The sequence below is a fragment of the Bacteroides sp. HMSC067B03 genome, from assembly GCF_001811315.1.
Lineage (GTDB): Bacteria > Bacteroidota > Bacteroidia > Bacteroidales > Bacteroidaceae > Bacteroides > Bacteroides faecis.
Window position 1 is genome coordinate 1 of sequence record NZ_KV804406.1, and the last position, 57168, is coordinate 57168.

The following is a 57168-nucleotide window of genomic DNA, read 5'->3' on the forward strand; positions in this document are numbered from 1 at the left end:
GAATGCAGGATCACGGTGACGATGTTTGGTTCCGCAATATCCGCGTGAAAGTTTTGGACTGATCGCGTAAATAATTCAAAGAGAGGCTGTGTTGAAAGTAAAATCAACTGGCGTTTAGTTCTGAATGACAGAATGATATGCCCGACGAACTTCTGACACAGCCTTTTCATTTTAATACTTGAACCCCTTTATCTACAAACATGAAACTCCAAATAAATTTATGTGCGTTGGCTCTTCTTTTAATGATTCCGTTTACAGCCATGGCACAGTCTAAAACAAAAGCGAAAGCAAAAGCTAAAAAAGAAGTAGCGATTCAACTCTATTCTGTCAGAGATATATTGAATAAGGTAGACAATAAGGATGGTAAATGTGACGCCGCTTATATTACTCTTCTGAAGAACTTGGCGAAAATGGGATATACCAGTGTGGAAGCCGCCAATTATAATAATGGAAAGTTTTACGACAGAACTCCCGGTCAATTTAAAAAAGATGTTGAATCTGCCGGACTGAAGGTTTTATCCTCACATTGCACAAGAGGATTGTCGAAAGAAGAATTAGCTTCCGGTGATTTTTCAAGTTCACTTCAATGGTGGGACCAGTGTATTGCTGATCATAAAGCTGCCGGTATGAGTTACATTGTAGCTCCTTGGATGGATGTGCCTAAAACACTTAAGGAGTTGGATACATATTGTGCTTATTACAATGAAATAGGCAAACGTTGCAAACAGCAGGGGATGTCGTTCGGATACCATAATCATGCTCATGAATTTCAGAAGGTAGAAGATAAAGTGATGTATGATTACATGATTGAGCATACCAATCCTGAATATGTTTTCTTCCAGATGGATGTTTATTGGGTAGTTCGCGGGCAAAACAGTCCGGTCGATTATTTTAATAAATACCCCGGTCGTTTTAAAATGTTCCATATCAAAGATCACAGAGAAATCGGACAGAGCGGAATGGTTGGTTTCGACGCTATTTTCAAGAATGCAAAGACGGCTGGTGTGAAGCATCTTGTTGCAGAGATAGAAAGCTACAGCATGCCTGTGGAGAAAAGTGTCGAGGTAAGTCTGGATTATTTGCTGGATGCTCCCTTTGTGAAAAGCTCATACGCTAAATAAGGATTGATCTTCGGAATCTCCAGCAATAGCTTTGTTGCTTGAGATAAGGCATAAAAAAAAGTCTGTGCATGCTTTAGCATGTCAGACTTTCAATTCTCTCTAGGCTGTTCTGAATTATTCAGCTACAGCTTCAGTTGCAGTGCTATCTGCATTCAAAGAGTCAGCTGCCTGAGCTGCTGCTTGTTCTGCTTCAGCTGCTGCTGCTTCTACAGCTGCAATTGAGTCAGCGATGCGGATAGAATCTTGTTGAGCTTTTGCTGCGTCAGCTGCTTTGTTACCACAAGATGCGAATGATACTGCTACGATAGCTACGGCCATCAAAACTAATTTTTTCATTTTCTTTGCTTTTTAAAAACGTAATACAATCAATTGCTTTATTAAAACGCTGCAAAGTTATGTACTTTTTCAATACGTTGTTCTCGAAAAGCCAACTATTTTTATATTTTTTTTTAGAAGCTTGTTATATTACGCCTTTATTCCATGTTTTAAAACATACTAATCGACAGCTATACTGTTATATAGATACCTTTTGATGCTTCTTTTCGGGGTCTTCTCAAATTCCGTGGGATAAAGCTGAATCTTGCTTACTTTCTCATAAGCAGCTACATTATTATTTAAGTTTTTCAGATTCTCATCCATAATGGTTTTCAGGTTATCCGGGTTGTTCAGTCCGAGGGAGTCCAATGCTTCGTAATCTGCATAAACCAGTGCTACCAGCTTCTTGTTACGTTCGATAACGAGGCTTTCAAGGATAAATGGCAGGTTGTTGAGTTTGGCTTCCAGTTCTTCGGGGAAGATATTCTGTCCGCTCGAACTCAGGATCATGCTCTTAAGTCGTCCGCGGATGAAGATATTTCCGCTGGCATCCATCGTGCCGAGGTCACCGGTGCGCAGCCATCCGTCTTCGGTGAATACTTCCTGTGTGGCTTCCGGATTCTTGTAATACCCTACCATCACGTTTTCACCGCGTACTTGAATTTCTCCGGTTTCCGCTTCCGGGTTTTCCTTGTAAATGCGTGCCTCCATAATATCCAGTACTTTGCCTGAAGATCCCAATACAAATTCATTCCAGGGGGCATAGCTGATCAGCGGTCCGCATTCAGTCATACCATAACCGATGGTGAAAGGGAATTTTATTTTGTAGAAAAACTCTTCCACTTCCTGATTCATGGCAGCGCCTCCGATAATGATTTCCTTGAAACGACCGCCCAGGGCATCTATCAGTTTTTTGCGTATCTGATTGTAAATCTGGGTGTCGAGCAAAGGAATATTTAGTGCCCACTTCATACCTTTTTTATTTATGAGTGGCTGGATGACATTCTTATATATTTTCTCGATCACCAGCGGAACTGTGATGATCAGGTTCGGCTTGACTTCTTCAAAAGCCTTCATGATAATTTTGGGAGAAGGCGTTTTACCGAGCAGGGTGACATGAGTTCCGACGGCGGTTGCGGTCAGGAAGTCGAAGGCACAACCGTAGGCATGTGCCAACGGCAGAAAAGAAAGTACTTTATCTCCCTTTTTAAGTAACTCGGTGCGGATGCCGAAAGTGACATTGCCGGCAAGATTGTTGCCTGTCAGCATTACACCTTTACTAAAACCGGTGGTTCCCGATGTGTAGTTCAGCAGCATAACCTTGTCATTGGACAACGTCGTGTATTGGACGTCTTCGCGCGTGAATCCTTTCGGATATGCAGCGTGCATTTCATCGTTGAGGTGTACCAGAAACTTCTGGATGGTTTCTCCATCCCGCTGATAAAGACAGCGGAAGTCGGTGAGCGAAAAGACTCCGCGCAGTCCGGTCAGCTTTTCTTCTTCCAGGTTTTCCCAGATATTGTCGCTGGTAAACAGGAAGACGGATTCGGAATGATTGACGATGTGGTGCACATCGTTGGGCGTAAAGTCCTGTAGAATAGGGACGATGATGGCTCCGTAGGTGATGGTTGCCATATAGGCGATACACCAATGGGCATTGTTTTTGCCGATAACGGCTATTTTATCTCCTCTTCGCAGGCTGCAATATTTGAAAAGCAGGTGTATGCGGGCGATTTCTTCGGCTACCTGGCCATAAGTATAATGAACGGATTCACCATAATCGGTATAGCAAGGTAAATCCCAATTTTCCCGAAAACTATTTTCGTATAGTTTAATGAAATTCTCTTTAATCATTGCACGTTTTTTAGTGAATTGTGCAAAAATAGGAATAAACTTTCGTATCCTAAAGTGTTTTACTAATAATAATGTGTAACTTTGCAGGAAATATGCGTTATAACAGATTATGATAGATACCACTGTATTTCAAAATAAGACAGCCGTTTATTATACGTTAGGCTGCAAATTGAACTTTTCAGAGACTTCAACTATCGGAAAAATCCTGCGGGAGGCAGGAGTCCGGACTGCACGTAAAGGGGAAAAAGCAGATATCTGTGTGGTAAATACCTGTTCGGTGACGGAGATGGCAGATAAGAAATGCCGTCAGGCTATTCACCGTTTGGTAAAGCAGCATCCCGGAGCTTTTGTGGTAGTGACCGGCTGCTATGCACAGTTGAAACCCGGTGACGTGGCAAAGATAAAAGGAGTAGATGTAGTGCTGGGTGCCGAGCAAAAAGGAGACTTGCTTCAGTATTTGGGTGACCTTCATAAGCATGAAGAGGGAGAGGCATTTACTACTACCACCAAAGATATCCGTTCGTTTTCACCTTCGTGTTCACGTGGCGACCGTACCCGTTTCTTCCTGAAAGTACAAGACGGATGCGATTATTTCTGTTCCTATTGCACCATTCCTTTTGCCCGTGGACGCAGTCGTAACGGTACCATTGCCTCTATGGTGGAGCAGGCGGAACAGGCTGCTGCCGAAGGTGGAAAAGAAATAGTGCTGACTGGAGTGAATATCGGAGACTTCGGTAAGACTTCCGGCGAAACTTTTTTTGATCTGGTGAAAGCACTGGATCAGGTGGAAGGCATTGAACGCTACCGTATTTCCTCCATCGAACCTAATTTGCTGACCGATGAAATCATCGAGTTTGTTTCCCGTTCCCGTAGATTTATGCCCCATTTCCATATTCCCTTGCAGTCAGGTTGCGATGAAGTGCTGAAGTTGATGCGCCGTCGTTATGATACAGCCCTCTTCGCTTCTAAAATAAAGAAAATCAAGGAAGTGATGCCCGATGCTTTTATCGGGGTCGATGTAATAGTAGGTACGCGCGGAGAGACGGAAGCGTATTTTGAACAGGCTTATCAGTTCATTTCCGGATTGGATGTGACACAGTTGCATGTGTTCAGTTACTCCGAACGTCCGGGAACACAGGCTTTGAAGATAGATTATGTAGTTTCGCCGGAAGAAAAACATCAGCGTAGCCAGCGGCTACTGGCGCTTTCGGATGAAAAGACGCAGGCTTTTTATGCCCGTCATATCGGGCAGACCATGGAGGTATTGATGGAAAAATCGAAAGCGGGTACCCCCATGCACGGGTTTACCGCCAACTATATCCGGGTGGAAGTAGAGAATGATGAATCATTGGATAATCAGATGATTAACGTTCGGCTGGGAGAATTTAATGAAGAGATGACAGCTCTTAAAGGCACAATTCTGATGAATGATGAAGTCTAGATTTATTTATTGGCTGGTATATAGCGGGATGTGGCTGTTTTCGGCGCTTCCCTTCCGTATGTTGTACATACTTTCGGATTTTAACTACCTGTTGATGTATCGTGTAGGAAGGTATCGGCGGAAAGTAGTGCGGGAGAATCTGAAGAAGTCTTTTCCCGAGAAAAGCAAGGAGAAAAGATTGCAGATAGAACGTCGTTTCTACCGTTACCTTTCGGACTATATGCTCGAAGACTTGAAAATGCTCCACATGTCACCCGAGGACCTTTATCAGCGGATGACCTATAAGAATACGGAACAATATCTGGAACTGACCGAGAAATACGGCGGAATCATTGTGATGATTCCTCATTATGCCAACTATGAATGGCTGATCGGGATGGGAGCGATCATGAAGCCGGGAGATGTACCGGTACAGGTCTATAAACCTTTGAAAGATAAGTATCTGAACGAGTTATTCCAACGTATCCGTTCCCGTTTCGGAGGATATAACATTCCGAAACATTCGACGGCACGAGAAATTATCAAGTTGAAGCGCGAAGGCAAAAAGATGGTAGTCGGCTTGATTACGGATCAGTGGCCCAGCGGGAATGAAAAATACTGGACGACCTTTCTGGGTCAGGAAACCGCTTTTCTGAATGGGGCGGAGCGTATCGCGAAGATGATGAACTTCCCTGTGTTCTATTGTGACCTGACAAAACCCGGCAGGGGATATTGCATAGCTGAATTTAAGTTGATGACAGAAAAGCCGAAGGAAACAAGCGAAGGAGAAATCACGGAAATGTTTGCCAATTACCTGGAACAGACGATTCGCAGGGAGCCGGCTTATTGGCTGTGGTCACATAAACGTTGGAAAGCTTCTAAAGCTGAATGTGAAAGGGGGTGATGATGAAAGTATCGGTAGTTATTCTGAATTGGAACGGGTGCGATATGCTTCGTACTTTTCTTCCGTCTGTGGTCCGCTGTTCGAAGAGCGGACAAGTAGAAGTCTGTGTAGCCGACAATGGCTCTACGGATGCTTCTGTGGAGATGCTCCGGGAAGAATTTCCTTGTGTCAGAATCATTGTGCTCGATCAGAATCATGGCTTTGCGGATGGATATAATCTGGCTTTGCAGCAGGTCGAAGCGGAATATGTGGTACTTCTGAACTCCGATGTTGAAGTGACGGAACATTGGCTCGAACCGATGATCTCCTATTTGGATGCTCATCCGGAGGTAGCCGCCTGTCAGCCGAAGATCCGAAGCCAGCGGCAAAAAGAGTATTTTGAATATGCCGGAGCAGCCGGAGGATTTATTGATAAGTACGGCTATCCCTTCTGTCGCGGGCGCGTGATGGAAGTTGTTGAGAAAGACGAGGGGCAGTATGACACAATCCTTCCGGTTTTCTGGGCGACGGGGGCCGCCCTGTTTATCCGCCTTGCAGATTATCGTGAAGCAGGAGGACTGGACGGACGTTTCTTTGCTCACATGGAAGAGATTGATTTATGCTGGCGGTTGCGTTCCCGTGGTCGGAAAATAGTTTGCATTCCTCAGAGTACGGTCTATCATGTCGGCGGGGCAACTCTTAAAAAGGAGAATCCCCGTAAGACTTTTCTGAATTTTCGTAATAATCTTGTCATGCTCTATAAGAATCTTCCGGATGAAGAGTTAAATAAAGTGATGCGTATCCGGGCTTGTCTCGATTATGTGGCAGCATTCACATTTCTGCTGAAGGGACAGTTGGACAACGCCCGTGCGGTGATGCGCGCCCGGAAAGAGTATAGGCAGATTTGTCCTTCATTTTCTTCTTCCCGTAAAGATAACTTGCGAAAAACTTCTTTGAATCCAATCCCTGAACGGATAAAAAGTAGTATCTTGTGGCAGTTTTATGTGGGAGGGTGCAAAAGATTCTCTCAATTGTCGGATTTAAAAGGATAACAAAATGGAATCAAAAGTAAGAAGAGGCATCGGGCTGGTAGCGCATGATGCTATGAAAAAAGACCTTATCGAATGGGTACTGTGGAACTCGGAACTGTTGATGGGAAATAAATTCTACTGTACAGGTACGACGGGTACTCTGATTCTGGAAGCACTGAAGGAGAAGCATCCTGAAGTGGAATGGGATTTTACTATTCTGAAATCGGGTCCTTTGGGCGGTGACCAGCAGATGGGATCGCGTATTGTGGACGGTCAGATTGATTATCTTTTCTTTTTCACTGACCCTATGACACTGCAGCCGCATGATACGGATGTAAAAGCGTTAACCCGTCTGGCAGGTGTTGAAAATATAGTTTTCTGCTGTAATCGTTCTACTGCGGATCATATCATTTCCAGCCCTCTGTTTATGGACCCCGATTATGAACGTATTCATCCGGACTATTCCGGCTATACGAAGAGGTTCGAAAATAAATCCGTGGTAACGGAGGCGGTAGAATCGGTGAATAAAAGAAAAAGAAAAAAGAGATAGGTCGCTTGTAGACTGAAATCATACTTATAGTGCAAGGCTGCTTCATTGTTTTGAGGCAGCCTTCTTGTATATGGACCTGATCTTCTGGAAAGTAAGCGCAGCTCGGGACTTGCTGTCCTTTAATAAAGTGTGTCCTTCCGATCGCTATTATCGTAGATGAGAATCCCCCTATATAGGAGGGCAGAGAAGGTCGCTGATGCCTTGCTCGTGCCACGCCTTTGGCACAATTGTGCCATCGCGGTGTCACAACTGTGCCAAGCGCTTGGCACAACCGTTCCCTATGGGTTGGCACAACCATTCCCATAGGTTGTCACAGTTGTTCTATCAAGTTGGCACAATCGTTCCGCCAGATTGACACAGGCGGTTCAATTATAGGTAATCGTGATTATCTGCTGCAATGCAGTTCTACACCGGCTGAGTCTATATCTGCCCCCATCGGTGGATTCCGTTTGGAAAGGCGAAGTTCTATTTCTTCGATAGCAGGAAATTCTGTGAGCAGTCTTTGGGCTATTCGTCCGCATACATGTTCCAGCAATTTGGAGGAGACGGACATTTCCGCTTTCACAGCTTCGTGTATGTCGGCATAGCTGACTGTATCCGATACATTGTCTGTTTGGATAGCCTGGCTGATATCTACCTTCAATCTCAGATTGATAAGATATTCATTTCCAATGATATTCTCTTGTGGCGCTACTCCATGATAGGCGAAGCAGCAGATGTCTTTCAGCAAAATATAGCTGTTGTTTATCTTCATGTCTTTTTATTTTATAAAAAAGTAAAGGTATGGCTTTATCTGTGAGAATCTAGTCATCAACCATGTTAGGTGAATGCGGGTTTTAGTCCCATGGCAGACGTCGTGCGATGTCTATGACATGGGGAACCTCTTTATTCAAAGGTTCGCCGTTCAGTACCGTTTCATATTTCTTTAAATAGGCTTCTGCCATTACGCTTGAATTGAATAAATCTCTGGCATATTCGTGGCAGACTTTCGGAGAATACTGTGCTGACTGTATATGTTCCGCCATTTCCTGTCTGTGAGTAGTGAGAAAACCTACTTCCGGTGGAACAAGTTCGGGCAGTGCCCCGTAGGGAGTGCCGAAGACGGGAGCTCCGAAATAGAGAGATTCTGTTATAGCCAGGCCGAAAGGTTCGTGCCATGTGACGGGGAAGATCAGTCCTTTCGATTGTTCAATAAATCCTTTTTTCTTCGAATCGTCTACCATTCCATGAAAGTGAATTCGTGGATTCCACGTAAAGCGGAAGCCCATTTTGAGGTTAAGGCGATAACCGCCTAAAACGTCCAGCTGTGCATTTTTTATACTTTCGACGACGGCGATGGCTCCTTTCATGTTTTTGACCTTCCAGGCTGCTTTGCCCAGAAAGTGATAGTTCTTTCTGGAGAGGGTGAGATTGGCGGGGCCATAATCGTCCCAGTCCAGTCCGTTGTATACGAATGATTCACTTCCAAGTCTTTGCGCATGGTTGCGTGAGACAAAAACAATGTTCCGGTCTGCATTGGCAGGGATTCCATTGCCGTGGATGGTCAGTAGGTGTGGCTTGGTAATTCCATCGGGAACGGGAATGTTGAAATGCACGAGGTCCGTATCTGCGGGGATTTGGGCATTTAAGTTTCCGGCAGGATCGAGTTCTATTACTTTTGCAAAAGGACAATAAGAGCCTTTTCCTGCGATGAAGGTAACTTTGTGTCCGCGTTTATCCAGTTCCTTGCCCAGATACCACATTACTCTTTGAGTTCCGCCGTATTTTATTGATGGAATCTTATCTCCTAAGACAATTGTAATATTCATTTGTTTTTGATCTATAGTTCTTTGGAGCAAAAGTAGTAATTTATTTGATAATTGAACTTAGAGTTAATAAAACTTTGGCTTGTACTATGTTTTATTATTTGACTTTTAATAAATCCTTCTGTGCTACCAGCTGTGGAATAATCTTAAGCAGGATAGGGGTAAAGAGAACACAAATGGCGAGTGTCAGCAGGAGCAGTACGCTTGCTTCTGCCCAGCCATTATGGATATAGTGCGAAACCACCGGGCTTACAAAATGTATAATCGGACCATGAATGCTGAGCGTGATTATGGAGTATCGTCCCAGATAAGAAACGATGCTCATTCTTTTTATTTTCTTACAGATCAGCATAATCATAAAGATTCCGGCAAAGGCAGCGGTGTATACCTGAAATATGTTTCCGGGGTAATTGTTGGTTCGCATTCCCGGTGTGGTAGCGGTGAAGTACATCACGACCAATGCCAGCAGAACAAACACAGGGATCGTCTTGTCGAACCGATGGCTGGGAAACAGGAAGAAATTATACCGGCGAATCCAGAAACCTGCCGCATAGAAGGGGAGGGCAGTCATCGCAACATCTATATATAGAGGAAGTTCTATGTGCAGTTTGCCTAAAAAGAATCCCGTACATCCGGTCAGTATAGTCGCTGCAAACATAAGGGGTAAATGCCTTTCACGCAGATAGTGAATCAGATAGAACAGGATATTGCAATTGAACAGAGCCAGCAAAAACCAGATGGGGGGATTGAACTTGATAAGGTCGTGTCCGTGAAAGACAAACAGTAATTCTTTCCACGATACGGGTAGGTGGAAAGTCCCCGGTGCGATTTTCCAGACAATATATTTTAGCAGGAAGGCGCTGACATAAAAGAAGATAAAGGGAATGATTAACTTATTTATCTTTCTGACAGTGAAACCGGATAATCCCTCGTAAGGCTTGAAGAAAATTCCTGAGATAAAGAAGTAGAGAGGCATACGGAAGCAGGATAACATAGAATGCTTGTCAAGCTGGTCGAAAGCGCCTCCGATATGCGCCATCACTACCAGAATAATGCAGACTCCCTTGGTTAAGTCTACAAAATCCATACGCTGATTCTGATTATCTGTCATTTATCTTGCTTTGCGTTTCTGCGCTGCAAAGATACTTGAATAATTGGAAAAAGAGGAATGAAGGGAAATAAACAATCGTCTTATGGAAGAGAAAGGGATGTGGCAAAATGCTCATCTGATTTTTTTCAGGCACGGACGACACGGATAGACACGGTTTTAAGAGATAGACTATCAAAACCGTGTTCATCCGCGTCATCCGCGCCTGAAAATATCATCATCATGAATCGTTGATTCTGTTTTTTGATTCTTTCTACAGACAGTGGAACTTCTCTCTTTATTTCTTAGGAGCCCTTCCGGTGTATTTTATCAACTCTCGTATCTTATCATTGAGTCCTTTTGCTTTCATCAACTGCTCCAAAGTAAGATGCATCCGGTAACGCCAATAATTGCGCGGATTGGATGGTACATTAATCCGTTCTTCCTGGACATTCGGATTTCTCCATTTACCGTCAATACTCAACCAGTCTTGCAGTGACAAAATACAAAGAATGGAATTGCTTTTCAGATGATTGCGTACTATCTCTTCGCACAATTCGGGAGTGGCAACTGTCGGTGCAGTTCCGTAATGTCCAAGCATCGTGTTATAATAACGCTGTGTCTGCAAATAATCTTCTTCCCACCAGCCGCGCAAAGTTGACATGTCATGAGTGGAGATAGTGCAGACAGACCGATATGGATATTCATTTAAATATCCGAACTCGTGCATCGGATTCTTAGGCATCCGCTGAATCTCCAGACTGAGGATACGAAGGTCATTCATGACGGATGGAACGCAGTCCGGAATCATTCCTAAATCTTCTCCGCAAACCAGCATGCGTGTCGATTGTGTCAGTTGTGGCAACTTCTTCATAGCCTGCTGGCGCCAGAATTCATTGTGGCGATGGTAATAATACTGATCGTATAACTTGTTAAATGCATTCTGTTCCTGCTCACTAAGTGAACGGAAAATAAAGTCGCGTTGTATTCCGATGCGGGGATGATATTTATCTTTTTCCTTTGTATCCGGCACGAACAGGACATCACTGATCAATGTATACAGCCCATCCCGAATCCAGATACTGTTTTCATCATTCTTTCCTGCAAAGAAGCTTTCCACCTTCCGTTGAGTTTCGAATTCCGGTTTCATGTGATAGACACCGGATGTCTCGGAAGGACTGAGAAATGTTTGTTTCACATAATCGGTATGCGGGCCGAATATCTGTCCGAGAAAGGATTCATGAATATAGGGCATCAGATATTCCTCCCGGAAGGGAAGGCCGTAACTTTCGATTTCTTCCTTACTCATAGGGATGGAGGGAACGAACTGTCCCAGCAATCCATGCACGGCATGCATCGGGATTTCCCAAATACGGAAGAAACCAAGAATATGGTCAATCCGGTATGCATCGAAGTATTCCGCCATTTTCTGAAAACGCTTCATCCACCAACGATAACCATCCTTTTCCATAACGTCCCAGTTGTAGGTAGGAAATCCCCAATTTTGTCCGTTTACAGAGAAGTCGTCGGGAGGGGCGCCCGCTTGTCCGTTGAGGTTGAAGTAATGCGGTTCTGTCCATGCTTCCACACTATTGCGGCTGATACCGATCGGAATATCTCCTTTGAGTGCGACACCGTGTTCGCGGGCATATTTCGTAGCGGCTACCAGTTGCAGGTGCAGATGAAACTGAATATAAAAATAGAGTGCGATATGCGGATAATCTACAGATTCCGGCTGACACATCTTCTCTATATCTTGAGCATTATAAACAGCATGTCTGGGCCATTCGCGGAAATTAGGCGTCTGGAAGGCGTCGCGCAAATAACTGAAAACCGCATAAGGCTGTAGCCATTCCTTGTTGGCTTCAAAGAATTCTCCAAACTCTTTGGAAGCCAATACTTTTTTTCCTTCCTGCTTGAAGATCAGGCGGAAGTACTCCCATTTGGTTTGATTGACAGCTTCATAATCAATCGCCGGCAGACTGTTAAGTTCTTTCTGTCTTTGATTGAACTTGGCTGAGGCTGCCTTATCTTTTAATGTCCCCATCTGCTTTATATCCGCATACATCGGATGGAAAGCATAAATGGAAATACTGTTGTAAGGATAAGAATCGGTCCATGCATGAGTCATGGTAGTATCATTGATCGGTAATATCTGTATTACCTTTTGTTGGGTACTTACGGCCCAGTCAATCATACGTTTCAAGTCTCCGAAGTCTCCTACTCCGAAACTTTTCTCTGACTTCAGTGAAAAAACAGGAATCGCTATACCGGCTCCCTTCCAGACTGGAACATCGAAATAAGCATATCGGTCGGAGATGACCAATGTCTCATTTGTTTTTAACTCCGGGTCGGCAAGATAACGGTTGGGATTGTTTTCCCAGCAGTCCGCTTTCTTTTCTTCTTTATGATAGAGTATGAACTTGTATTCCAGCGGGAATTTCAGCTTACTTGCATCCAGTTCGATCTGCCATTCCGGAAAGTTTGCGTCGCTCATAGGGATAGCTTTGTCCGGGTCCCAGTTTCCTAATGCTTTCTGGTTTCCGCAGATAGCCAGGCAGTAGTCTTTGTTGATGCGTGGGGCGTATGCCTTGATCACCAGCCCTTTTTTATGGCAGGGAGGAACCTCCGCTCTGTCGGGATGAGCCAGTAAGGCTTCCGTAAAGGCGGAACTGTAGAAGTAGACTTGCTCGGGGATATTTTTCCAGCAGTCTTTGATCTGATACTTCTTTTTAGAGACACCGGATAAAAAGAGGCGTCTTGGAAAACTGTCCCATTCTTTACGGATGATGAGTTGGTTTTGTTCTATCTGGTAGCTGTAATTGATGGTCATTCCTTCTTTGGGAACTTCCAGTTCCACGTCTGCCGTCCAGTATATGCCGTCTGTGGTATGCATGGGGACGGATTCCGGCAGTAGCCCGGCAATCCTGACTTCTTCTCCCCAACTGGTACGATATTCGATATTAAATGATACAGTCATATATATTAGATTTTGATTGGATACTAATGACTATGCAAGTATAAGACATTTTTTTGGATAAAAAATAAAAGGAGCCGTTTTCGGACTCCTTTTAATCTTTTGTTTATATATTAATTAACATACGACCGATGTTAACCGCATCTGGAAGCACCACAAGTGGTACAGATCAGACAGCCTTCCTGATAGACCAAAGTTTCATTGCCGCAATTCGGACATTTCTTCCCTTTGGCTTCCGTTCCGTCCTGGATATATTTCTTCAATGCACGTTCTACACCGTTTTTCCAAGTATTGATACTTTCACTGTTCAGTTGCAGAGAACCTACCAGTTTGATCACCTGTTCAATCGGCATCCGGTAACGGAGTACGCCGGAGATCAGCTTCGCATAGTTCCAGTATTCTTTGTTGAACTTCTCTGACAAGCCTTCGATAGTTGTCTTATATCCGCGTTTGTTTTCGAACTGGAAGTCATAACGCTTGGTTCCGTCTTCGTCTACATTCTTGATGATACGTCCGGTAGTCACGCTCTTCGGCAGCAAGATACCTTCATCGTCATCCTGCAAACCGGTGAATATCTCGTAAGGATGTCCGTCCAGCAGTCCTACGAAGGCCACCCACTTTTCTTTGTTGTTCTGGAAACGGACCACGTCAGCTTCCAGTACTCTTGGGCGTGTCTCCACTACCGTAGGCGGTTTGCAAGGAGGAAGTTCGGCTTTCTTTTCCGATTTGGTTGAAATCAAGACTCCCGAACGTGAACCGTCGCGGTATACCGTACATCCTTTGCAGCCGGATTTCCATGCTTCCACATATAAGCGGTTGACAAGGTCTTCGTCTACATCGTTCGGAAGATTGATGGTTACGCTGATAGAGTGGTCCACCCATTTCTGGATTCTTCCCTGCATCTTCACTTTCATCAACCAGTCTACATCATTGGAAGTAGCTTTATAATAAGGTGACTTGGCTACCAATTCATCAATTTCTTCCTGAGTATAACGTTTGGCGGGATCGTATCCGTTAGCTTCCATCCAAGTCACGAACTTGTGGTGGAATACGATATATTCTTCGAATGCGTCGCCTGTCTCGTCAACAAAGTCAACATGTACATTCGTATCATTCGGATTTACTTTTCTTCTACGCTTGTAAACAGGCAGGAAAACCGGTTCAATACCGGAAGTCGTCTGTGTCATCAGACTGGTTGTTCCTGTAGGAGCAATCGTCAGACAGGCAATATTACGACGACCGTATTTCTTCATTTCTGCATACAGTTCCGGATCAGCTTCGGCCAGACGCTGAATGAACGGGTTGTTCTGTTCGCGTTCGTTGCTGTATATTTCGAAAGCACCACGTTCTTTAGCCATTTCAACAGAAGAACGATAGGCACCGAGAGCAACTGTTTTGTGTACTTTCTCTGAGAATTCGGTCGCTTCTTCCGTTCCGTAACGCAATCCCAAAGCAGCAAGCATATCGCCCTCCGCAGTGATACCTACACCCGTACGACGGCCTTGACCGCTCTTCTTGTAGATTTTCTCCCACAATACACGTTCGGCACGTTTCACTTCTTCGTTTTCAGGATCGGCGTTGATCTTATTCATGATCCGTTCGATCTTCTCCAGTTCAAGGTCGATGATATCGTCCATGATGCGCTGAGCTAAAGCCACGTGTTTGTGGAATAGATCGAAATCGAAATAGGCATCCGGCTTGAACGGATTTACTACATAAGAATACAGGTTGATGGCCAACAGACGGCATGAGTCATAAGGACACAATGGAATCTCGCCGCATGGATTGGTCGATACCGTCTTGTAACCTAGGTCTGCGTAGCAATCGGGCACAGACTCACGGATGATGGTATCCCAGAACAGGACACCGGGCTCTGCTGATTTCCATGCGTTATGCACAATCTTCTTCCATAGCGTGGAAGCATCTATTTCTTTAGTGACAGTCGGATTTTCCGAATCGATCGGATATTGTTGTATATAAGGTTTCCCTTCAACGGCAGCCTGCATGAAAGCATCGTCCAGTTTGACGGAAACATTGGCTCCGGTTACTTTACCTTCCGTCATCTTGGCATCGATGAAAGCTTCCGAATCCGGATGTTTGATAGACACACTCAACATCAATGCACCGCGGCGACCGTCCTGGGCAACTTCGCGGGTAGAGTTGGAAAAACGCTCCATGAACGGAACGAGACCGGTAGAAGTCAGTGCTGAATTTTTAACGGGAGAACCTTTCGGACGGATATGAGATAAGTCGTGACCTACTCCTCCACGTCTTTTCATGAGCTGTACCTGCTCTTCGTCTATTTTGATGATAGCGCCATAAGAGTCTGCTGCGCCGTCTACTCCGATTACGAAGCAGTTGGATAGTGAAGCGACCTGATAGTCATTACCGATACCCGTCATCGGGCTTCCCTGTGGAACGATGTACTTAAAGTGATCCAGCAGATCGTACAGTTCCTTGGCTGTCAATGCATTCGGATACTTTGCTTCGATACGCGCTACTTCATTGGCAATTCTCCAATGCATGTCTTCCGGGGATTTTTCATAGATGTTTCCGAAAGAATCCTTTACTGCATACTTGTTTACCCAAACCCTTGCAGCAAGCTCGTCGCCTTGAAAATATCGTAAAGATTCTTCGAAGGCTTCGTCATAAGAATAAATTTGTTTTTCCACGATCCAATGTGTCTTAGATTTTATTATTTAATAAGTAATGTGTAGAAGTTTACTTATCACTAACAAATGTGGTTGCAAAGCTAAGAATGTTTTTTCATCTATCAAAATAAAAATGAAACATTTTATCAACAGGCTTTAAGTTTTCCGTTTGTTATTGTTAAGTGATTGATTAACAGTTGAATTTGTGTTTTGTTCACGGCTTTAAGTTTTCCAAAAAGAAAATTAGAATCTTTCATTGGATATAGCGAAATAATATTTCTTTTTATATCTTTGCAAAAAAAAGATATGTTTGAGACCGTAAAGAACAGAAGGACAGTCAGGAAATACTTGCAGAAAGATATTGCTCCTGATTTGTTAAATGATTTGCTCGAAACCTCTTTCCGTGCTTCTACGATGGGAGGGATGCAACTTTATAGTGTTATTGTGACCCGTGATGCGGAGATGAAAGAGAGACTTTCTCCCGCTCATTTTAATCAGCCGATGGTAAAAGGAGCGCCTGTCGTGCTCACTTTTTGTGCCGATTTTCGTCGCTTTAGTAGATGGTGTGAGCAGCGAAACGCTGTTCCGGGCTACGATAATTTAATGTCTTTTATGAATGCGTCAATGGATACTTTATTGGTGGCGCAGACTTTCTGTACCTTGGCAGAAGAAGCAGGATTGGGGATTTGCTATCTGGGCACGACTACTTACAATCCGCAAATGATTATCGATACGCTTCAATTGCCTGAACTGGTGTTTCCTATTACGACTATCACAGTAGGTTATCCGGATGGTACTCCGGTACAGGTAGATCGTTTACCTCTGGAAGCTGCCGTGCATCAGGAAGTCTATCATGATTATACTCCCGAGGACATAGACCGCCTGTATGAGTACAAGGAGTCGTTACCGGAAAATAAACAGTTTATAGAAGAAAACAAGAAAGAAACTTTGGCTCAGGTATTTACGGATGTACGTTATACAAAGAAAGATAATGAATTTATGTCTGAGAATTTACTGAAAGTGCTTCGTCAGCAAGGATTCTTATAATAAGTATTAGGTATTAAGTATTAGGTATTATCCATGCAGATTGCTCCGCTTTGCTTTATGCAGCTACGGTTAATACCTGATACTTAATACCTGATACTTGAATTATTTCTTCTTCAGTAGTGATTCTATTTCCTGTACTTCAGCCTGGAAACTCTTGTCTACTTCCAGTTGACCTTTCACGGTTTTGCAGGCATGCAGTACTGTTGCATGGTCTTTGTTGCCAATGAACTTACCGATCTTCGAAGTCGAGAAGTCCGTATAATTTTTAGCCAGATACATGGCGATCTGACGTGCCTGAACCACTTCTCTTTTTCTGGATTTGGTGTGAATAGCCGAAGCTTCCAGGTCAAAGTGTTTGCATACAACTTTCAGAATATCGTCAATGGTTACTGCTTTTGTTTCGTTGTGAACTACGCCGTGTACAATATGTTGGGCTAAATCCAGGTCTATTTCTTTATTGAAAATAGTAGAACGTGCCATAATGGCGATAACGATACCTTCCAGGTCACGTACACTCTCATTTACATTTTCAGCGATATAGTCGATCACTTCCGGTGGGAATTGTAGACCGTCGCGGTGTATTTTGTTCCGCAAAATGTTTTTGCGGAGTTCGACAGTCGGTTTTTCCAGTTCCGCCACCATTCCCCATTTAAAGCGCGTTAACAGACGTTCTTCCATTCCCTGCAATAATACCGGAGCACGGTCAGAAGTCAGTATAAGCTGCTTTCCGTTTTGATGTAAGTGATTGAAGATATGGAAGAATGTATTTTGAGTTTTTGTTACTCCGGCAAATTCCTGAATATCATCAATGATTAATACATCAATCGTTTGGTAGAAGTTGATAAAGTCGTTAGTCGTGTTGTTACGTACAGAGTCTGTATATTGCACTTGAAACAGATGCGCCGAAACATACAGTACTCTTTTATCGGTATATAATTCTTTAATTTTAGTACCGATCGCGTTTGCCAGGTGTGTTTTCCCCACTCCGGATGCTCCGTAGAGGAACAATGGATTGAAGGCAGTACCTGCTGGATTTTGCGCAACCGCTTCTGCTACGCTTCTTGAAAGTTTGTTGCTGTATCCTTCTATAAAGTTCTCGAAATTGTAATTCGGATTCAAGTGCGGGTCTAAATCCTGAACAGCCGGAGCTTTCAGAAAGCTGGGCGCCTTGTTGCCGTTGGTGATACTTTTAGGGGTAACAGCTGTAGAACGATTGCTTGCTTCGAGATTCACGGTTTGATTCGGAATCGAAGTCTTGTCGACCATGACGTTATACATCAACTTGGTGCCTTCGCCAATAGCTTTGTACAATGTCTTTCGTAGCAAATCCACGAATTTCTCTTCCAGTATTTCATAGAAAAACTGGCTCGGGATCTGTACGATCAATGTTTTGTCCTCATATTTTAATGGAACAATCGGAGCAAACCAAGTATTATATGTCGTCTCTGGAACATTGTCTTTAATCACTTCGAGACAGCGGTTCCAAAGTACAACATGATTTGATTCAATCATAGTGACTTTAATGCATTTATTAAATTAAGCGAAACTTCTACGTTTGCAAAATTGGGAATCTTATTTGGAAAAAACAAATTTGCTTTTTCTTGTTTTTTTCGGGCAAACAATAATGTGTTTACTTTCAATGACTTATATGATTGTGTTGGAACACTGTCTGTTTCCCCTCTCTTGCAAAATTATAAGTATCTGTATGTTAGTTGTTTATCGTTTTATTTCAGCTCTTTTATATTTCCCGTACCTGTTTGTACGGGAATATTATTTCGGTCTGTAGATAGACTTTTGCAGAGGTTATACTCCCTTTTATACAACGTCTGCTTATTTAGATAAAATCTATATAAGGAAGATTTTGCTACTTATCTTTCTTTCCGAATAAAGAGAAATGAACGTACCGTTTGGGGTGTGCTTTCAGGTCTTCCAATAAGCTTGCCGCATTCTCTGTAGTAGCGTTCAGATTGTTGTATAAAGCAGGGTCGTTGAAGAGCAGTCCGATCGTGTTATCTTTGCTGTTCAACTTCTCTGTAATCATTTTTACGTTAGCGAGTGTCGCGTCAACTTTTTGGAAAATTGCACTGTAGTCTATTTCCTTCAGGTTTCCGCTGATAGCTACAAAATTATCTCCGATGGTATTGAGCTTGCCGGTCAGCTGAGGAATGTCCTTGCTCATGAGTCCTTTCATCTGCGAGCTGACTACAGCGAGATTGGCCGTAGTCGTTTCGATAGAGTGCAGGGTAGAAGGAATACTCTTGTCGCCTACGATGTTGTTCAGTGAGGTGAGGATGGAGTCCAGTTTGGGCAGCATACTCTCAATTTGCGGCATGAGTTTCGCTACACTTTCCATCATTCCGTTGTTCAGTGTTCCGGGAATGGTGTCTCCTATAGCATATTTTTCACGCGGGTTGTTGGCCAGAAGGATATTCATGCGTACGCCTCCCATCAATTCGGATACAAGCTCTGCGCTACTTCCTTTCGGGATGCGCAGTTCAGTGTCCAGTTCAACTTCTACAATCACATTTCCGGGATTTACATAATCATATTCGATGTCGCGCACAATACCTACACGAACACCATCTGCAAATACAGGGCTCGATTTGGTTAGTCCGTTTACATTTTGAAATTTGGCATAGAAATAACTTGAAGGCTGAAACATATGTATACCTTTCAACCAATTAATTCCATAGACAAGTACGCATAATGCTACGATACCTGCAATTCCTATTCGAACTTCTTTTGTAATGTACTTCATTTTATTTTCTATTTATTTCTTCTTTTCTTAAATTCGGTTATTGCTTCGTTGACATTCATCTTTTCTCCGTTCCGGAAGGCTATGATGAATGCGTCTTTGAATTGTGCCGAGATAGTACGCTTGGTGCGTAATACTTTGTTATAATCGCTGGAAGCGCCATACGTATATTTGTACAGTCCTCCTTCTTTGTAATACTCTGCATCTTTGAGTCCTTTTAGTCGTTTGTCATTTTTCGTAAGAGGTTTCGAAGAGGTGAGTATCTGTATCTTAAACGTTATTTCGCTGTCATTGGTTGCGCTCTCTGAAACAATAGGGCGTTTGGGAGCTGTTTTTGCGGTAGTGGCGGGCGTTTTAGCTTCAGCTATCAGTTCTCTTTGCTTCGGAGTGCTGTCCACTTCTTCGGAATCTTTTTGTGTCTGGGCAATCTCCGGAGCGTTTGTTGATGGTTCTTCGGTTGGGATGATCGTTTTGCTGGCTCCGGTCAGGCGTATTTCCTGCTCCCTTTTGTAGTTTAAGAAAGCGTGATAGATACCTTTGGCCATCGTGTTGGCTCCGGCTTCCGAGTTGAGATAGCGTTCTTCTTCCGGGGTTGAGATAAATCCTAGTTCTACCAGGATACTTGGCATGGCGCTCGCTTTCAGAACCAGAAATCCTGCCTGATGTACTCCCCGGTCTACCCGTCTGCAGGTATGTCGGAACTGTTTTTGCACAAGTGATGCGAGATGTACGCTTTGTTCCATGTATTTATCCTGCATAAACTCGAAGATAATGTAGGATTCTGCCGAATTCGGATTGAAGCCGGCATATCTGGTTTGATAATCGTTTTCGTAAAGGATCACCGAGTTCTCCCGTTTGGCTACTTCCAGATTTGCATCCGATTTGGCCAGACCCAATGTCCATGTAGAAGCACCTTTGGCGGTGCGGTTGTTTGCCAAAGCGTTGGTATGGACAGAGATAAAAAGGTCGGCTTTTGCATTATTGGCTATTTCTGCCCGTCGGTCCAAAGGAATAAAGACATCCCTGCTGCGGGTATACACCACTTTGACGTCATCGCAGTTTCTTTTGATCAGGTTTCCCAGTTTCAGTGCAACGTTAAGATTGATGTTTTTCTCTTTGGAGATTTTTCCTATGGCGCCGGGGTCATGACCTCCATGTCCGGCATCGATAACTACTACGAAATCTTTCCCCCATAAATTGCCGATACATAGGGGAGAAACAAGTAGCCAGAGGCAGATTGATATATATAATATGTAGGTTCTATGCGGTTTCATATTTAAATACGGTGCAAATGTAGTAGAATTTTGCAGAAAACTCATGATTTACAATTAAGTTTTGTGTTTTTTTCGGTTTAATGGTAGCTTTTCTCCCGAAATCTCTGTTACTTTGCACCTCTAAGAAAAAATATACGACGATGCTTAAGTTTTTGAAGAATTGGACGTTGCCTATTGCGATGCTGGTAGGTGCTGTCGGTTATCCGATATTTATCTACTTTTCTTTTCTGACCCCATATCTTATCTTTACGATGTTACTGCTGACTTTTTGTAAGGTATCACCGCATGATTTGAAGCCTAAACCGCTGCACGCATGGTTGTTGCTGATTCAGATCGGGGGTGCTTTCCTTGCTTATCTGTTGCTTTATCGCTTCAATAAGATTGTAGCGGAGGGAGTAATGGTGTGTATTATTTGCCCTACGGCTACGGCTGCTGCAGTGATTACTTCAAAGTTGGGAGGAAGTGCGGCAAGTCTGACTACTTATACATTGTTGGGTAATATCGGTGCTGCTATTGCGGTGCCTGTTCTTTTTCCCCTGATAGAGGTAAATCCGGATGTAAGTTTTTGGGGAGCATTTCTGGTGATTTTGAGTAAGGTGTTTCCGTTGTTGATCTGTCCTTTCCTTGTGGCGTGGTTGTTAAATAAATTTTTTCCTGTAGTGCATCAGAAGTTGCTGGGATATCATGAACTGGCTTTTTATCTGTGGGCTGTTTCTTTGGCTATCGTGACAGCTCAGACATTATTTTCATTATTGAATGATCCGGCGGATGGTTTTACGGAAATAATGATTGCGGTCGGAGCTTTGATCGCTTGTTGCTTGCAGTTCTTTTTAGGGAAAACTATCGGATCGGTTTATAATGACCGTATTAGCGGTGGGCAGGCATTGGGACAGAAGAATACAATTCTTGCGATATGGATGGCGCATACTTATCTGAATCCGTTGTCTTCCGTTGCTCCCGGTTCGTATGTCCTGTGGCAGAACATCATCAATAGTTATCAGTTGTGGAAGAAAAGAAAAAATGAGATGAAATATTAACTATAAGATGTTGATATTTAGTATTTTGTCTTTGTTATGTGTAATTTCCTTTATTTCTCTTGTTTTCTTGTTTAATCTAATAAATGCGTTTATTTTGTTACTATTTTGTTACTCGTATTCGTTGGAGTAACAAAACAAATAGTTATATTTGCATCGGTAACAAAATAAGAACATAATTATGGCGAAGAAAAAACAAGAAGTTAAATTGAAAGAACCCGTAAGGATTAGATTCAAGCAGCTTGCTAATGGTAACCAGTCTATTTATTTGGATTACTATACAGGTGATATTATTAGAAAAGAAAATTATGTTGGCGGTAAACGACAGTATGAATTTTTGAAGTTATACCTTATACCCGAAAAGACAAGAGAGGATAAGGCGAAGAACGAAGCTACGTTGGCTCTTGCAAAAGCCATTCAAAGCAAACGGATAGTAGAGTTGCAAAATGATGCACACGGCTTTCAGAACACTAACAAGTCAAAGGCGAATGTGATTGATTATTTAATGAACATGAGAAGCCAATCTAAAGAACGTGGCAGTTTGAATTACGAAAAGACTATTGGTAATGCCATCCGTGAACTAAAGTTGTTCAGAGGGGATTATATCGCTTTTCGTGATATAGATAAGGACTTCTTAAATAGCTTTGTGGATTTCTTGAAACAAGCGAAGAAAGCAAGTAAGTTTGGTTTGTTAAAAGCTGGAGGCGTATTAAGTAATAATTCCGTTATTGCTTATTATGGAGTGCTGCGTACCGCTATAAATAGAGCCTATAAAGAGGGGATTATTACGGTTAATCCAACGAAAGAGTTTGATTTTGCCAGTAAGGTAAAATCGGAAGTCAGCCGCAGGGAGTATTTGACAATAGAGGAGTTGAAGCGGCTTATCGGGACAGAGTGCAAGTATGAGATAATGAAACAAGCTTTTCTTTTCAGTTGTTTGTGTGGGTTGCGTGTAAGCGATATAAGAAAATTGAAGTGGAGCGATTTGCAGAAAAGCGGTGAAAGAATTAGAATTGAAATAAAGATGCAGAAAACAAAAGAACCGCTTTATCTGCCTATATCCGATGAAGCGTTAAAGTGGTTGCCGCAGCAAAATGAAGCAAAAGGCGATGGTTTGATTTTTCCTTTGACGCATGAGGGAACTATAAATAAAATACTTCAAAAATGGGCGAAAGACGCAGGGGTTATTAAGCATATCTCGTTTCACGTTGCCCGGCATACACATGCTACTATGATGCTTACATTAGGGGCTGATTTGTACACGGTAAGTAAATTGTTGGGACATAAAAATATTGCCACAACTCAAATTTATGCGAAGATTGTCGATAAGAAAAAAGAAGAAGCTATAAGCTTGATACCGAATTTGACAGATTGATTTAAAAAGAAAGTATGGGGATTGTGATATAACCGTACTTTCTTTCTTTTTTTGCCTTTGTTTAGTCGGAAAAATATATCTTTGTTCCTACTAACTGAAATATAGGATATTATGACAGAAAGAGAACTGAAAATAAAATTCGACCATATACAAGGCATATTTAACCGTTGCATCAATCATGCCAGCCAAGTTATGATAGATGGCATTGCTTCTAAGTCTTTATATTTTGACGAAGAGCAGGCAGATAAGCTGGAACAGCAGGAATACGTTCGCACCGCTGATGAACTGGTGCAGTTATATATTCGTTATTCTGTGTTGAATGACATTCAATACTTTTATTCTGTGTCTGATTTCTTTTGGGAAAGTGGTTTTTATGAATCCTTGAAATCTGATGAGAAAAGAAAATATATGTCGTTTAATCCACTTTCATTTGATTATTCCCGGTATGAACAAGATAATACGGTTTATGATGAGGAACTGCCTTATTTTTCAGTGGTAGTCAAAGCTGTTGTGTTGGAACGATATTCAGAATACTTGCGAAAGAAGAAAGAAAGTAAGGTACAAGCGGAAATGCAACTCCAACAAGAACAGGAAGAACTGCAACCAATTCAAGATAAATGCCAAGAGCCTAAAATTATTCCTCATGTTGCTGAAACAGAAAATCCGTTCAAGTCTATTTTAAACGACAGACAAATAGCATTGTTGGTGGATTGTATCAATGAAGTGGAAATTTTCAATGCTCTTATGACTTTTGAAGATTTGAAAGCAATACTTTCTTGTAAGCCTAAAGTTATATTTAGGTCTAATAACAACAGGCTAGTCGCTTTTCTTTTTTCGGAGTTAAGCAATCGTGGTTTGATAACACCTAATTGGCAATCTGTCATAGCAAGGAATAAGTTGTTTGTTACGAAGAATATAAAGAAAGATAAATATCTGAATCAAGGTGATTTAGCCACAGCCGCCAATTATGTAAAAGGGGTGGAGCATGAAAAAGATTATGTAACCATCAGCAATTATATCAAACAACTGAAAAAACTTTAAGAATAGGTTAATACCTCAAACATAGCTTAATCCGCTATCAAGCTATTCCTCAATACTTTTGCCCCCGTAATCGATTACAAGAAACCGGAGGGCATGCACTCCATATTGTCTAACGCAAATACTTTTGTTATATGGAAACAAGTATTGAGAAGCGAGTTGCAGAACTCGAAAATTTAGTGTTCCTTTCGAAGAATGTGCTTAGCTTCGATGAAGCGAGCAGGTTCTTGAACCTTTCTAAAAGTTACCTGTACAAGCTGACTTCGGGTAACTTGATACCCCATTACAAGCCGCAGGGCAAAATGCTTTATTTTGAAAAAGCTGAACTGGAAGCATGGTTGCGTCAGAACCCGGTGAAGACGCAGGCGCAGATAGAGCAGGAAGCGCAGAAGTATATCCTTAACCGTCCTCTAAAGAAATAATGGCTATGGAAAACAAGAAGAAAGAGGAAATCGGACAAGGCACAGCCATGACGAAAGAGGATTTTGCAGCCCTTTGGAAAACCATTCGTCTAAGAGTGACGGATACTTATGAAGTACCACCCGAAATTCTTTGGGTGAACGGTTCTACTATCGGTACATTGGGCAATTTCAGCGCATCCACAGGCAAAGCCAAGAGCAAAAAGACATTCAACATTTCCGCCATTGTTGCGGCTGCGTTGAAGAATGACGAGGTTCTGAAGTATTCGGCATATCTGCCACCGAACAAACGCAAAATTCTCTATGTTGATACCGAGCAGAGCAAGTACCATTGCCATAAGGTCATGGAACGTATTTTGCGCCTTGCCGGACTGCCGACCGATAAGGATGTGGACGATTTTGTTTTCATTGTGTTAAGAGAACATACCCCCGACAAGCGTAAGCAGATAATTGGCTATATGTTGGAGAATATGCCCGATGTGGGGTTGCTCATTATTGACGGAATCCGTGATTTGATGTATGACATCAACAGTCCGAGCGAATCGACCGACCTAATCAACCTTTTGATGCGCTGGTCAAGTGGGTATAACCTGCATATCCATACCGTACTGCATTTGAACAAGGGGGATGATAACACAAGAGGACATATTGGTACAGAGCTGAACAACAAAGCTGAAACCGTCCTGCAAATCACGAAAAGCACGCAGGACGGCAATATAAGCGAAGTAAAGGCGATGCATATACGTGACCGGGAGTTTGACCCGTTCGCATTCCGCATCAATGACAATGCCCTGCCCGAAGTTGCGGACGGTTATGTGTTCAAGCAGCCCAGCCAAGACAGGGGCTTTCCACTGGCAGAACTGACGGAACAACAGCACAGGACGGCTTTGGAAAACGGTTTTGGCAAACAGGTTATATATGGTTACGAGAATGTCCTAAAGACCTTGAAACAGGGTTATGCGAGTATCGGCTACAAGCGTGGACGCAATATCCATGTGGAACTGAACAAGTTCCTTGTGAACAAGCGCATGATTGTGAAAGAGGGCAGGGGTTACCGTTATAATCCCGATTTCCATTATTAAAAGTCAGTTTGGTTTAGTCCGGGTGTATATATAAGAGGAACGGACTTACTATTTCCCTGTATCGGAACAAGCAGGTTTAGTATGGTACTGGTATATATATGACGGACTAAACAGGACTGGCGCACTTTTCAACGATTTTTTAATCCCCAAAAAGAAAATATTATGAACATCGAAGATGTGAAACAAATATCCATCGCAGATTATCTGCATAGTTTAGGTTATTCGCCCGTCAAGCGGCAGGGTAACGGTTTATGGTACAAATCACCGTTAAGAGAGGAACACGAAGCGTCCTTTAAGGTGAATACAGACCGCAATCTTTGGTATGATTTTGGCGCAGGAAAAGGCGGCAACATCATCGCTCTGGCAAAGGAACTTTATTTTTCCGACAGTCTTCCCTACCTTTTAAAGAGGATAGAAGAGCAGACACCAAACGTTCATCCGGTCAGTTTTTCTTTTCCCCAGCATAGGACAGAGCCGAGTTTCCAACATTTGGAAGTCCGTGACTTGACCCATCCGGCATTGCTCCGTTACTTGCAGGGGCGGGGTATCAATATCGAACTGGCAAAAAGAGAATGTAAGGAACTCCATTTTACCAATAACGGCAGACCGTTCTTTGCTATCGGTTTCCCGAATATGGCAGGAGGTTACGAGGTTCGCAATTCCTTTTTCAAAGGGTGTATCGCCCCGAAAGACATTACCCATATACGGCAGCAGGGAGAGCCGAGAGAGAAATGTTTGGTATTTGAGGGCTTTATGGATTATCTTTCTTTCCTCACGCTCCGGATGAAGAACTGTCCGACCATGCCCGACCTTGACAGGCAGGACTATGTTATTCTTAACTCGACTGTCAATGTGCCGAAAGCCATTGACGTGCTATACCCGTATGAACGCATTCACTGTATGCTTGACAATGATGAGACAGGGTATAAGGCAACACGGGCTATCGAATTGGAATACTCCTACCATGTGCGTGACTTCTCGTACAATTACAGAGGGTATTCGGACTTGAACGATTACCTGTGCGGCAGGAAGCAGGAACAGAAAAACGCAGCCAGCCAAGTACAGGAAATAAAGCAGAAAACCGGACAACGTGCCGCCCCAAGACAAAAGAAGGGCAGGGGCATTTAATCCGGCAGGATTGCCAGCGGCTGGCGGTTTCATAGGGAGAGCAAGGTTATGTTTCGGTAGACCGAAACCACCTTGCTTTGCTCACCGCAAAGGAAACCGCTCCCGTTGGTCGCAATTTCTAAGACATCATTTAAAAGTAAAAAGGCATGAAAAAGATACAGGACAAGCCGGGCGGTCGTCCGGCAAAGAAACGGACGGAAAAGCAGAAAAAGGTAGTCAGCACGAAGCTGACCGAGTTGCAGTATTACGCTATCAGGAAGCGAGCCGGGGAAGCCGGGTTGCGCATCAGTGAATATGTTCGGCAAGCAGTTATTTCGGCAGAGGTCATACCCCGGCTGAGCAGGCAGGATGCAGATGCTATCCGCAAACTGGTAGGGGAAGCCAACAACATTAACCAGTTGGCACATCGGGCAAATGCCGGAGGTTTCGCATTGGTGGCAGTGGAACTGGTGAAGCTCAAAAATAGGATTGTTGAAATCATAAATCATTTGTCGGATGATTGGAAAAATAAAAAAAGGAAGCGGTTTTAAAGGCTGTGTGAACTATGTACTTGGCAAGGAGCAGGCGGTTTTGCTTCATGCGGACGGAGTTCTTACCGAGAGCCGGAGCGATATAATCCGCAGCTTCTGTATGCAGACCGGGATGAATCCCGACTTAAAGAAACCTGTCGGACACATTGCGTTAAGCTATTCGGCGGTGGACGCACCCAAACTGACGGATGAGAAAATGGTACAGCTTGCGCAGGAGTATATGCGTGAAATGAAAATCACCGATACGCAGTATATCATCGTGCGCCATCAAGACCGGGAGCATCCACATGTACATATTGTGTTCAACCGTATAGACAACAATGGCAAGACCATTTCGGACAGGAACGATATGTACCGTAACGAACAGGTATGCAAAAAGCTGAAAGCCAAACACGGGCTTTATTTCGCCAAGGGGAAAGAGCAGGTGAAACAGCACCGATTGAAAGAGCCGGACAAGTCGAAATACGAGATTTACACGGCTGTGAAAAATGAAATCGGCAAATCCCGCAATTGGCAGCAGTTGCAGCACAGGTTAGCGGAAAAGGGTATCACTATCCAGTTCAAACGAAAGGGACAGACCGATGAAATACAGGGCATATCCTTTTCCAAAGGAGAATACACGTTCAAGGGTTCGGAGATAGACCGCAGTTTCAGTTTTTCCAAACTGGATAGATATTTCGGAGATACAGGTTTGAATGTTGCCGAAAGTCAACGGCAAACAGCTTTCGCACCCATCCGGGAACAAATACCCACACGGAGTAACGCAGAAAGTCCGTTTATAAGCGGTTCGCTCGGTCTGTTTTCTGCATCACCGTACCCGGTGGATGAAGAGCCGAACTTGAATTTGAGAAAGAAGAAGAAAAAGAAAAAACAACTTAAATTGTAAAGACATGGAAGACAACTTGATTTTAGAGGGGCTTCTCTCTATGGTAACAGAACTGAAAGAGAAGTTGGAAGCGCAGGTAACGCCAGCCAGCCGGGAGGAAACTATCGAACGGTTTGGAGCAATTGAACAGGCATTGTCGAGACTGCACACTAACCCGGCTGTTTCTGTGGAGAAGTTGCAGACTATCCAAAGTCAGCTTGACGATGTACGGAACAAGATGCAAGGTCAGCAGCAGCATATCGAGGACACCAAGAGAATATCATTGGAAATCTATCGTAATTTTAAAATAATGGTTGATACCTTGAATTCCTACAAGACGGATAAAGAGGAAGTTGCCCGCTTGCCGTTCTATCAACGGATTTACAACAAGGTTACTTCTTGGATTCGTCCGGGATTGTTTATTTTTTCGGCAGTGCTGGTTCTCTGTTCCGCTTCCATATGGTTAAATATCCGTTTGGCTACACGGATGCAGCAGTTACAGGACAATGATATGAAATACCGTTATTTGTTGATGCAGGGTTGGGCAAACGGAGAAGTCCTTGATATACTGGAAACCAAATTCAACTGGCAGAGGGATAACGATTTCATCCAAAGTTTGACAGATTCAGTGATAGATTTTGAATATCGCAGCAAGAAACAGGCGGAAGCACTGGAACGTGCAAGGTTACTCAATGAACAAGCCGAGCAGTTGAGAAAGGAAGCTGATAAGCTAGGTAAGCCATAAACGAAGTAAAGTCGGGGCGATGAACTATGTTCACCGCTTCGGCTTTTTTCAAATTCATTTCTTCGTGTAGTGCTTTTCTCAAGCTTGTCAATATTGTTATACTTTTTTATTCGAACAGTTCTCGTATTTCTCTAATTCCATTCGACTGCGGCTGGAAGTTACTAAATATACTCCACCGAAAATCAGGAATACTGCTACTATTTTTGTGAAATTAAAAGAGTCTATATTCCAGCAGACAGCAACAATACATGCCACAATCGGTTGGATATAATTATACATTCCAGCTACGGTTGGTCGCAATTTCTTTTGTCCTACAACAACAAGCATATAGCTGATGAATGTTGCCCCAATCACAATAAAAGCCAATCCAACTATTTCAGTCATTTGTAAATTGCCCCAATGTACATCTGCCAAGTCTTTTGCTGAGAAAGGTAACATGCAGATAAAAGAGTAGGTAAACATCCATTTCATAATGGTTGTTAATGAATATTTGTTTACAAAATCTTTATAGAGTACAATGTAAAGGGCATAACTCAATTGGGCAAATAAAACAAGCAAATCTCCCCATATGGCTGTATCTCTGTTTGTGGATGTTATTTGAATATTTTGTCTGCTACCCAAGATAAGCAATAAAGCACCTCCTGCTCCCAATGTAATGCCTAGTACTTTTTTCCCAGTTATGGGTTCTTTCAAAATGAATGCAGCTAAAATCATAGCCCAAAGCGGCATACTTGTCGTAATGATGGAGGCATCTCCGGGAGAGGTTAAACTAACTCCGAATATGAAGCATCCTTGATTAAACACTATGGCTAGTAATGAAGCAAAAAATAAAGATACTAAGTCTTTGTGATTAACGTGTTCTGGTTTTTGAAAAAAAGACGTTATCCAGAATAAAATCATAGCACCGCCAATACGCAAATCTGTTATTACTAAGGGAGTAATGGCACCACCTACTAAAATTACTTTGGAGACCGGTGACATAAGTCCCCACATGACATTTGCCCCAAGCATGGAGGCATGTCCCTTCCAATCAAAGTTCATTGTCTTTTATGTAATATAAACTGAATAAGTATAATGTTATTGCTAACACAATCAGGCAAACAGAAACTAATCCTGTAAAATAATTAGCCAATACGAACCAACTAATTCCACAGATTACGAGATAGAGAAGTATCCCCTTTGTTTCGTTTTTGCTAATTCTAATTTTTCTTTTGGAAAAAAGAAAATAATCCAATGAATACTTGCCAGCTCCTAATAGCAGCTGGATAAGGTATAAGCCTAAAAATAGAGCAGGTAATACCTTAATATTGAATGAGTCGAAGAAGTGAAACTTGACCGCAATCATCATGTTAAATGCTAAAACACTTGCAGCCAATCTGGTCTGAAATCCAACTAGAAGCATTATTGGACAAATGGTTTGGGCAAAGATAGTCAGCCACAGAGACGGAATATCACCGATACCGATAGGGTCACCGAAAAAATCTGCGGCATATCTGTCATAATTGACAATCTTCCCATATCCATAAGGTAACATCATCAATCCGCAAAAGCTACGGAAATTAAGAATGACGAAAGAGTAGAAATTCCCTGAAAAGGAATCTCTACTCACTAAATAATTTATAAGATGCTTCATATATTCACAGTCAATCAATATGATGTCCATCCTCCGTCGGCCACGAATATACTGCCATTTACGAATGAAGCTTCATCAGAAGCAAGAAAGAGAGCCACCTTGGCTATCTCGTCCGGGGTACATTTCCTCATGTTCGTGATGTAACCTTCTGTTATCTTATCTTCAATGTCTTTCCATTTTCCGATAGACTGGTCGCGTGCTGTTCTGGATCCGGCCAGCTTTTCACTATTGATGCGCAGATTGGTTTCTACTCTACCGGGGGCAACAGCATTGCAACGGATATTCTTTTCCTTATAGTTGAACGCCACATTTTTGGTCAATCCGATTAAAGCGTGTTTGGAAGCTACATAGGCTGCTCCACCACCACGTGCTCCGGTAAATCCGGCAATGGAGGCTGTATTGACAATGACCCCACCGCCTTGTTTTTCAAAAATAGGAATCACTTTGCGAATACCTCGCATCGGTGCATTCAGATTGGTTTCCATTACTTTGTACCATAAGTCATCACTGACTTCACCGACTGGTATCAGCTCATCAAAAATGCCTGCATTATTCACCAGTATGTCCAGACGTCCATATTTGGATAAAGCGGCATCCACCATTTTTTGAATGTCGGCTTCTTTGGTTACATCCGCTTCCACACCTATTACATCATATCCTTGTTTGGACAGTGAGGTTACGGCTTTATCCAAAGTAACTTTATTGATATCAACCAAGACTACTTTAGCTTTTTCTTGGGCAAACAAGGTGGCGATAGCTTTTCCATTGCCAGATGCCGCTCCCGTAACCAAAGCTATTTTATTGTTTAACCTGGCACTCTGTGCGAATGCTTGTCCTGCAAATAACATGAGAATGAGAATCATTCCTAGAGAAATAATTTTTTTCATACGCTTTGAGAATTTAAATGTTACTATAAAATCAATAAGCTGTCCAAGCACCATCGGCAACAAGAATGCTACCGTTTACAAATGATGCTTCATCAGAAGCCAGAAACAGAGCAACTTTTGCAATTTCTTCTGGAGCAGCCTTACGCTGATTGGTGGCATATCCCATTGCAATTTTTTCCGTAATCTTAGCCATGTCTTCGGATAAGCATCCATCTTTACTGGATGTTTGAAGTGCTTTTTTGCTATTATCCCGTATGTTGGTATCTACACGTCCCGGAGCCACGGCATTGCACCGGATATTCCATTCCTTGTAGCAAAAGGCCACGTGTTTGGTCAATCCTACCAAGCCATGTTTCGAGGCGACATAGGCAGCTCCGCCACCTCTTGCACCCGTCAATCCTGCTATGGATGCTGTGTTGACGATTACTCCACCACCTTGTTCCTTGAATATGGGAATCGTATAACGTATGGCTCGCATGGGAGCTGTCAGGTTTATAGATAATACTTTCTCCCAAAGTGCATCATCCGTATCGGCAACAGGAACCAACATATCAAAAATACCAGTATTGTTAATCAGAATATCCAATCTCCCAAAAGCGGAAATAGCTGTTGATACCATCTGCTCAATATCCGATTCTTTGGTTACGTCAATGACCACCGACAACACCTCGCAGCCTTTCTGCTGCAAATCCGCAGTAACTTGTCCCACGCCTTCTTTATTGATGTCAGCAAGGACGACTTTTGCACCTTCCTGAGCGAATAAAGTAGCTATTGCCTTACCATTGCCCGATGCTGCACCAGTAACTAGTGCTGTTTTACCTTTTAGTCTCATAATCATTTTTTTTGAATATTGAAAATCCTTTCTCTTTGTTTTTATTGCAAATTTAAAGTGGAATGAGATGTAATTTATTGTATCTTTGCTATAAGATATTGTACTATTTCGTTATGTGGAAAGAAAATTTATATCAACCCGTTGAAGTCCTGATTCGCAATCATGAAATATTCCCCATAGCCGAACACCAGCATTCATTCTTTGAAATGGTGTATGTGCGAGAGGGAACCGGACGATTTTATGTCAAGGAGTCAGGTTGTAAGGTTGAGGAAGTTATTTATCATGCCCATTCTTTGTTTCTTATTCCTCCGGAAACCACTCATTGTTTCACGATAGATACACATAGCGAATATGTGTTTATCCGTTTTGTGCTTCATTATGTGGAAGACTATATAGGGAAATATCTGGCAGAGATATTTCGTGACTCCAGTCGTCAGGCTGAAATCTCTCTAAATAAATCGGATGAAAATATGGCATCCCAACTTTTTGACTTTATAAGAAAGGAAGAAGACAATAGGCAAATGGGGACAAACTATTTGCAACAGCAGTGGCTTAACAGTATCTTGGTTTTAGTTGCAAGAAATATTGTTCATGAAGCTAAAGATGAGTGCCTGTCTGTCAAATATCTTACTATAAATGAAACCAACCCAGCTGTGTATATGTTGCAGTATATCCAGCAACATATACACCAACCGGAATTGTTGAGGGCAGAAAGCCTTTCCAAAATATTTCATCTTTCGCCTGATTATATCGGAATTTATTTCAAACGATATTACCAAGAAACACTACAACAGTATATTGGACGAAACCGTTTGAAGATGGTAGAAAATTTGTTATTGAACAGTTCCATGACAGTCAAAGAGATAGCCTATAAAATGGGGTATACTGATTCTTGCTACCTCGTAAAGTCGTTTCAAAAGGTTTATGGAATTTCACCTTTGAAATATAGGCAAGAACATTCTCAAAGCAATAATTTAAAGTAATGGATTTGTGATTCTGCTTGCAAAGTTTAGTCTTTTTTGTCTATATATCCAAAACGGACTAAACTTGTTTCTATTGACGGCAAATTATATATGTGCTGGCGAAAAGAAAAACAGTATTCTTCTTTTCGCTAGTTTTATTTTTATGGTTAGAGAGCTTTTGTTACCTTTGCGCATGAAGCCCACCACAAAGCGATTTTCTTCGTTTTTTTGTTACTATTTTGTTACCCACTATTAGTAATAGGTGGGTTTTTCTTTTGTAAATCAGTATTTTATGCTATTGTGTATATAATATGTGGCAAAATATTATTAACAGTTGGCAGTTATGGAAAAAAAGAAAAGCAAGGGATTGAAGCTCTGCCTTACTGCTGATAGTTCCCTACTGTAGAACTATTATTTTTTGCTTGATGAAACTTTAGTTCCATCGTCTTGAAACCGGAGTTTCCTCTGCTTGAAACTTTAGTTTCTTCAGCTTGGCACTAAAGTTTCTACGGCTTGAAACTATTGGTTTCAATGCTTTGGAACTATAGTTTCATCGCATGGAAACCAACTAAACTAAGGTATTCTTTGATTTATCCTTTCAAGGAGCAATATATGATAGTAGCAGGATGTGATAACAAAGCGTGACGGCATTGTGACAGCACACTTTACTGTCACAATGCTGTCACACTTTGCTGTCACCTTTTTATTGGTTTATAATCAGTGCGTTATTTAGCTTTTGGTGACAGATGACAGCAATTTTGGGTGTTTAAATTCTTATGTAGAAGCGCGTCCAAAGTAATCTTCGATATTCGTTTTTGTCTGTAGATTAAGTGATATATTGCAAAAATATTGCAGATTCGTTATATGTAATGTCGTTTATTTCATGCCTGTCACTCTGTTAAAGGTTAAAAAAGGACATAATTTCCGATTTTCGGGACACTATATCTATCTTTGCTACCAGTTTTAAAAATCGGAAAAATGAAGATTACGAAGAGAAAAATAGCTTGGGGCGTCGTTCTCCTGATATTGATTGTCGGTGGTGTCATTTGTAAGAAACGCTGGAATGTGTGGTTTTACAATATTCCTGAAATACGCTATGTGCTGACGGAAGAACCTCAGCGGGTACTTCTGACATTCGGAAATGACGGTGAGCTATCCCGCAATGTAAGTTGGGTGTGCGGAGGCGTTTCTAAACAAGCGAAACTGGAATATACCAAGATCGGTTCCGGCGATACGCTGCTCATCAACGGATCTTCCAAATTTCTTCGTACACTGGGCGGGTTCGGTTATGCCAATTGGGCGAAGTTTAAAGATCTTTCTTATGGAGATTCCTACTCTTACCGGGTATGGAATGACGATCGCTCTTCTGATTGGTATTCGTTTACCATGCAACCCGATTCGACTGACCATTTTTCTTTTGTATTTATAGGTGATGTGCAGGATACTTTGCGTGGAAAGACACGTGATTTTATGGAAAACGTACGCCATCGATATCCCCAGGTTGACTTTTACATGTTTGCCGGTGATTTTGCCGAACGTCCGATGAACTGTTATTGGGACGAGGCCTATCAAAGTGTAGATTCCATTGCGCCCACCAAACCGATGTTAGTTTCTCCGGGAAATCATGAATATGTGAAAGGCCTGGTACGTGTTCTGGAAAAACGTTTTGCCTATGTCTTTTCTTATCTGCTCGAATCAAGATACAAGAATAATAATGTGTATTCTATCGATTACAATGATGCCACCATTATTACACTGGATAGTAACCGTGACCCTTGGTTCCTTTTCTCTCAGCGCGAATGGCTGGAGAAAACGTTGAAAGCTTCGAAAAAGAAATGGAAAATAGTCATGCTCCATCATCCGGTATACTCCATTAAAGGTAAAATGAACAACCTTCCGGTGCGTTGGATGTTCGACGGGCTGTTCCGCGAATATGGGGTCGATCTGGTGCTTCAGGGACATGAACATAATTATGCCCGTATGACTAATAAAAATGATGAGGGCGAAATGACTACCCCGCTGTATCTGGTGAGCCATGCTTCTCCGAAGAGTTACCGTCTGGCTTTCAATGATAAGTATGATCGTTTTGGGACAAACCGCCGTTTCTACCAACATATCGACGTGACAGGAGATACCCTCCGGATGCAGGCATTTTTGGAGAATGACTCATTGTATGATGACGTCCGGATCGTGAAGAATGCTTCCGGTATTCAAGTCATTGACAATGCGCAAGATATACCGGAAATACTCGAAAAGCCCGTAGGGTTGAGGGGAAAGAAAGCTGAAGATTTCGAACGGAATGCGGCGAAGTGGCGGAACCGTTCCTCAGTAAAGTAAATACTTCTGCCTCATGTCCCGGTAAGTCTGCAACTCTTTTTGCCAATTGTCGCAGATTTCCTTTTCCGATTTTCCTTGAAGGATTGCTTTCCGTACAGAATCTGTTCCCATCAGTAAATCAAACCACCGGGGACGGGAGAAGAAAGCTGCACCTTCGCCGGATAAACGATAGAAACGCAGGAGGTAACGGAGTGTGAATCCGTTTACATCTGTTACGTTCCGCAAATTTTCGCCGTAGCAGGCAACTCCTTTGTGCATCGGATTCTTATCGAATCCGGGCAGAGAACGTGGAGTGAAGACGAAATCGCCATACTTTTTGTCAGGTGCGCCCAATACCTGAAAAGGAAATGTTGTTCCGCGTCCTACACTGATACGTGTTGCCTCGAAAGGGCAAAGCGAAGCATACAGGCGGATGGATTGTGCATCGGGCAAGTTGGGAGACGGTTTCACGGGAAGTACGTAAGGCTGTCCATGTTGCCATCCTTTTATGGGAATCACGGTTAGCGGGCAAGTCTTTGTCTGGGTAGTCATCCATCTTTCTCCGTTAATCATTTGTGCCAGTTCCCCGATGGTACAACCGTGAAGGACCGGCAAAGGTAGCATTCCGACAAAACTTTTATACCCCGCTTTCAATACAGGACCTTCTACGTAGTCGCAGGGATTGGGACGGTCTAGTACAATCATTTCTTTTTTATTTTCCGCACAGGCTTCCATTACATAATACATTGTACTGATATAGGTATAAAAACGCGCACCTACGTCCTGAATATCGAACACGATGACATCGATATCCTTTAGTTGGGCGGCGGTTGGTTTCTTGTTATTCCCGTAGAGTGAGACGATAGGTATTCCCGTGCGGCTGTCTTTTCCGTCTTTTACAGTTTCACCGGCATCCGCGTTGCCGCGAAAGCCATGCTCCGGTGCAAAAACTTTCACTATATTGATCTTTTGTTTTAATAAAGTATCCAGCAGATGAACGTGTTCCGTGCCAACGATGGAAGTGTGGTTTACGACCATTCCTACACGTTTTCCTTTGATTAGCGGCAGGTACTGGTCCATGCGTTCGGCGCCCGTAATTACTTTTCCGCTGGCGTATGTCGAGCAAAGTATTATGAACAGAGAGAAAAGAATGAAGGAACTTCTGGCTTGCATATCAGTAAATTTTTGTAATATTGCACAAAAATATCATTTCTCGGTCAGGGAACAAGTAATAACTAGTGAAAAATATGAATCCAATTGAAATTATCGACAAATTTTATCCGCAAGAGACGGAACAACGGCACATTCTACTTATACATAGCCTTTCTGTAGCTCAAAAAGCTTTGAAGATCGTAGATGCTCATCCCAATTTACCTATCAACCGCAGCTTTGTCAGAGAAGCCGCGCTTCTGCACGACATCGGAATCTTTCTGACCGATGCTCCTACGATCCAATGTTTTGGAGAACATCCTTATATTGCCCACGGCTATTTGGGAGCAGATCTTTTGCGGAAAGAAGGTTTTGAACGTCATGCACTGGTTTGCGAACGCCATACCGGAGCCGGATTATCACTGGAAGAAATCATAGAACGACAGCTGCCTCTTCCTCATCGTGAAATGCTGCCCGTCACTCTGGAAGAGCAAATAATCTGTTTTGCCGATAAATTCTTTTCCAAAACTCATCTTGATGAAGAAAAGACAGTGGAAAAAGCCCGAAAAAGTATTGCAAAATATGGTGAAGAAGGGCTAAACCGTTTCGATGGATGGTGTTCTTTATTTTTATAGCACTAAAAAATAATTAAATAACAGAGATTCTCACGCATTATTGATGAAGATTGTGTACTTTTGCCACTTCAAGCGTAAAACTATTAGTTAATGGCGCCATTGAGAGCAAAAATAATTATATCATTCATATTGCTGATTGTCTTGCTGATGCTTCCTGATGAGGCTACGTCTCAGCGTCGAAGAAGAGGGATGATTGCCTCCAACACTGCACAAACGGATTCCCTTAACGGGAACGATTCGTTGAGAGCGGATACAGTTGTGGTACGCGTCGACTCTGTAGCACCGACAAAGAAACAACCGCTCGATGCACCGGTTATTTATGAATCTAACGACTCCACCACTTTCACGTTGGGAGGTGCCGCTACGCTTTATGGTAGCGGCAAAGTTAACTACCAGAATATCGAACTGGCAGCGGAAGTGATTTCCATGAATCTGGACAGTAGTACGGTACATGCCTATGGTATTAAAGATACGACAGGAACAATAAAAGGTAAACCTGTCTTTAAAGAAGGCGAAACAGCATACGACACAGAGACTATCAGTTATAACTTCAAGAGTAAAAAAGCGGGAATCACGGATATCATCACCCAACAGGGCGAAGGTTATGTGACCGGTAGCAGAGCCAAGAAGGGAGCAAATGATGAAATCTTTATGGAGCACGGTCGTTACACGACTTGTGACCATCATGACCATCCTCACTTCTACATGCAGCTGACAAGGGCCAAAGTGCGTCCCAAAAAGAATGTAGTAACAGGTCCTGCGTACCTTGTGGTGGAAGATGTTCCTCTGCCGCTGGCTGTGCCTTTTTTCTTCTTCCCTTTTTCCAGCAGTTATTCTTCAGGCTTCATTATGCCGACCTATATGGATGACTCCAGCCGCGGTTTCGGTCTGGCAGAAGGAGGGTATTACTTTGCTATGAGCGACATCATGGACTTGAAACTCACAGGAGATATATTCACGAAAGGTTCATGGCGGCTCTCCGGATTGACAAATTACAATAAGAGGTATAAATATTCCGGTACCTTGCAGGCGGATTATCAGGTGACTAAAACCGGAGACAAAGGAATGCCGGATTATACAGTTGCCAAAGACTTCAAGGTGGTGTGGAACCACCGGCAGGATGCTAAGGCAAGTCCGAACAGTACTTTCTCCGCCAGTGTAAATTTCTCGACCAGTAGTTATGAACGGTCTAACATCAACAACCTTTACAACTCTCAGTTGTTGACTCAGAATACAAAGACTTCAAGTATCAGCTATTCCCGCAGTTTCCCCGATATTGGTCTGACCTTGTCCGGAACTACCAATATTGCGCAGACTATGCGTGACTCTTCTATCGCCGTGACGCTCCCCGACCTTAATATTACGTTGAGCCGTCTTTTCCCTTTCAAGCGTAAGAAGGTTGCCGGAGCCGAGCGTTGGTATGAAAAGATTTCCATCAGCTATACGGGACGTCTGACAAACAGTATCAGAACAAAAGATGACCGTTTGTTCAAGACCGGAATCAGCGGATGGGAAAATGCGATGAATCATAATATTCCTATCAGTGCTACTTTCACGCTGTTCAAGTATTTGCAGGTTTCTCCTTCGGTCAACTATACAGAGCGGTGGTATACCCGTAAGATGAACCAGACATATAATATGGAAGAACATAAGCTGGACCCTAATCTGAATGATACTATTAATGGTTTCTATCGGGTGTCCAACTATTCTGCCAGTATCAGTTTGAGTACGAAACTGTATGGTATGTACAAGCCTCTTTTCATGAAGAAGAAAGAGATACAGATCCGTCACGTTGTTACTCCACAAGTAAGTCTTAGCGGAGCTCCCGGATTCAGCAAGTATTGGGAGGAATACACAGATTATAACGGCAATACACAATACTATTCTCCTTTTACCGGACAGCCTTTTGGAGTTCCTTCACGTGAAGGTTCGGGAACGGTTAGCTTCTCTCTGTCCAACAATCTGGAAATGAAGTATTATGATGCCAAGAAGGATACGCTCAAAAAGGTCAGTCTGATTGATGATTTGAGCGCAAATATGTCCTATAATATGGCAGCGAAAGAAAGACCTTGGAGTGATTTGAGTTTGAATATCCGTATGAAGCTGACCAAGAACTATACTTTCAATATGAACGCTTCATTCGCTACTTATGCTTATGCTTTCGATAAGAACGGTAATGTAGTGCCCAGTAATCGTACTGAATGGTCTTATGGACGTTTCGGACGTTTCCAGGGATATGGTTCTTCTTTTAACTATACTTTTAATAATGATACCTGGAAGAAGTGGTTTGGTCCGAAGGAAGACGCTGAACAGGATAAAAACAAGAAGGACTCGGAAGACGGAGACGGTGAGGATTCTGAAGGTACGGAAGATGGAACTACCACCAAGAAGGTGGAGAAGGCACAGGCCGACCCGGATGGTTATCAGGTATTCAAGATGCCTTGGTCTTTAAGTTTCAGTTATTCGTTCAATATTCGTGAAGACAGAACGAAGCCTATCAATCGCTATTCCATGCGTTATCCGTTTACTTATACCCACAATATTAATATGAATGGAAATGTGAAGATTTCCAACAACTGGTCGCTTTCATTCAATTCGGGTTACGACTTCCAGGCAAAAGAGATTACGCAGACTTCTTGTACGATTTCGCGTGACTTGCACTGCTTTAACCTTTCTGCCAGTCTTTCGCCATTCGGACGTTGGAAATACTACAATGTTACCATTCGTGCCAATGCAAGTATTCTTCAGGACTTGAAGTATGAGCAGAGAAGCCAGACGCAAAGTAATATTCAGTGGTATTAATAAATGGAATGAAGAATCGGGAATAAGCCCCGGTAGGACTAAAATATAAAAATGGCTGCATGATCTTTGGGATGATGCAGCCATTTTCTTTATGTCTTGATTCTGATTGATCAGATGATGATTACCATACAATTTCCGTTTCTCCGTTTGCCTTCAGATAATCGTTTGCCCGGCTGAAATGTTTGTTGCCGAAGAAACCATTATAGGCAGAGAGGGGAGAAGGGTGGGCGGAGCTGAGTACCAGATGCTTGTTGCGGTCGATAAAGGCTCCTTTGCGTTGGGCATAAGCTCCCCACAAGATAAACACAAGATGTTCTCTTTCTTCTGCCAGCGCACGAATGGCTGCATCTGTAAAGGCTTCCCATCCGCGGTTTTGGTGAGAGCCTGCCTGATGAGCGCGTACGGTCAGAGTCGCGTTGAGCAGCAATACTCCTTGTTCGGCCCAGCGAGTCAGGTTTCCGGTAGCGGGAGCGTCTGTGCCTATGTCCGCCTTTATCTCTTTGAATATGTTTACCAGAGAAGGAGGGAAAGGAACTCCGTCATTGACTGAGAAACAAAGTCCGTGTGCCTGGCCTGGCCCGTGGTAAGGGTCTTGTCCGATGATTACTACCTTCACTTTGTCGAAAGGACAGAGGTTGAAGGCATTGAAAATCAGCTTTCCCGGAGGAAAAATCTGATACTGGCTATATTCACTTTTAACGAATTCTGTCAGTGTGCGAAAGTAGTCTTTTTCAAATTCCGGTTGTAAGTGTGTTTTCCAGCTTTCTTCTATTTGTACATTCATAGCAATTATATAAGGTGTATATCAAGTTCCTCACATTCTTTGCGCATATTTTCCGGCCAGATGCTGGCTTGTATTTCTCCGATATGAGCTTTGCGAAGGTAGAACATACACAAACGGGATTGTCCGATACCGCCACCGATAGATAGGGGAAGTGTGTCGTCCATCAGTCGTTTGTGGAAATAAAGTTTCAGTCTCTCTTCTTCGTTTTCTTCTTTGAGCTGACGTTGCAGAGCTTCTCTGTCTACACGAACACCCATGGAAGATAATTCGATGGAACGTTGCAGTACATCGTCCCAAAGCAAAAGGTCACCGTTGAGCCCCGGCAAGTTGTTCAGCCCATTCGATGTATAATCATCGTAGTCCGGTGCACGTCCGTCATGCTTTTTGCCATCACTCAGTTTGCAGCCGATACCGATGATAAACACGGCACCGTATTTCTGGCAGATGGCATGCTCACGGCATTTGGGTTCAAGGTTCGGATAAAGCTGGCGCAATTCTTCCGAATGGATGAAATGTAACTTCTGTGGCAGACAGGGTTTGATCTGAGGATACATTTCGTATACCATGTATTCTGTGCGGATCATGGCTGCGTAGATACGGTTTACGATCTCTTTCAGGAATTCTACGTTTCTGTCTTCGTTGGTGATGACGCGTTCCCAGTCCCATTGGTCTACATAGAGCGAGTGAAGGTTTCCGAGTTCTTCGTCAGAACGGATGGCGTTCATGTCGGTGTAGATACCGTATCCCGGTTCGATATTGTAATCGGCGAGGGTTAATCTTTTCCATTTTGCTAATGAATGAACGACTTCTGCTTGTGCGTCACCTAAATCCTTGATCGGGAATGAAACAGGACGTTCTATACCATTCAAATCGTCATTGATACCCATGCCTTTCAATACGAAAAGCGGGGCTGTTACGCGTCTGAGGCGCAATTCTGATGACAGGTTTAACTGGAAGAACTCTTTTATTTGTTTGATTCCCAACTCTGTTTGTTTTAAGTCGAGTAACGGTTTATAGTTCTTTGGTTTTATCAAGTAACTCATAGGATTGTTGATTGTTAATTGTCGGCAAAGATAGGAATAATATTAATATCTGTATTGGATATTCTCTAAAAGATTGTCAAATTGATAAACTATATGCTATAAAGCATTTCAAAATAACAGAAGGTCAAGGAGTGCCGGTGACTTAAGAACTATAAAAAAAGATGAATCATTAGGAAGATGAGAAGATTTTTTATACTTTTGTCATCGCATTTAGGAAATGGCCCCGTAGCTTAGTGAATAGAGCGTCAGATTCCGGTTCTGAAGGTCGTGCGTTTGAATCGCACCGGGGTCACATGGAAATCCCTTGATAATCAGCTATTATCAAGGGATTTTTGTATCTATATACCTTCTTCTTAGCTTCTTGATACTTGTAGTCCCTTGTCAGAAAGTGTCATTTCAACAAAGCGTGCACGCGGGTTAGGGGCGTGCTCGGTCAGTATCCGGCGGATATGTCCTGCTGCTTGCGGATCTTTAGCTACCATATATAAGTAACCGCCACCGCCTGCACCGGGTAATTTATATCCTAATGTATAATCTTTAATTTGTTCGATAATGGCTGCTACCGCCGGTGGATTCGTACCCGAGTCCAATGCTTGATTTTGTATCCAGCTTTTGCCGATGAGATTGCCGAAAGTGTTGAAATTACCACGTAAAATAGCCTCGTTCATATCCATCGCATGGGCTTTCATCTCTGCCAATAAGCTAAGATGCATTCCGGAGTTAAGGAACATAGAGCTGACTATTTCAGCCAGAATTCCTTTTGCTGTACGGGTGATACCTGTATAGTAAAGCAGGTGGCAGTCCCGGTATTCCGGTTGCACAAAGAGTTGGTCGGGCAACCAACGAACCAATGGATGCTGTCCAAAGCCGGATTCGGACTGTAACAGTTTTACACCGGGAAATACACCGCCGTATTGATCTTGCCATCCGCCGCCGGTGGTAAGCAATTGCTCCAATACCAGTGTATAATTGCAGATATCGTTCTTGTCCCATGCCAGTCCGCAGAAGTCATTGATAGCTCCGAGTACGGTAGATGAAAGGATAGAACTGGTGCCTAGTCCCGAACCTGCCGGTATTGCGGCTAATAAGGTGATTTCAAGTCCTGAGCCGAAAGCTTTCAGGTGCTCTTCCAGTGATGCGTAAGATTCCGCTGCGAATAACGGAGCGAATCCTGCCAAGGTAAGTGCTGCCTTTGGAATGGAGAAAGGTGAACCGACTTTTTTGTAATCCTGTAGTTCCTCGTAGCTTCTGATAACTTCCATGGCTCCCATATCAATAGAACGAAGTACGATATGGAATTCCGGACATGGCTTGACGTATACTTGCAGCGGAGGCTGTCCGTTCAGTTCAATGGCCAGATTGACTACACTTCCTCCTGAGTAGAGAGAGTAAGGAGGAGTGTCTGTCCATCCTCCTGCAACATCAATGCGCACCGGGCTTCGGGCCCATACTATCTGATCTGAGTAAACATTGAGTTTCGGATGGTTCGTTTTTCCGGCAACGGCTTCCAGTAGCCCGTCACGGAGTAGTTGGAAGGCAGCTTGTTCTTCTTCCTTGTAGTTGTCATTGCCTTGCAGTTTCATGATGCGTGCCCGGAGCATCCGGTTATGTATACGCAGCATGGGGGCGGAATCTTCCTTCAAGATAGCAGGAACATCCAGGTTGAACCGGATAAATTCATTGGCAGCATCCTGCAAATCAAGTTGATAGAATACACTCTTTTCGTAATTGGCGGACAAGCCTTTCCAGTTATCTTTGCGGAAGGCATTGCGCTGTGCATAAAGGCGTTCCAGATTAGCCTGTGCCGATATCTCGTCAGCAGAAAGTTTTTCAGCTTTCAGCCATAGCTCTTTTCCTTCTTTTAATTGTGGTTCGGATATCATCCAGCGTACTACTATGCCAAGTTCTTCGACAGAAGTCATTACGGGGAAAATAGAGGCTGCTTGCAGGTCATCTGTACGTCCTTTTATTTCTTCCCGGCTGATTCCTCTTTCTCGCATCCAATGTGTGAAAGACATTCCCAGATAGGTCGTTGAATCGTTGCTTAACGCCCCTTTGAATACATCGTCCAGTCCATAAGGACGTGCGACAAAACCTGTTTCTCCCATGGGAACGATATCGATGCAGATTCCGTCCGGCACACCTATATTCCAGTGATTTTCGGGAACCCCTGTGATAATCTGGCGGGAACCTAATTTCCATCCTTTTCCTACGTGGCTGTTTTCGATCCATAAATTGGCATTTTCCGCAGACAGCTCCACCTTTGTAAGTGAGTTCTGGATAAAGATGGCAGGGTTCGGTTTTACTTTCCGGTGCATGATACGTCTTTGGTCACGGACTTTATCCTGTATGGCTAGTGTAGAAGAAATCAGTTCCCGGCTTGTTCCGAAATGATAAAACTCTCCTCCGGGTAAAGGCAGGATAGCTACCGATAATTTATTTACTTCGTCGTCTGCCGTTTTAGGATGTTCTCCCAGTGCCAGACCGTAATCTGAATATAAGTCGTAGTAACTGATATCATTCGTACCTTCTTTCAATGACCGTTTCATCAATACCTCCACGGCACGGTCACTTAATATCCAGATGCCGATGTCCATCAGGAAAAGATGGGTCTTGGACAATCCTTCCAATTCTTCCAGCGAAGGTTTTTGCAGCATGAAGTCAAGTACTTCCGGTTTCTTGCGATCCGATACGAATACACCGTGGTGAGTAGCTAATGAAGGATTCACCCATAAGCCATAACATACGACATCTACATTCGGTATGTCTTGCAATGGTTTCTCCGAACGGATATATACATCTCCGCTGGCTATCAGTGTATTCAAGCCTTCCGGAGCTTGTTTCATGAGTCTTTCGTACAGAGGAAGTTGTAATGACAGTAGATTCTGCCCCAGCTTTTGTCCTCTCTCCCAACTGAAAACAGGTATCGGAGTCAATATTTTACCCGAAGGAGCATAGCCGGGCAAACGGCGGCTCTGTCCTCCTGCATGCAACAGGATTCTTTTCTCGCTTCCAATCCATTTGCTGAAACTATCTTCCGGTGCAAAGGCTTGATGGCAGGCCTGCAATAACCAGGTTGTTCCACCACCGGAACCTAACTTACTGCCTACGGGGTCTGATGTACAAAACCAGTCGGTATGATTTACTCCTTCCAGTTGATGGAAACTGTGAATCAGGTTGGGAGGTAAAGATAATAACTTTTGCATAATAGAATCGGTGTTTATTTGTTTATAAAAGAATCGTATCCCAACTATCGCAGAGTGCCTGCATAGAAGGGAACAACAGATCGGCTCCTGCATCCAGCAATACTTGCCCGTCCAGAGGGCCTGTATTTACCGCGATTGTGAAGATGCCTGCCTTATGTCCTGCTTCCACACCCAATGGTGCGTTTTCTATCACTACTGCTTCGTCCGCTTTCAGGTCCCCTTTTTTAAGGGCCATCAGATAAGGTTCCGGATGAGGCTTACCGTATTTTACGTCAAAAGCGGTAACCATCAGTTCCTTGTGAAACATACCGGGAAAGTTGTGTTCCAAACGTTCCAGCAATGAAAGCTGTCCCGAACCGGTGACTACCATGGACGTTAGTCCTTCGCTTTTTATTTTCTGCAAGAGTTCCCACGCACCGGGCATACGCTCTGCTTCCGGGTAAGAATTGAACAGGATACTTTTTTCTTTGTATATACTTTCTATTTCTTCTTGTGTGGCTTCTTTGCCCAGTTCGCGTTGAAATACAATGTTGATAGTCGATGCTCCCGTTCGTCCTTCGTGCATATAAGCTTCTTCCCGGCTCAGATTCAGGCCGTGAGTTTTCATTACTTGATGCCAAGCTTCGGAGTGGTAGGGCATGGAATTAAAGAGTACACCGTCCATATCGAACAGGACGGCTTTCAGTTTCTTTTTCATAATTGGGGTTAGATGGAATCTGTTTGATATTTATTCTTTTTTCAGCAGATCTTTCAGTTCAGACACGGTGATTACCACATCGTGCTGATCTTCCGATTGTTTGCCGATATATCTGTAAACTATGTTTCTATTACAATTCACGCAGCATTTGATGAAGAGTTGGGTGGGAAGATCCGTCTGATTGGCTAAGGTGCCTACAATACCTTCTTTCACTTCTTTGGCATTGGCTTTGATCTGGCTCATTTCACACAAATCTTCATCGACACGGCAGATATATATCACCGATTCATCGCTGAGTTCAATCTTTTCGATGACTACTTCTTCACTTGCCTTCATCGGAAATTGCAGGTTTGCCATCTGTATCTGTGATTCCAGTTTGGCCAGATCACTTTCAGAAGCATTGACATCTGCATTGAGAATGTTTTTGATTTCATCTGTTGTCAGTTCGCAAACTACCTGCTCTCCTGAATCTTTTCCTATATATATCATCTGCAGACCTGCTTTGCACTTAACAACAAGGTCCAGCAATGTTTTTACTTCTTTTGTCGGATTCTGGAACATGATTTTCATCGAAGTCTTCATGCTTTCCGGATTTTTCTGCAATGCTTTGATGTTGGCAGTCTCTTCATTCAACTGGAAGGTGTATACTACGTTTTCTCCGTCGTAAACGATGCTGGTGATTTTGCCGGCCTCTCCCATGTCCATCGGACATTGCTTGTTGGCTACTTCAATGGCAGCTTTAAGTTTGACTTCCTGGCAACCGGTAGTTAACACAATCAGTAATGACAAACTGATAAACAACATCGCTGCATTCGAGCTTCTTATTAATTTTTCCATTGTTCTTTATATTTAGAATTTAAGATAAAGAGAGATATACGAAGCAAAGATAGTCATAAAAAATGAGAGATATGGCAGAATGGGGGAGATAGTTGTTGGTTAGGATTTTGGATGATTCATCGTATGATAATTTGTCGTTTAGAAGATAATATGTATTTTTGTCCTATGAAGTTACGAAAAGAGTGTAATTTATTGGAAATGAGCGTAGGTTAATTGCTCTTGATAGTAATAGGTTACGATTTAGTTAGTTATCTACTGCATTATCTTTCTGCGCATTGCGTAACCTTCAAAGAACTCTTCCTATGCAAAAGTAGCTATTTAATTCGAGATTTTGATATAAACTCCCGTTTTTTATCCCCTCATTCATAAGATTTTTCCGTAAAAGCGGTTTTGTTTGTCGGAACACCATTGCCAAAAACGAGTTTTGAACAATCGTGTGCCGACTACCGCATAGCCGGAGAAAAGGGCATTGCCTCACGCCTAAACGATGTTTAGACTGATGACGCAATGCCCCTTTCTTTTGCGTCTATGCCAAGAGGTGCTTTTACGGGCTACCAGATGATTTTTCTTTTTTTGCTGTCCCTTTTGCCGGAAGCGGAAAGTGAATGCAGAGTGTGTCAGCCTGCCTCATGAATGAAACAGGCGGTCACACACAGCCGGACAAACCGGGAAGAATGATTGTTGCCGCCCGGCTGGACAAGTTCCGTCGGAACGGAAACAATCATACTTCCTTTGTCGTGGTTTGCCCTTTTCACGCTTCCGGTGATGTCTTTTTCTTTCAGACGGTTTCCTCTTTTTACGGATTTTCCCCTAAAGTTTTTTCTACCTAATCTGCCTCTGTTTTCGTTTACCTCCATTTTGCGCCTTTCAGTAAGCCGCATCAGTCAGTCATTTTCGTTCTGGGCGCAAAGGTAATTCCGGGATTGGACGGGAAAGCAAGGTCAAGCCTCCTGTTTTCTGCGGAAATCTCCAGCCCTTCGGGTAGTATTTCCCCGAAAAACCTTGCATTCCCTAATCCCTACCTTTTCAAGCACCCGAAACGAAAACGACCGATGCGACAGAAAGACGCATAAAAAAAATGTCGGATAAACGAGAGGCAGATAAGATAGTTTGAAACTCAACTCCCTCAGCTCTTGAATCCGCATAAAAAACAAAAAAATTAAAAACAGCGAAGATATGACAGCAACGGCAAATTTCAGACAAGTGGCGCAATACATCGGGTTGGCGATATGCGGCTTGATGATGCGCACCGCCTTCGGGGTGTTCGGCATCCTTTGGGGCATCATCAGAGAGATTGTAAACGGAGTGTTCCGAGTGGCGATAGGTGTAATCGTGGCTATCCTTTCCACCATTGCCTACTTCGGCTTCATCCTTTGGTCATTAACTCTTTAACCCTTACCGACATGACAAAGAGAAACAGCAAGACGGTAGCGCAGCAGTGCAGATATTACGAGGTGGACAACATCTTCGTGTATATGGTGGAAACGTACATCAACGGCAATTTTGAAACGTTCCGAAGATTGTACCACGAACTAAACAAAGACGCACGGAGGGACTTCATGGACTTCCTTCTCAGCGAGGTAGAGCCGACCTATTGGAGAGAGATACTTAAACAGACAATCTAAAAACGACAGCGATATGAAAGGAACAGACCATTTCAAAAGAACGATACAAATGTATCTGGAACAGCGGGCGGAGGAAGATACGCTCTTTGCGAAGAAGTACCGCAACCCTGCCAAGAACATAGACGAGTGCGTGACCCACATTCTGAACCATGTGCAGAAAAGTGGTTGCAACGGCTTCACGGACGGAGAGATATTCGGGCAAGCCATCCACTACTATGAGGAAAACGAGATAGAGGTGGGCAAACCTATGAACTGCCAAGTGGTGGTGAACCATGTTGTGGAACTCACGGAAGAGGAAAAGGCGGAGGCACGTCAGAATGCAGTCCGCAGATACCAAGAGGAGGAACTCCGCAAGTTGCAGAACCGCAACAGACCGTCAGCGAGAAAAGAAAACCACCCCCAACCCTCATTATTTGATTTAGGCTTATGAAACCGAAGACCAAGATACAGAAAGAGGTGGCAAGACTTTCAGCCAACCTCCGCCCCATATCAACGACACAAATTGAATGGGCATACCGCCACTGCGTTGAACATATCGGCTACCGCACCAAGAAAGGGAACATTACCTGCTCCGACTGCGGTCACGAGTGGCACAGTGACAGTGGACTATGCGACACCCTTGAAGGTTGCACCTGTTCCCAATGCCATGCCAAACTCAAAGTGCAGGACACACGCAAACGTATCTACAAGGAAACGCAATATTTCAGCGTGATAACCATCTGCAAAGGCTATCAGGTAATCCGTGTGGCGCAGGTCAGATGCGAAAGCAGGAAAGGCGAGCCGATGCAATTCTACTGCCACGAGGTTGTGCAGCGTTGGATTTCACCCGACGGTAAGGTTACAGACATGGCGTTGCTCCGTGGCTTCACATTCTATTACTGCGATGTATGGGCATTGTGCAGCGCGATGGAGATAAGACCGCACAACAGCCTATACGATGATGTTGTGGCAAGAAGCTGTGCATATCCCAAAATGAGGGTATTACCTCAACTCAGACGTAACGGCTTCAAGGGCGATTTCCACGGCATTTCCCCCGTGCGTCTTTTCAAAGCCTTGCTTTCTGACCCAAGAATTGAAACCCTTATGAAAGGCGGTGAGATTGAGGTTATGAAACACTTTATTTTCAATGCCCGTACTGCCGATGAATGCTGGGCATCATATCTGATTGCCAAGCGTCACAAGTATCTGATAGACAACTTCTCCATGTGGTGCGACTATTTGCGTATGCTCAACAAACTCGGTCAAGACCTCCGCAACCCGAAGAACATCTGCCCCGAAGATTTCATGGCGGCACACGACAACGCAACCCGAAAGATTGAAACCATACACGAGAAGGAACGAGCAGAGCAACGCCGCCGCTGGGAGATTGAAAGGCGTGAGCGTGAGCAACAGCGGCAACTGCAAAGGGAAAAAGATGCGGAGGATTTCATCGCCAACAAATCCAAATTCTTCGGATTGGTAATCACGGACGAGGAAATAATCATCAAGGTGCTTGAAAGCATAGACGAGTATTACAGCGAGGGCAAGGCACAGAACATCTGCGTGTTCGGCAGTGAATACTACAAGAAAGCCGACACCCTCATACTCTCGGCAAGGATTGGCGGTGAGATAATTGAAACCGTAGAGGTGGATTTGCGGACACTCAAGGTGGTGCAGTGCCACGGCAAGTACAACCAAGACACCGAATACCACGAACGCATCATAGACCTTGTGAACAAGAACGCCAACCTTATCCGTGAGCGGATGAAAGCGGCATAGCATAAACCCTAAAACAACATTGATATGGAAGTAAGAATCGAAAGCATGATTTGTGTGTGGGATGATGCAATTCCCACGATGTTCATTGAATTTGTAAATCTCCTCACTCTCACAACGAGTGAGGAGGGATTGAGAAGGAGTGTGAAGGAGTTTGCCGAGAAGCACGAACTTGACAAGTTTTTCCTTTACGGCTTCGGCTCACACCATTTCTACCTGCATCAACGCTACACGAGCAACCCCGAAATGGTGATGAAGGACAGAGTTCTGTCAGTACATTTTTAATCATCTAAAAAGCAACATTATGGCAACACGAATGACCATCAACGGAGTAAGCACCTGTACGGAAGCAGGTACGGAGAAATATGAGCGTTTCCAATCGGGTATCGGCAGACGCAAGCGGACACTTGTGCAGTACGACTACCGCCATACGGACGGAGAACTGTTCGCTTGTGTCAAACCCACATTGGACGAGTGCCGAACCGCAAGGAACAAGTGGCTGAACGCAAAGCAGGGAAAGGAGGGCAACCGATGAACACGACCTATCAAACGCTGATAGTCAAATTCAGCGAACCTATCACGGCATTGGACGGTATCTTTGACGAAGCCCAAGCGTGGGGAACGAACACCCTCAAAGGGTGGATAGATGATTACGAAAGCACACGTTTCACCGCCACCGACAGCCATACGGCAGTCATCACGAGCGAGTATAATATGGAGTGTGTGAAAGAGTGGCTGCAACGACAGACACCCATTGCCGAGATGCGAGAATTTTGAACAAGTTGGCGGTGTCCGCACCGCCAACACTTAAAACCCTAAAACAACGGATATGATAGCACAGACGATATTACAGCAGATAGGCGGAAGACGCTTCACCGCCATGACGGGAAGCCGTGACTTCATAGATATGGGCAACGGCTTACGGATGAGCCTTGCAAGGAACAAGACAAGTGCCAACCGCCTTGACATCATCTATGATGCAGGGGCAGACCTCTACAATATGCGTTTCTACCGCAGGACATTCAGCAAAAAGACATTCGAGAGCAGAACAAAGGACATTGCCATACACGAGGGCATCTATTTTGATATGTTGGAGGAAATGTTCACGATGGTGACGGGACTTTACACACGCTTTTGAGTGGAGGGGCGGCGAGAGCCGCCCTACTTTCTTTCAGTGAGCATGATGGCGGACAAAGAAAGTAGCAAAGAAACCTTTGTTTCAATCGCTTGTTAGCGATATATAAAATATTATGAGTATCTTTGTAAAAGTATTGATACTCATAATCATAGTAATATTATGTGTGAATTAACAATAAGTCAAAAGCACATCATAACAGAACGAAATAATAGTAAAGGTGAATATCAGCCGGCGTTTATGCAGATTCGTATTCACAATTCTTTTGATGGAAACATCGATGAACTTGATGTCCCAACATTAGGAACTCTTGTTCATGAATACATCCACTTTCTTCAAAATGTATCAACTCCGTGGGGACTATATGATAGTATGGTTCGATATAATATAATGGCGGAAACATATGCTTTTGTAGAAAATGCTACATCTACTATCACTCTCCCATTAAATATTGATTATTCTCAAGGATTGAAGAATAAAATGGATATTGTAGAATGTGGAACAGGATATTGCCCACTTTCAGATACACGGAGAAATAATTTTAAAATAGATGTAAGTGAACGGATTTGCATCCATAGAAACTATAAAAAGGTAAATAATAGAAATTTACCAATAATAACATTAGATATCAGTTTTACGGATGGTTCAAAACAAACCATTGTTTTGGGTGCTAACATTATTAAGGAGAGTATGGCAGCATTGTATCAAATGCTCATAGATGAAACTGCAACTCATGAAGAATTTGACCTCCCATATAATTTAATTAAGATTATTGCAGAACAACATTTTTCTGCAATAGCATCTGATAATATAAAACTGATAACTATTTGCTATATATCTTTGTTTAGCCTTTCTCCTGCTGAAGTTCTAATAGATAACTTAGCATACGCGAATGAAAATCCGGATTTATCTGCAATAGAATTGTTTGAACGGTTCGTCAATGAAGATAAAATATACATCAAGGGAAAAGCAATGTCAGTTTGTGACTTTTTTGATACTCTTATAGACACATTCAAACAAGTCTTTTTTAAAAGTGTCCGAGTCGGAATCGATTATATTGGCGAAGTTTTGGAACGAATTCGTCCTGCCAAAGGATTTGTTCCTATCTTAACTTTGATTACTGATTACCAACCCTTATCTAAGGAACGAATTAAAACGTTAATAGATTTTTTAGGAATGCCTTATAGCTATACAGACAGTGGCGATTTTAATCCACACCTTCATCCTCAATAGATTCCGAAAAATTATCTGATGATATGTTGGCACTAATAGGGCACAATGCATTATTTTCATATTTAACGAGATTGCACAAATATGGTTATGTATGCCCATTGCATTCGTTTTGTGAAAAAGAAAAGTATGATAAAGATGAATGTTATGATGAACCTTGGAATGGGAAAATGTGCCCTATGACGATTATGGGAGATGTGATACATATTAAAGAGAAAGAAGTAAAAATTCAATTTTAACAAACCGGAAAACCTCCGATGAAGTTGTGGTTTCATCGGAGGTTCTTTTGTCTATTTACATTTATGGGATATACAACAGCGCAAACTCCGCTTTTCTCCGTTTGAGCAGCATGGCGTGGCGTTTACCCTTGTAGTTGCAGAAGGCGATATACTCACGGTAAATGTTCCTGTCGCCAGCTTCCAATTTCTTGATTAAGGTACTTTGGGGGAGTGTCTTGCTGCCTAACAGCTTCGCCGGTCCCACATTGTAAGCTAACGTGCCAAGCAAAGTCGAATCAACTCCGAATTTACGGAACATGGCGACAAATTTGCGCAGGTCTTTCCGCAAAAGTTCATCCGCGTCCCATTTTGTCATGGTTCGTGCTGAATACTTCTCGTTTGGCAAAAGTTTGTGACCCCAACCCACGTATGGATGGTGTTTTTCTGAGTGCCAGCCCTCAAAATAGCGACAGCATAAAAAAGCCCGTTCCATAAGTGGCAGACGGTAGATTGCCGCCTGCCCGTCCGTTTCCTCTTGGCGGCTGGTCCGTGCAGATACGGAACAGACCGCCAGAAGCGAACAGAGCATTATCATGAATACACGCATCATTTCAACAAGGGGCTGAAGTTGCCGATGGGAACGATGGTCAAACCGTCATCCTTTACATTCCGGTTGTTGAAGTCAAATTCCAACTCGAAGGAGTTGCCGAAGTTGTCCTCCACCACCACGATGAAGTTGTGTGCTTCTTCACCCTCCGCCGTGTAGTACAGACGGAACTTCCCGTTCTCCAGCAGGTAGCGGTCGTTGGGCAGGAAGGTGATGCCGTTGTCCATTTTCAACTTTCCTTCTCCCTCAAACTGAAAATAGCGGATAGTGTAAAGCGTGTTAGCGAAGTCGCCCTTCTTTTTCAGCTCACAGCGGATTTCCACCGTCTGCCCCTTTGTCACCTTGTTCGGCACGGGCATGACCTCCACCGTGAAGGGATAGGACTGTTGAATGTCCATGTCGTCGTCGCACGATACGAGGGTGAATGACACGGCGGCTATCAGGCATAACGCCACCGCCTTGAAGATGGATGTTCTCTTGTTTCTGTTGTTCAGTATGTTCATTGTTCTTCGATTTTTAGATGGTTGTTTTTTAATTTTTCGTTGTCAGTTGCAGGTACTTGTTCAAGTCCTTGCAACCGTCATAGAGGGAGGAACGGTCGGTGACACGCTCCCCGTATCGCCCCACAAGTGCGGCAAGCGTCCGCCGTCCGGCTTCGTCACGGTCAAGGAAACAGTCGATGCGCCCGTAGCCGTCCAGCAATCCCGCCGCCTTCTCCACGTTGGCGACGGAGTTCAGCACAAGGCAGTCAGCGTTACCGGTTACGCCAAGCGTCACCGCAGAAAGGAAGTCCATGAAGCCCTCGAACACGAGGCATTCGTCAGCCGGAATTTCTTTAGCCATTACCAAAGACATATCTTTTGGCGGGATGCAACCCTTGAAATATCGGCTTCTGACTTCATAGCCACCTGCCATGTTCGGGAAGCCGACGGCAAAATACCGTTTCCCACGAACGCCGTAGTTAAGACGGCAACAGTGACGGGATGCGATGGCGTAAGGGATGCCCCGTTCTGCCAGATACTCCGTCAGCGGTGAACGAAACAACGGAACTGCCTCCACATCCTCAAAGACGGGTTCAATCGGCTTCGGGAGATAGGCGGGTTTTTCCCATCCGGTCACCGTCATGTTGGCGGCTTCCGCTATGAACTTCGCCTGCGTCCTAAAGTCATCGCTTTGCAGAAACTCCCCGGCAAGCGTGAAGATGTCGCCGCCCTTGCCCAAACCGAAGTCGTACCAGAGCTGTTTCGCCACGTTCACACGGAAAGAGGGTGTGCGCTCGCCCCTGTACGGGGCAAGATACCACAGCTCGTTACCGCTCCTTCTAACAGGCTCATGCCCCAGCCGTGCGAGAAAATCCGCAAGCGGCATCCTTCTGACAGCATCTATTTCCGTCCTTTCCATGCCCGTGTCAGTTGATGATGAACTTGATACCGACCCCGAACTGCGTGTGAAACTTCCGCGTGTCGCCACCCCAAAGGCAACGCTCCCGCAGATTGGCAAGCAGGGCTATACGGTCTGCCACGTAGCATTCCACATCGAGCGTCAGCGCGCCGCCGTAGATGAAGGCGTCCCGGTCGTGCAGCGTGGAGCCGTCATGCAGCATTTTCTTCCCCCAATTCACAGACTCATATCCGGCGAGAGCCGAAGCCCCAGCATAGACGAACACGATTTTTCGGGCGTCCGACAGTATCTTGAAGTAATATCCGCCATCCGCCGTGAACTGCGCCACGGGTATCTTGGTGTCCTTATAGGGGTTGTTCTTCAGGAGGTATTCGCCACCGAACACCCACTTGTTCCCCTTCTTCGTGTAAGTGGAGAGTGCCGCCCCGAAACTGTACCCGCCATCCTTGCCGCCGGGATTAAAGCCATCCGCCATATCCGCCCTCACCTCGATACCCTGCATTTTCGGCAGGCATCGCTGGGCGTGCGCCTGCCCCGTGAAAAGGGCAAGCGACGCGATGATTATTGCGATGTACTTTCTCATGGTCAGCGTACTTGAAGTTCGTTGATGGTACCCGCGCGTACCAAATCCTCGTTCTCAATCACGAAGGACTGGTGACGGCCGCCGTTCTTCTCGTTCAGTTCCACCACAAGGCATTTGTCGTCGGGGATGGTGAACTTAGCCATCGTGAAGACCGTGCGTTCACTTTTCTTGCCCGGCACGAGGGTGGCGTAGTTCTGCGCTCGGAGCGGCAGGATGATCTGCTCCTGCATGGCGGTACGCTTCGCCACCTTCTTGTCCACGATTTTCCATGTGATATAGTCCACATCGAAAGGCACGTTGCTCTGGTTCTTTATCTCCGTGTGGAAATAGAGCAATCCGTTATGCGTGTAGATGCCTTTGAGAAGATACTGGATGCCGAAACGCTTGCAGCCGATATGCTTCACCTCCCGTTTGTTCTGTTTGTGGATGGACTTCATGATAAGGCGCACCAGCATCGGGCTTTCGCTGCCCAGCTCTTTCAGATAGATTTCCTGCGCGTTGTTCGGGCGGTTCACCGTGCTGCCGTCATGGATGAAGTCGCACATCTCCACGTTGAGCAACAGCGGTTCGGCGGCGTACTTCACGTTGAAGGTGTAGAAACTGCCGTCTTCCGTGATGACGGACATATTCGTTTCGTTGGGAAAATTTCTCACGGTAGCCTTCACGCGGATGACGTTCTCCGCTCCGTCGGCTTTCCCGGCAATCAGGTCGGGCGAGCCTAAATCGACATAGCGCACCTCCGCCGGAAAGATGACGTGGACAGTCTTGTCGTAGGTCACTTCCAGACCGTGCGGCGGTATCATGCGGTCGAAGGTCAGCTTGCGTGACAGCCCGTGATACAGGTCGCCGTCCGCCTCCTTCTGCGGATAGACCTCCTTTGTCAAGGTCGGCTGTTCATTACTTCCGTTGGTTGTTTCAACGGTTACATTCTCCTGCGCGTGGGCAGATGCGATGCCCATAGCGAGGGCAAACATGATGATTACTTTTCTCATTACTTTTGGATTTTTAGTGGTAAATGTTTTTTTGATTGATTATTGTTTTCAGTCCTTTTCCTGATAGAGCATAACCCTGTACCCGGCTTTCAGATGCACCTTTACGGTTCGCATTTTCTTGGCTATGTACTGGCTTGTGCCTTGTATCAGCCCCTTGCCCAAGTCGGAGGCGAGCTGCGCCCCGGCATTGGTGGAGATGTTGATGCTGCTACCCAACGAACCTCCCATGTTGGCGGCGACCTCCCTGACGGCGTTCATCTCCATCGAGTTCGGGATGAAGATGCCGGGCTGTCCGTCCGTGTCATAGACCGCAAGCTCCACGGGGATAATCGTACCGTCATATTCCAGCGAGGTAATCTCGATGTCGAGCCGTTCCCCCTGTATCTTGCCCGTGCCGACCACCACCGCATTGCGGGGGATTGTCCTGCCCGCCACCGCCATAGGCTCCAGCAGGCGAAGCCTTACTGTCTGCCCATCCGTCACGCTCTGCGCCCCATGCACACACGCCGGTATGGTGTTCCGGTCCGATACCTCTGTAGTGCCGACAGCCGTGTTGAACCCCCGGTTGCGTTCCTGCGAGAAGGTGGCGACAAACTCCGCGTTGCTCATGGGCTGTGCAAGGAAGGAAACGATTTGGCGGGTCACTTGCCTTACGGGTGTCGCCGTGTTCTTCTTTCCCTTCTGCACGGTGGAAGGCTCTGCCGCCTGTTCCGGCTTTCCTCCGTTCTGACCGCCCATGTACTTTGCCGCCAGCTCATAGGACTTCTCCATAAGTGCCACCTGTTCGTCCATAGATGAAGTCCTGCCTTTTTCGCTTTCCAGTTCCGATTCCAGCGAGGCGATGCGCTCCAAC

General features: G+C 43.9%; 56 protein-coding genes, 1 tRNA gene and 1 pseudogene (1 of these 58 only partly in view). 30 read left to right on the forward strand and 28 right to left on the reverse strand.

Annotated elements, in window-relative coordinates; translation table 11 throughout:
• The first annotated feature begins 200 nt into the window (after positions 1-200).
• A complete protein-coding gene (locus tag HMPREF2794_RS17395) occupies positions 201-1121 on the forward strand; it encodes a sugar phosphate isomerase/epimerase family protein (protein WP_029425709.1) in 921 nt (306 codons plus the stop codon).
• Between the two features lie 114 nt (positions 1122-1235).
• Here the strand turns inward: HMPREF2794_RS17395 and HMPREF2794_RS17400 are convergent, their stop codons facing one another.
• Entirely contained in the window at positions 1236-1457 is a 222-nt protein-coding gene (locus HMPREF2794_RS17400; protein WP_008763944.1) for a hypothetical protein, read from the reverse strand.
• A gap of 159 nt (positions 1458-1616) precedes the next feature.
• The gene (locus tag HMPREF2794_RS17405) at positions 1617-3290 is read right to left on the reverse strand and encodes a long-chain fatty acid--CoA ligase (protein WP_010539390.1); all 1674 of its coding nucleotides are present in this window, start codon (positions 3288-3290) and stop codon (positions 1617-1619) included.
• 109 nt (positions 3291-3399) lie between these two features.
• Between HMPREF2794_RS17405 and mtaB the strand changes: the two genes are divergently transcribed.
• Genes mtaB through HMPREF2794_RS17425 form a run of 4 tightly spaced genes read left to right on the forward strand, consistent with a single transcriptional unit; the run spans position 3400 to position 7174 of the window.
• Positions 3400-4731: a tRNA (N(6)-L-threonylcarbamoyladenosine(37)-C(2))-methylthiotransferase MtaB gene (gene mtaB, locus HMPREF2794_RS17410; protein ID WP_055271539.1), complete on the forward strand. Its 1332-nt coding sequence runs from the start codon at positions 3400-3402 to the stop codon at positions 4729-4731.
• Positions 4721-5614, forward strand: coding sequence for a lysophospholipid acyltransferase family protein (locus tag HMPREF2794_RS17415; protein ID WP_055271542.1), 894 nt, complete (start codon positions 4721-4723; stop codon positions 5612-5614). The genes mtaB and HMPREF2794_RS17415 overlap by 11 nt, the downstream gene beginning before the upstream one ends.
• Positions 5615-5616: 2 nt before the next feature.
• Positions 5617-6645, forward strand: coding sequence for a glycosyltransferase family 2 protein (locus tag HMPREF2794_RS17420; protein WP_029425707.1), 1029 nt, complete (start codon positions 5617-5619; stop codon positions 6643-6645).
• 4 nt (positions 6646-6649) lie between these two features.
• Positions 6650-7174, forward strand: coding sequence for a methylglyoxal synthase (locus HMPREF2794_RS17425; protein ID WP_010539386.1), 525 nt, complete (start codon positions 6650-6652; stop codon positions 7172-7174).
• Positions 7175-7559: 385 nt separating this feature from the next.
• On the opposite strand, the gene folB is transcribed toward HMPREF2794_RS17425, so the two are convergent.
• The 5 genes from folB to HMPREF2794_RS17450 all read right to left on the reverse strand — a co-directional run bounded on the left by folB (position 7560) and on the right by HMPREF2794_RS17450 (position 15715).
• Positions 7560-7928: a dihydroneopterin aldolase gene (gene folB / locus HMPREF2794_RS17430; protein WP_022302028.1), complete on the reverse strand. Its 369-nt coding sequence runs from the start codon at positions 7926-7928 to the stop codon at positions 7560-7562.
• Positions 7929-8010: 82 nt separating this feature from the next.
• Complete coding sequence (locus tag HMPREF2794_RS17435; protein WP_055271534.1) at positions 8011-8982, reverse strand: glycosyltransferase family 4 protein; 972 nt, start codon at positions 8980-8982, stop codon at positions 8011-8013.
• A 94-nt stretch (positions 8983-9076) separates the two neighbouring features.
• Complete coding sequence (locus tag HMPREF2794_RS17440) at positions 9077-10090, reverse strand: acyltransferase family protein (RefSeq protein WP_010539383.1); 1014 nt, start codon at positions 10088-10090, stop codon at positions 9077-9079.
• 274 nt (positions 10091-10364) lie between these two features.
• On the reverse strand, positions 10365-13046 hold the full coding sequence (locus HMPREF2794_RS17445; RefSeq protein WP_070752060.1) for a 4-alpha-glucanotransferase: 2682 nt from the start codon (positions 13044-13046) through the stop codon (positions 10365-10367).
• A gap of 131 nt (positions 13047-13177) precedes the next feature.
• A complete protein-coding gene (locus HMPREF2794_RS17450) occupies positions 13178-15715 on the reverse strand; it encodes an adenosylcobalamin-dependent ribonucleoside-diphosphate reductase (protein ID WP_010539381.1) in 2538 nt (845 codons plus the stop codon).
• A gap of 285 nt (positions 15716-16000) precedes the next feature.
• Between HMPREF2794_RS17450 and HMPREF2794_RS17455 the strand changes: the two genes are divergently transcribed.
• Positions 16001-16741, forward strand: coding sequence for an NADPH-dependent oxidoreductase (locus HMPREF2794_RS17455; RefSeq protein ID WP_070752062.1), 741 nt, complete (start codon positions 16001-16003; stop codon positions 16739-16741).
• A gap of 102 nt (positions 16742-16843) precedes the next feature.
• Here the strand turns inward: HMPREF2794_RS17455 and dnaA are convergent, their stop codons facing one another.
• The 3 genes from dnaA to HMPREF2794_RS17470 all read right to left on the reverse strand — a co-directional run bounded on the left by dnaA (position 16844) and on the right by HMPREF2794_RS17470 (position 20770).
• Positions 16844-18253 carry a chromosomal replication initiator protein DnaA gene (gene dnaA, locus HMPREF2794_RS17460; RefSeq protein ID WP_010539379.1) on the reverse strand — a complete coding sequence of 470 codons (1410 nt, stop codon included), beginning with the start codon at positions 18251-18253 and terminating at the stop codon, positions 16844-16846.
• Positions 18254-18605: 352 nt separating this feature from the next.
• Positions 18606-19499, reverse strand: coding sequence for an MlaD family protein (locus HMPREF2794_RS17465; RefSeq protein WP_055271530.1), 894 nt, complete (start codon positions 19497-19499; stop codon positions 18606-18608).
• A gap of 8 nt (positions 19500-19507) precedes the next feature.
• The gene (locus HMPREF2794_RS17470) at positions 19508-20770 is read right to left on the reverse strand and encodes an N-acetylmuramoyl-L-alanine amidase family protein (protein ID WP_029425706.1); all 1263 of its coding nucleotides are present in this window, start codon (positions 20768-20770) and stop codon (positions 19508-19510) included.
• 80 nt (positions 20771-20850) lie between these two features.
• Between HMPREF2794_RS17470 and HMPREF2794_RS17475 the strand changes: the two genes are divergently transcribed.
• The 9 genes from HMPREF2794_RS17475 (at position 20851) to HMPREF2794_RS17515 (ending at position 28986) form a co-directional block, all read left to right on the forward strand.
• Complete coding sequence (locus tag HMPREF2794_RS17475) at positions 20851-21807, forward strand: bile acid:sodium symporter family protein (protein ID WP_168166612.1); 957 nt, start codon at positions 20851-20853, stop codon at positions 21805-21807.
• 178 nt (positions 21808-21985) lie between these two features.
• Positions 21986-23179, forward strand: a complete 1194-nt coding sequence (locus tag HMPREF2794_RS17480) for a site-specific integrase (protein WP_057259046.1) — start codon at positions 21986-21988, stop codon at positions 23177-23179.
• A gap of 111 nt (positions 23180-23290) precedes the next feature.
• Positions 23291-24220 (forward strand): hypothetical protein, encoded by a 930-nt coding sequence (locus HMPREF2794_RS17485; protein WP_057317632.1) that lies wholly within the window; start codon positions 23291-23293, stop codon positions 24218-24220.
• 131 nt (positions 24221-24351) lie between these two features.
• Positions 24352-24639 (forward strand): helix-turn-helix domain-containing protein, encoded by a 288-nt coding sequence (locus HMPREF2794_RS17490; RefSeq protein WP_057317633.1) that lies wholly within the window; start codon positions 24352-24354, stop codon positions 24637-24639.
• A 5-nt stretch (positions 24640-24644) separates the two neighbouring features.
• Entirely contained in the window at positions 24645-25718 is a 1074-nt protein-coding gene (locus HMPREF2794_RS17495) for an AAA family ATPase (RefSeq protein WP_070752084.1), read from the forward strand.
• A 162-nt stretch (positions 25719-25880) separates the two neighbouring features.
• Positions 25881-26846, forward strand: a complete 966-nt coding sequence (locus HMPREF2794_RS17500; protein WP_070752066.1) for a toprim domain-containing protein — start codon at positions 25881-25883, stop codon at positions 26844-26846.
• 146 nt (positions 26847-26992) lie between these two features.
• Positions 26993-27376, forward strand: a complete 384-nt coding sequence (locus tag HMPREF2794_RS17505; RefSeq protein ID WP_070752068.1) for a MobC family plasmid mobilization relaxosome protein — start codon at positions 26993-26995, stop codon at positions 27374-27376.
• Positions 27342-28262 (forward strand): relaxase/mobilization nuclease domain-containing protein, encoded by a 921-nt coding sequence (locus HMPREF2794_RS17510; protein ID WP_070752070.1) that lies wholly within the window; start codon positions 27342-27344, stop codon positions 28260-28262. Before HMPREF2794_RS17505 ends, HMPREF2794_RS17510 begins: the two co-directional genes overlap by 35 nt.
• Before the next feature lie 4 nt (positions 28263-28266).
• A complete protein-coding gene (locus tag HMPREF2794_RS17515; RefSeq protein ID WP_070752072.1) occupies positions 28267-28986 on the forward strand; it encodes a hypothetical protein in 720 nt (239 codons plus the stop codon).
• 96 nt (positions 28987-29082) lie between these two features.
• Here the strand turns inward: HMPREF2794_RS17515 and HMPREF2794_RS17520 are convergent, their stop codons facing one another.
• Genes HMPREF2794_RS17520 through HMPREF2794_RS17535 form a run of 4 tightly spaced genes read right to left on the reverse strand, consistent with a single transcriptional unit; the run spans position 29083 to position 32344 of the window.
• On the reverse strand, positions 29083-30027 hold the full coding sequence (locus tag HMPREF2794_RS17520; protein ID WP_070752074.1) for a DMT family transporter: 945 nt from the start codon (positions 30025-30027) through the stop codon (positions 29083-29085).
• Positions 30017-30619 (reverse strand): DoxX family protein, encoded by a 603-nt coding sequence (locus HMPREF2794_RS17525; RefSeq protein WP_240053005.1) that lies wholly within the window; start codon positions 30617-30619, stop codon positions 30017-30019. Before HMPREF2794_RS17525 ends, HMPREF2794_RS17520 begins: the two co-directional genes overlap by 11 nt.
• 14 nt (positions 30620-30633) lie before the next feature.
• The gene (locus HMPREF2794_RS17530; protein ID WP_083312122.1) at positions 30634-31506 is read right to left on the reverse strand and encodes a glucose 1-dehydrogenase; all 873 of its coding nucleotides are present in this window, start codon (positions 31504-31506) and stop codon (positions 30634-30636) included.
• A gap of 31 nt (positions 31507-31537) precedes the next feature.
• A complete protein-coding gene (locus HMPREF2794_RS17535; protein WP_083312119.1) occupies positions 31538-32344 on the reverse strand; it encodes a glucose 1-dehydrogenase in 807 nt (268 codons plus the stop codon).
• A 107-nt stretch (positions 32345-32451) separates the two neighbouring features.
• Between HMPREF2794_RS17535 and HMPREF2794_RS17540 the strand changes: the two genes are divergently transcribed.
• Both HMPREF2794_RS17540 and HMPREF2794_RS17545 read left to right on the forward strand, forming a co-directional pair.
• Positions 32452-33321, forward strand: a complete 870-nt coding sequence (locus HMPREF2794_RS17540) for a helix-turn-helix domain-containing protein (protein WP_070752076.1) — start codon at positions 32452-32454, stop codon at positions 33319-33321.
• Between the two features lie 957 nt (positions 33322-34278).
• Complete coding sequence (locus HMPREF2794_RS17545; RefSeq protein WP_055271526.1) at positions 34279-35637, forward strand: purple acid phosphatase family protein; 1359 nt, start codon at positions 34279-34281, stop codon at positions 35635-35637.
• On the opposite strand, the gene HMPREF2794_RS17550 is transcribed toward HMPREF2794_RS17545, so the two are convergent.
• Positions 35626-36789 carry an exo-beta-N-acetylmuramidase NamZ family protein gene (locus HMPREF2794_RS17550; RefSeq protein WP_070752078.1) on the reverse strand — a complete coding sequence of 388 codons (1164 nt, stop codon included), beginning with the start codon at positions 36787-36789 and terminating at the stop codon, positions 35626-35628. The genes HMPREF2794_RS17545 and HMPREF2794_RS17550 overlap by 12 nt on opposite strands.
• Positions 36790-36863: 74 nt before the next feature.
• Here HMPREF2794_RS17550 and HMPREF2794_RS17555 point away from each other — a divergent pair, with 74 nt between their 5' ends.
• Positions 36864-37400 (forward strand): HD domain-containing protein, encoded by a 537-nt coding sequence (locus HMPREF2794_RS17555; RefSeq protein ID WP_010539368.1) that lies wholly within the window; start codon positions 36864-36866, stop codon positions 37398-37400.
• Positions 37401-37490: 90 nt separating this feature from the next.
• Entirely contained in the window at positions 37491-40202 is a 2712-nt protein-coding gene (locus tag HMPREF2794_RS17560) for a putative LPS assembly protein LptD (protein ID WP_070752080.1), read from the forward strand.
• Between the two features lie 121 nt (positions 40203-40323).
• Here the strand turns inward: HMPREF2794_RS17560 and ung are convergent, their stop codons facing one another.
• The gene (gene ung / locus HMPREF2794_RS17565) at positions 40324-40986 is read right to left on the reverse strand and encodes a uracil-DNA glycosylase (RefSeq protein WP_010539366.1); all 663 of its coding nucleotides are present in this window, start codon (positions 40984-40986) and stop codon (positions 40324-40326) included.
• A 5-nt stretch (positions 40987-40991) separates the two neighbouring features.
• On the reverse strand, positions 40992-42029 hold the full coding sequence (gene asnA, locus HMPREF2794_RS17570) for an aspartate--ammonia ligase (protein ID WP_070752082.1): 1038 nt from the start codon (positions 42027-42029) through the stop codon (positions 40992-40994).
• Positions 42030-42248: 219 nt separating this feature from the next.
• Here asnA and HMPREF2794_RS17575 point away from each other — a divergent pair.
• Positions 42249-42321 (forward strand) — tRNA-Arg (locus tag HMPREF2794_RS17575).
• A 61-nt stretch (positions 42322-42382) separates the two neighbouring features.
• Here HMPREF2794_RS17575 and HMPREF2794_RS17580 read toward each other — a convergent pair.
• The 5 genes from HMPREF2794_RS17580 to HMPREF2794_RS29020 form a co-directional block, all read right to left on the reverse strand.
• The gene (locus tag HMPREF2794_RS17580; protein ID WP_074759666.1) at positions 42383-45328 is read right to left on the reverse strand and encodes a bifunctional fucokinase/fucose-1-phosphate guanylyltransferase; all 2946 of its coding nucleotides are present in this window, start codon (positions 45326-45328) and stop codon (positions 42383-42385) included.
• Positions 45258-45932, reverse strand: coding sequence for an inorganic diphosphatase (locus HMPREF2794_RS17585; RefSeq protein WP_010539363.1), 675 nt, complete (start codon positions 45930-45932; stop codon positions 45258-45260). Before HMPREF2794_RS17585 ends, HMPREF2794_RS17580 begins: the two co-directional genes overlap by 71 nt.
• 30 nt (positions 45933-45962) lie before the next feature.
• Positions 45963-46769 (reverse strand): hypothetical protein, encoded by an 807-nt coding sequence (locus HMPREF2794_RS17590; protein WP_055271518.1) that lies wholly within the window; start codon positions 46767-46769, stop codon positions 45963-45965.
• A gap of 286 nt (positions 46770-47055) precedes the next feature.
• Positions 47056-47277, reverse strand: a complete 222-nt coding sequence (locus HMPREF2794_RS29960; RefSeq protein ID WP_009037599.1) for a hypothetical protein — start codon at positions 47275-47277, stop codon at positions 47056-47058.
• A gap of 109 nt (positions 47278-47386) precedes the next feature.
• Positions 47387-47650, reverse strand: coding sequence for a hypothetical protein (locus HMPREF2794_RS29020; RefSeq protein WP_025813562.1), 264 nt, complete (start codon positions 47648-47650; stop codon positions 47387-47389).
• Positions 47651-47945: 295 nt separating this feature from the next.
• Here HMPREF2794_RS29020 and HMPREF2794_RS17600 point away from each other — a divergent pair, with 295 nt between their 5' ends.
• The 10 genes from HMPREF2794_RS17600 to HMPREF2794_RS17640 all read left to right on the forward strand — a co-directional run bounded on the left by HMPREF2794_RS17600 (position 47946) and on the right by HMPREF2794_RS17640 (position 52753).
• On the forward strand, positions 47946-48161 hold the full coding sequence (locus HMPREF2794_RS17600) for a hypothetical protein (RefSeq protein ID WP_004348429.1): 216 nt from the start codon (positions 47946-47948) through the stop codon (positions 48159-48161).
• Positions 48162-48172: 11 nt separating this feature from the next.
• Positions 48173-48394, forward strand: coding sequence for a hypothetical protein (locus HMPREF2794_RS27925; RefSeq protein ID WP_004348431.1), 222 nt, complete (start codon positions 48173-48175; stop codon positions 48392-48394).
• Positions 48395-48407: 13 nt separating this feature from the next.
• The gene (locus tag HMPREF2794_RS17605) at positions 48408-48824 is read left to right on the forward strand and encodes a PcfK-like family protein (protein ID WP_007487599.1); all 417 of its coding nucleotides are present in this window, start codon (positions 48408-48410) and stop codon (positions 48822-48824) included.
• Positions 48821-50152: a PcfJ domain-containing protein gene (locus tag HMPREF2794_RS17610; protein WP_007487601.1), complete on the forward strand. Its 1332-nt coding sequence runs from the start codon at positions 48821-48823 to the stop codon at positions 50150-50152. Before HMPREF2794_RS17605 ends, HMPREF2794_RS17610 begins: the two co-directional genes overlap by 4 nt.
• A 24-nt stretch (positions 50153-50176) precedes the next feature.
• Complete coding sequence (locus tag HMPREF2794_RS17615; RefSeq protein ID WP_007487603.1) at positions 50177-50434, forward strand: hypothetical protein; 258 nt, start codon at positions 50177-50179, stop codon at positions 50432-50434.
• Between the two features lie 19 nt (positions 50435-50453).
• Complete coding sequence (locus HMPREF2794_RS17620; protein WP_007487606.1) at positions 50454-50684, forward strand: DUF3873 domain-containing protein; 231 nt, start codon at positions 50454-50456, stop codon at positions 50682-50684.
• Positions 50624-50926: a DUF6956 domain-containing protein gene (locus HMPREF2794_RS17625; protein ID WP_009037596.1), complete on the forward strand. Its 303-nt coding sequence runs from the start codon at positions 50624-50626 to the stop codon at positions 50924-50926. The genes HMPREF2794_RS17620 and HMPREF2794_RS17625 overlap by 61 nt, the downstream gene beginning before the upstream one ends.
• 52 nt (positions 50927-50978) lie before the next feature.
• Positions 50979-51287 carry a hypothetical protein gene (locus tag HMPREF2794_RS17630; protein ID WP_004348438.1) on the forward strand — a complete coding sequence of 103 codons (309 nt, stop codon included), beginning with the start codon at positions 50979-50981 and terminating at the stop codon, positions 51285-51287.
• Between the two features lie 159 nt (positions 51288-51446).
• Positions 51447-52517, forward strand: a complete 1071-nt coding sequence (locus tag HMPREF2794_RS17635; RefSeq protein WP_004348439.1) for a hypothetical protein — start codon at positions 51447-51449, stop codon at positions 52515-52517.
• A 23-nt stretch (positions 52518-52540) separates the two neighbouring features.
• Positions 52541-52753, forward strand: coding sequence for a hypothetical protein (locus HMPREF2794_RS17640; protein ID WP_007487609.1), 213 nt, complete (start codon positions 52541-52543; stop codon positions 52751-52753).
• A 61-nt stretch (positions 52754-52814) separates the two neighbouring features.
• Here the strand turns inward: HMPREF2794_RS17640 and HMPREF2794_RS17645 are convergent, their stop codons facing one another.
• From HMPREF2794_RS17645 to traM, 6 genes and pseudogenes are all read right to left on the reverse strand, one after another.
• Positions 52815-53342, reverse strand: coding sequence for a glycoside hydrolase family protein (locus HMPREF2794_RS17645; RefSeq protein WP_007487610.1), 528 nt, complete (start codon positions 53340-53342; stop codon positions 52815-52817).
• Positions 53339-53842: a DUF3872 domain-containing protein gene (locus HMPREF2794_RS17650; RefSeq protein ID WP_004348441.1), complete on the reverse strand. Its 504-nt coding sequence runs from the start codon at positions 53840-53842 to the stop codon at positions 53339-53341. Before HMPREF2794_RS17650 ends, HMPREF2794_RS17645 begins: the two co-directional genes overlap by 4 nt.
• Positions 53839-54740: pseudogene (locus HMPREF2794_RS17655) on the reverse strand (toprim domain-containing protein). Before HMPREF2794_RS17655 ends, HMPREF2794_RS17650 begins: the two are co-directional and overlap by 4 nt.
• Positions 54741-54747: 7 nt before the next feature.
• Positions 54748-55323: a conjugal transfer protein TraO gene (locus HMPREF2794_RS17660; RefSeq protein ID WP_004348443.1), complete on the reverse strand. Its 576-nt coding sequence runs from the start codon at positions 55321-55323 to the stop codon at positions 54748-54750.
• A gap of 2 nt (positions 55324-55325) precedes the next feature.
• Entirely contained in the window at positions 55326-56315 is a 990-nt protein-coding gene (gene traN, locus HMPREF2794_RS17665; RefSeq protein WP_004348444.1) for a conjugative transposon protein TraN, read from the reverse strand.
• Between the two features lie 48 nt (positions 56316-56363).
• A protein-coding gene (traM, locus tag HMPREF2794_RS17670; protein WP_004348445.1) for a conjugative transposon protein TraM crosses the window boundary here: on the reverse strand, positions 56364-57168 show its 3' portion. It continues 542 nt past the right edge of the window; 805 of the gene's 1347 nt are visible here — the last part of the coding sequence; its start codon lies beyond the right edge, outside the window; the stop codon is at positions 56364-56366.

What these genes read in the sequence shown, in the direction of transcription:
- HMPREF2794_RS17395 (WP_029425709.1), top strand. Translation starts at nt 201, where the DNA reads ATGAAACTCCAAATAAATTTATGTGCGTTGGCTCTTCTTTTAATGATT.
- HMPREF2794_RS17400 (WP_008763944.1), bottom strand. Translation starts at nt 1,457, where the DNA reads ATGAAAAAATTAGTTTTGATGGCCGTAGCTATCGTAGCAGTATCATTC.
- HMPREF2794_RS17405 (WP_010539390.1), bottom strand. Translation starts at nt 3,290, where the DNA reads ATGATTAAAGAGAATTTCATTAAACTATACGAAAATAGTTTTCGGGAA.
- mtaB (WP_055271539.1), top strand. Translation starts at nt 3,400, where the DNA reads ATGATAGATACCACTGTATTTCAAAATAAGACAGCCGTTTATTATACG.
- HMPREF2794_RS17415 (WP_055271542.1), top strand. Translation starts at nt 4,721, where the DNA reads ATGAAGTCTAGATTTATTTATTGGCTGGTATATAGCGGGATGTGGCTG.
- HMPREF2794_RS17420 (WP_029425707.1), top strand. Translation starts at nt 5,617, where the DNA reads ATGAAAGTATCGGTAGTTATTCTGAATTGGAACGGGTGCGATATGCTT.
- HMPREF2794_RS17425 (WP_010539386.1), top strand. Translation starts at nt 6,650, where the DNA reads ATGGAATCAAAAGTAAGAAGAGGCATCGGGCTGGTAGCGCATGATGCT.
- folB (WP_022302028.1), bottom strand. Translation starts at nt 7,928, where the DNA reads ATGAAGATAAACAACAGCTATATTTTGCTGAAAGACATCTGCTGCTTC.
- HMPREF2794_RS17435 (WP_055271534.1), bottom strand. Translation starts at nt 8,982, where the DNA reads ATGAATATTACAATTGTCTTAGGAGATAAGATTCCATCAATAAAATAC.
- HMPREF2794_RS17440 (WP_010539383.1), bottom strand. Translation starts at nt 10,090, where the DNA reads ATGACAGATAATCAGAATCAGCGTATGGATTTTGTAGACTTAACCAAG.
- HMPREF2794_RS17445 (WP_070752060.1), bottom strand. Translation starts at nt 13,046, where the DNA reads ATGACTGTATCATTTAATATCGAATATCGTACCAGTTGGGGAGAAGAA.
- HMPREF2794_RS17455 (WP_070752062.1), top strand. Translation starts at nt 16,001, where the DNA reads ATGTTTGAGACCGTAAAGAACAGAAGGACAGTCAGGAAATACTTGCAG.
- dnaA (WP_010539379.1), bottom strand. Translation starts at nt 18,253, where the DNA reads ATGATTGAATCAAATCATGTTGTACTTTGGAACCGCTGTCTCGAAGTG.
- HMPREF2794_RS17465 (WP_055271530.1), bottom strand. Translation starts at nt 19,499, where the DNA reads ATGAAGTACATTACAAAAGAAGTTCGAATAGGAATTGCAGGTATCGTA.
- HMPREF2794_RS17470 (WP_029425706.1), bottom strand. Translation starts at nt 20,770, where the DNA reads ATGAAACCGCATAGAACCTACATATTATATATATCAATCTGCCTCTGG.
- HMPREF2794_RS17475 (WP_168166612.1), top strand. Translation starts at nt 20,851, where the DNA reads ATGGTAGCTTTTCTCCCGAAATCTCTGTTACTTTGCACCTCTAAGAAA.
- HMPREF2794_RS17480 (WP_057259046.1), top strand. Translation starts at nt 21,986, where the DNA reads ATGGCGAAGAAAAAACAAGAAGTTAAATTGAAAGAACCCGTAAGGATT.
- HMPREF2794_RS17485 (WP_057317632.1), top strand. Translation starts at nt 23,291, where the DNA reads ATGACAGAAAGAGAACTGAAAATAAAATTCGACCATATACAAGGCATA.
- HMPREF2794_RS17490 (WP_057317633.1), top strand. Translation starts at nt 24,352, where the DNA reads ATGGAAACAAGTATTGAGAAGCGAGTTGCAGAACTCGAAAATTTAGTG.
- HMPREF2794_RS17495 (WP_070752084.1), top strand. Translation starts at nt 24,645, where the DNA reads ATGGAAAACAAGAAGAAAGAGGAAATCGGACAAGGCACAGCCATGACG.
- HMPREF2794_RS17500 (WP_070752066.1), top strand. Translation starts at nt 25,881, where the DNA reads ATGAACATCGAAGATGTGAAACAAATATCCATCGCAGATTATCTGCAT.
- HMPREF2794_RS17505 (WP_070752068.1), top strand. Translation starts at nt 26,993, where the DNA reads ATGAAAAAGATACAGGACAAGCCGGGCGGTCGTCCGGCAAAGAAACGG.
- HMPREF2794_RS17510 (WP_070752070.1), top strand. Translation starts at nt 27,342, where the DNA reads ATGATTGGAAAAATAAAAAAAGGAAGCGGTTTTAAAGGCTGTGTGAAC.
- HMPREF2794_RS17515 (WP_070752072.1), top strand. Translation starts at nt 28,267, where the DNA reads ATGGAAGACAACTTGATTTTAGAGGGGCTTCTCTCTATGGTAACAGAA.
- HMPREF2794_RS17520 (WP_070752074.1), bottom strand. Translation starts at nt 30,027, where the DNA reads ATGAACTTTGATTGGAAGGGACATGCCTCCATGCTTGGGGCAAATGTC.
- HMPREF2794_RS17525 (WP_240053005.1), bottom strand. Translation starts at nt 30,619, where the DNA reads ATGAAGCATCTTATAAATTATTTAGTGAGTAGAGATTCCTTTTCAGGG.
- HMPREF2794_RS17530 (WP_083312122.1), bottom strand. Translation starts at nt 31,506, where the DNA reads ATGAAAAAAATTATTTCTCTAGGAATGATTCTCATTCTCATGTTATTT.
- HMPREF2794_RS17535 (WP_083312119.1), bottom strand. Translation starts at nt 32,344, where the DNA reads ATGATTATGAGACTAAAAGGTAAAACAGCACTAGTTACTGGTGCAGCA.
- HMPREF2794_RS17540 (WP_070752076.1), top strand. Translation starts at nt 32,452, where the DNA reads ATGTGGAAAGAAAATTTATATCAACCCGTTGAAGTCCTGATTCGCAAT.
- HMPREF2794_RS17545 (WP_055271526.1), top strand. Translation starts at nt 34,279, where the DNA reads ATGAAGATTACGAAGAGAAAAATAGCTTGGGGCGTCGTTCTCCTGATA.
- HMPREF2794_RS17550 (WP_070752078.1), bottom strand. Translation starts at nt 36,789, where the DNA reads ATGCAAGCCAGAAGTTCCTTCATTCTTTTCTCTCTGTTCATAATACTT.
- HMPREF2794_RS17555 (WP_010539368.1), top strand. Translation starts at nt 36,864, where the DNA reads ATGAATCCAATTGAAATTATCGACAAATTTTATCCGCAAGAGACGGAA.
- HMPREF2794_RS17560 (WP_070752080.1), top strand. Translation starts at nt 37,491, where the DNA reads ATGGCGCCATTGAGAGCAAAAATAATTATATCATTCATATTGCTGATT.
- ung (WP_010539366.1), bottom strand. Translation starts at nt 40,986, where the DNA reads ATGAATGTACAAATAGAAGAAAGCTGGAAAACACACTTACAACCGGAA.
- asnA (WP_070752082.1), bottom strand. Translation starts at nt 42,029, where the DNA reads ATGAGTTACTTGATAAAACCAAAGAACTATAAACCGTTACTCGACTTA.
- HMPREF2794_RS17580 (WP_074759666.1), bottom strand. Translation starts at nt 45,328, where the DNA reads ATGCAGGAGCCGATCTGTTGTTCCCTTCTATGCAGGCACTCTGCGATA.
- HMPREF2794_RS17585 (WP_010539363.1), bottom strand. Translation starts at nt 45,932, where the DNA reads ATGAAAAAGAAACTGAAAGCCGTCCTGTTCGATATGGACGGTGTACTC.
- HMPREF2794_RS17590 (WP_055271518.1), bottom strand. Translation starts at nt 46,769, where the DNA reads ATGGAAAAATTAATAAGAAGCTCGAATGCAGCGATGTTGTTTATCAGT.
- HMPREF2794_RS29020 (WP_025813562.1), bottom strand. Translation starts at nt 47,650, where the DNA reads ATGCGGCTTACTGAAAGGCGCAAAATGGAGGTAAACGAAAACAGAGGC.
- HMPREF2794_RS17600 (WP_004348429.1), top strand. Translation starts at nt 47,946, where the DNA reads ATGACAGCAACGGCAAATTTCAGACAAGTGGCGCAATACATCGGGTTG.
- HMPREF2794_RS27925 (WP_004348431.1), top strand. Translation starts at nt 48,173, where the DNA reads ATGACAAAGAGAAACAGCAAGACGGTAGCGCAGCAGTGCAGATATTAC.
- HMPREF2794_RS17605 (WP_007487599.1), top strand. Translation starts at nt 48,408, where the DNA reads ATGAAAGGAACAGACCATTTCAAAAGAACGATACAAATGTATCTGGAA.
- HMPREF2794_RS17610 (WP_007487601.1), top strand. Translation starts at nt 48,821, where the DNA reads ATGAAACCGAAGACCAAGATACAGAAAGAGGTGGCAAGACTTTCAGCC.
- HMPREF2794_RS17615 (WP_007487603.1), top strand. Translation starts at nt 50,177, where the DNA reads ATGGAAGTAAGAATCGAAAGCATGATTTGTGTGTGGGATGATGCAATT.
- HMPREF2794_RS17620 (WP_007487606.1), top strand. Translation starts at nt 50,454, where the DNA reads ATGGCAACACGAATGACCATCAACGGAGTAAGCACCTGTACGGAAGCA.
- HMPREF2794_RS17630 (WP_004348438.1), top strand. Translation starts at nt 50,979, where the DNA reads ATGATAGCACAGACGATATTACAGCAGATAGGCGGAAGACGCTTCACC.
- HMPREF2794_RS17635 (WP_004348439.1), top strand. Translation starts at nt 51,447, where the DNA reads ATGTGTGAATTAACAATAAGTCAAAAGCACATCATAACAGAACGAAAT.
- HMPREF2794_RS17640 (WP_007487609.1), top strand. Translation starts at nt 52,541, where the DNA reads ATGTTGGCACTAATAGGGCACAATGCATTATTTTCATATTTAACGAGA.
- HMPREF2794_RS17645 (WP_007487610.1), bottom strand. Translation starts at nt 53,342, where the DNA reads ATGATGCGTGTATTCATGATAATGCTCTGTTCGCTTCTGGCGGTCTGT.
- HMPREF2794_RS17650 (WP_004348441.1), bottom strand. Translation starts at nt 53,842, where the DNA reads ATGAACATACTGAACAACAGAAACAAGAGAACATCCATCTTCAAGGCG.
- HMPREF2794_RS17660 (WP_004348443.1), bottom strand. Translation starts at nt 55,323, where the DNA reads ATGAGAAAGTACATCGCAATAATCATCGCGTCGCTTGCCCTTTTCACG.
- traN (WP_004348444.1), bottom strand. Translation starts at nt 56,315, where the DNA reads ATGAGAAAAGTAATCATCATGTTTGCCCTCGCTATGGGCATCGCATCT.